Annotated in this window: 54 protein-coding genes (2 of these 54 only partly in view); 29 read left to right on the top strand and 25 right to left on the bottom strand. The window is 67.9% G+C overall.

The window, feature by feature from the left end; genetic code table 11:
- Positions 1–486, top strand: partial view of a family 16 glycoside hydrolase gene (locus OG474_RS46060; protein WP_405060048.1) — the final stretch only. 2,505 nt of this gene lie to the left of the window's left edge; 486 of the gene's 2,991 nt are visible here — the last part of the coding sequence; the start codon falls outside the window, past its left edge; its stop codon occupies positions 484–486.
- Here the strand turns inward: OG474_RS46060 and OG474_RS46055 are convergent, their stop codons facing one another.
- The 5 genes from OG474_RS46055 to OG474_RS46035 all read right to left on the bottom strand — a co-directional run bounded on the left by OG474_RS46055 (position 487) and on the right by OG474_RS46035 (position 6,135).
- Entirely contained in the window at positions 487–1,446 is a 960-nt protein-coding gene (locus OG474_RS46055) for a hypothetical protein (protein ID WP_405060047.1), read from the bottom strand.
- 71 nt (positions 1,447–1,517) lie between these two features.
- Positions 1,518–2,501, bottom strand: coding sequence for a phosphotransferase enzyme family protein (locus OG474_RS46050; protein WP_405060046.1), 984 nt, complete (start codon positions 2,499–2,501; stop codon positions 1,518–1,520).
- 105 nt (positions 2,502–2,606) lie between these two features.
- A complete protein-coding gene (locus tag OG474_RS46045; protein ID WP_405060045.1) occupies positions 2,607–3,800 on the bottom strand; it encodes an ornithine decarboxylase in 1,194 nt (397 codons plus the stop codon).
- Entirely contained in the window at positions 3,797–5,101 is a 1,305-nt protein-coding gene (locus tag OG474_RS46040; protein ID WP_405060044.1) for a DUF6271 family protein, read from the bottom strand. Before OG474_RS46040 ends, OG474_RS46045 begins: the two co-directional genes overlap by 4 nt.
- Positions 5,098–6,135: a phytanoyl-CoA dioxygenase family protein gene (locus OG474_RS46035; RefSeq protein WP_405060043.1), complete on the bottom strand. Its 1,038-nt coding sequence runs from the start codon at positions 6,133–6,135 to the stop codon at positions 5,098–5,100. The genes OG474_RS46040 and OG474_RS46035 overlap by 4 nt, the downstream gene beginning before the upstream one ends.
- 255 nt (positions 6,136–6,390) lie before the next feature.
- On the opposite strand from OG474_RS46035, the gene OG474_RS46030 reads away from it, so the two are divergent.
- Positions 6,391–8,118 carry a cation:proton antiporter gene (locus OG474_RS46030; protein ID WP_405060042.1) on the top strand — a complete coding sequence of 576 codons (1,728 nt, stop codon included), beginning with the start codon at positions 6,391–6,393 and terminating at the stop codon, positions 8,116–8,118.
- 36 nt (positions 8,119–8,154) lie between these two features.
- On the opposite strand, the gene OG474_RS46025 is transcribed toward OG474_RS46030, so the two are convergent.
- A complete protein-coding gene (locus OG474_RS46025) occupies positions 8,155–8,538 on the bottom strand; it encodes a cysteine/serine endopeptidase inhibitor (protein ID WP_405060041.1) in 384 nt (127 codons plus the stop codon).
- A gap of 189 nt (positions 8,539–8,727) precedes the next feature.
- On the opposite strand from OG474_RS46025, the gene OG474_RS46020 reads away from it, so the two are divergent.
- Genes OG474_RS46020 through OG474_RS46005 form a run of 4 tightly spaced genes read left to right on the top strand, consistent with a single transcriptional unit; the run spans position 8,728 to position 12,397 of the window.
- Complete coding sequence (locus OG474_RS46020) at positions 8,728–9,939, top strand: MFS transporter (RefSeq protein ID WP_405060040.1); 1,212 nt, start codon at positions 8,728–8,730, stop codon at positions 9,937–9,939.
- Between the two features lie 42 nt (positions 9,940–9,981).
- Positions 9,982–10,611 carry a nitroreductase family protein gene (locus OG474_RS46015; protein WP_405060039.1) on the top strand — a complete coding sequence of 210 codons (630 nt, stop codon included), beginning with the start codon at positions 9,982–9,984 and terminating at the stop codon, positions 10,609–10,611.
- A 59-nt stretch (positions 10,612–10,670) separates the two neighbouring features.
- Positions 10,671–11,726 carry an LLM class flavin-dependent oxidoreductase gene (locus OG474_RS46010; protein WP_405060038.1) on the top strand — a complete coding sequence of 352 codons (1,056 nt, stop codon included), beginning with the start codon at positions 10,671–10,673 and terminating at the stop codon, positions 11,724–11,726.
- Positions 11,723–12,397 carry an NADPH-dependent F420 reductase gene (locus tag OG474_RS46005; RefSeq protein WP_405060037.1) on the top strand — a complete coding sequence of 225 codons (675 nt, stop codon included), beginning with the start codon at positions 11,723–11,725 and terminating at the stop codon, positions 12,395–12,397. The genes OG474_RS46010 and OG474_RS46005 overlap by 4 nt, the downstream gene beginning before the upstream one ends.
- Here OG474_RS46005 and OG474_RS46000 read toward each other — a convergent pair.
- A complete protein-coding gene (locus tag OG474_RS46000; protein WP_405060036.1) occupies positions 12,394–13,368 on the bottom strand; it encodes an ABC transporter substrate-binding protein in 975 nt (324 codons plus the stop codon). The genes OG474_RS46005 and OG474_RS46000 overlap by 4 nt on opposite strands.
- A 79-nt stretch (positions 13,369–13,447) precedes the next feature.
- Here OG474_RS46000 and OG474_RS45995 point away from each other — a divergent pair, with 79 nt between their 5' ends.
- A complete protein-coding gene (locus OG474_RS45995) occupies positions 13,448–14,227 on the top strand; it encodes a siderophore-interacting protein (protein WP_405060035.1) in 780 nt (259 codons plus the stop codon).
- Between the two features lie 11 nt (positions 14,228–14,238).
- Here OG474_RS45995 and OG474_RS45990 read toward each other — a convergent pair whose 3' ends face one another.
- Complete coding sequence (locus tag OG474_RS45990) at positions 14,239–14,382, bottom strand: hypothetical protein (RefSeq protein ID WP_405060034.1); 144 nt, start codon at positions 14,380–14,382, stop codon at positions 14,239–14,241.
- Between the two features lie 104 nt (positions 14,383–14,486).
- Here OG474_RS45990 and OG474_RS45985 point away from each other — a divergent pair, with 104 nt between their 5' ends.
- The 5 genes from OG474_RS45985 to OG474_RS45965 all read left to right on the top strand — a co-directional run bounded on the left by OG474_RS45985 (position 14,487) and on the right by OG474_RS45965 (position 19,002).
- Positions 14,487–14,921, top strand: coding sequence for an SRPBCC family protein (locus tag OG474_RS45985; protein WP_405060033.1), 435 nt, complete (start codon positions 14,487–14,489; stop codon positions 14,919–14,921).
- 92 nt (positions 14,922–15,013) lie between these two features.
- The gene (locus tag OG474_RS45980) at positions 15,014–16,282 is read left to right on the top strand and encodes an NAD(P)/FAD-dependent oxidoreductase (protein ID WP_405060032.1); all 1,269 of its coding nucleotides are present in this window, start codon (positions 15,014–15,016) and stop codon (positions 16,280–16,282) included.
- The gene (locus OG474_RS45975) at positions 16,279–17,004 is read left to right on the top strand and encodes a DUF1365 domain-containing protein (protein WP_405060031.1); all 726 of its coding nucleotides are present in this window, start codon (positions 16,279–16,281) and stop codon (positions 17,002–17,004) included. Before OG474_RS45980 ends, OG474_RS45975 begins: the two co-directional genes overlap by 4 nt.
- Positions 17,004–18,257, top strand: a complete 1,254-nt coding sequence (locus tag OG474_RS45970; RefSeq protein ID WP_405060030.1) for a class I SAM-dependent methyltransferase — start codon at positions 17,004–17,006, stop codon at positions 18,255–18,257. The genes OG474_RS45975 and OG474_RS45970 overlap by 1 nt, the downstream gene beginning before the upstream one ends.
- A gap of 4 nt (positions 18,258–18,261) precedes the next feature.
- The gene (locus tag OG474_RS45965; RefSeq protein ID WP_405060029.1) at positions 18,262–19,002 is read left to right on the top strand and encodes an SDR family NAD(P)-dependent oxidoreductase; all 741 of its coding nucleotides are present in this window, start codon (positions 18,262–18,264) and stop codon (positions 19,000–19,002) included.
- 58 nt (positions 19,003–19,060) lie between these two features.
- Here OG474_RS45965 and OG474_RS45960 read toward each other — a convergent pair whose 3' ends face one another.
- Positions 19,061–20,008, bottom strand: a complete 948-nt coding sequence (locus OG474_RS45960) for a DUF1996 domain-containing protein (protein ID WP_405060028.1) — start codon at positions 20,006–20,008, stop codon at positions 19,061–19,063.
- 271 nt (positions 20,009–20,279) lie between these two features.
- Here OG474_RS45960 and OG474_RS45955 point away from each other — a divergent pair, with 271 nt between their 5' ends.
- From OG474_RS45955 to OG474_RS45940, 4 genes are all read left to right on the top strand, one after another.
- Positions 20,280–22,448 (top strand): discoidin domain-containing protein, encoded by a 2,169-nt coding sequence (locus OG474_RS45955; RefSeq protein WP_405060027.1) that lies wholly within the window; start codon positions 20,280–20,282, stop codon positions 22,446–22,448.
- Positions 22,449–22,550: 102 nt separating this feature from the next.
- Positions 22,551–23,579 (top strand): LacI family DNA-binding transcriptional regulator, encoded by a 1,029-nt coding sequence (locus OG474_RS45950; RefSeq protein ID WP_405060026.1) that lies wholly within the window; start codon positions 22,551–22,553, stop codon positions 23,577–23,579.
- 134 nt (positions 23,580–23,713) lie between these two features.
- The gene (locus OG474_RS45945) at positions 23,714–25,945 is read left to right on the top strand and encodes a discoidin domain-containing protein (RefSeq protein ID WP_405060025.1); all 2,232 of its coding nucleotides are present in this window, start codon (positions 23,714–23,716) and stop codon (positions 25,943–25,945) included.
- Positions 25,946–25,999: 54 nt separating this feature from the next.
- Positions 26,000–26,590 carry a hypothetical protein gene (locus OG474_RS45940; RefSeq protein WP_405060024.1) on the top strand — a complete coding sequence of 197 codons (591 nt, stop codon included), beginning with the start codon at positions 26,000–26,002 and terminating at the stop codon, positions 26,588–26,590.
- 3 nt (positions 26,591–26,593) lie between these two features.
- On the opposite strand, the gene OG474_RS45935 is transcribed toward OG474_RS45940, so the two are convergent.
- The 4 genes from OG474_RS45935 to OG474_RS45920 are packed head-to-tail and all read right to left on the bottom strand — an operon-like array spanning position 26,594 to position 30,291.
- Positions 26,594–27,016 carry a VOC family protein gene (locus tag OG474_RS45935; RefSeq protein ID WP_405060023.1) on the bottom strand — a complete coding sequence of 141 codons (423 nt, stop codon included), beginning with the start codon at positions 27,014–27,016 and terminating at the stop codon, positions 26,594–26,596.
- Positions 27,016–28,695, bottom strand: coding sequence for an MOSC domain-containing protein (locus tag OG474_RS45930; protein WP_405060022.1), 1,680 nt, complete (start codon positions 28,693–28,695; stop codon positions 27,016–27,018). Before OG474_RS45930 ends, OG474_RS45935 begins: the two co-directional genes overlap by 1 nt.
- On the bottom strand, positions 28,692–29,549 hold the full coding sequence (locus OG474_RS45925; protein ID WP_405060021.1) for a DUF427 domain-containing protein: 858 nt from the start codon (positions 29,547–29,549) through the stop codon (positions 28,692–28,694). Before OG474_RS45925 ends, OG474_RS45930 begins: the two co-directional genes overlap by 4 nt.
- Positions 29,550–29,577: 28 nt before the next feature.
- Complete coding sequence (locus tag OG474_RS45920) at positions 29,578–30,291, bottom strand: SDR family oxidoreductase (protein ID WP_405060020.1); 714 nt, start codon at positions 30,289–30,291, stop codon at positions 29,578–29,580.
- A gap of 157 nt (positions 30,292–30,448) precedes the next feature.
- Here OG474_RS45920 and OG474_RS45915 point away from each other — a divergent pair, with 157 nt between their 5' ends.
- Positions 30,449–33,157 (top strand): ATP-binding protein, encoded by a 2,709-nt coding sequence (locus tag OG474_RS45915; protein ID WP_405060019.1) that lies wholly within the window; start codon positions 30,449–30,451, stop codon positions 33,155–33,157.
- Between the two features lie 44 nt (positions 33,158–33,201).
- Here OG474_RS45915 and OG474_RS45910 read toward each other — a convergent pair whose 3' ends face one another.
- Positions 33,202–34,038, bottom strand: a complete 837-nt coding sequence (locus OG474_RS45910; protein WP_405064686.1) for a helix-turn-helix transcriptional regulator — start codon at positions 34,036–34,038, stop codon at positions 33,202–33,204.
- 150 nt (positions 34,039–34,188) lie between these two features.
- Between OG474_RS45910 and OG474_RS45905 the strand changes: the two genes are divergently transcribed.
- Both OG474_RS45905 and OG474_RS45900 read left to right on the top strand, forming a co-directional pair.
- Positions 34,189–34,938, top strand: a complete 750-nt coding sequence (locus OG474_RS45905; RefSeq protein WP_405060018.1) for a beta-phosphoglucomutase family hydrolase — start codon at positions 34,189–34,191, stop codon at positions 34,936–34,938.
- Positions 34,935–37,301 (top strand): glycoside hydrolase family 65 protein, encoded by a 2,367-nt coding sequence (locus OG474_RS45900; protein ID WP_405060017.1) that lies wholly within the window; start codon positions 34,935–34,937, stop codon positions 37,299–37,301. Before OG474_RS45905 ends, OG474_RS45900 begins: the two co-directional genes overlap by 4 nt.
- A gap of 5 nt (positions 37,302–37,306) precedes the next feature.
- On the opposite strand, the gene OG474_RS45895 is transcribed toward OG474_RS45900, so the two are convergent.
- Entirely contained in the window at positions 37,307–37,555 is a 249-nt protein-coding gene (locus OG474_RS45895; RefSeq protein WP_405060016.1) for a GlsB/YeaQ/YmgE family stress response membrane protein, read from the bottom strand.
- A gap of 104 nt (positions 37,556–37,659) precedes the next feature.
- Positions 37,660–38,499, bottom strand: a complete 840-nt coding sequence (locus tag OG474_RS45890) for a hypothetical protein (RefSeq protein WP_405060015.1) — start codon at positions 38,497–38,499, stop codon at positions 37,660–37,662.
- 190 nt (positions 38,500–38,689) lie between these two features.
- On the opposite strand from OG474_RS45890, the gene OG474_RS45885 reads away from it, so the two are divergent.
- From OG474_RS45885 to OG474_RS45875, 3 genes are all read left to right on the top strand, one after another.
- The gene (locus OG474_RS45885) at positions 38,690–39,103 is read left to right on the top strand and encodes a hypothetical protein (protein ID WP_405060014.1); all 414 of its coding nucleotides are present in this window, start codon (positions 38,690–38,692) and stop codon (positions 39,101–39,103) included.
- Between the two features lie 71 nt (positions 39,104–39,174).
- Positions 39,175–39,615 carry a hypothetical protein gene (locus OG474_RS45880; RefSeq protein WP_405060013.1) on the top strand — a complete coding sequence of 147 codons (441 nt, stop codon included), beginning with the start codon at positions 39,175–39,177 and terminating at the stop codon, positions 39,613–39,615.
- The gene (locus tag OG474_RS45875) at positions 39,616–40,932 is read left to right on the top strand and encodes a hypothetical protein (RefSeq protein WP_405060012.1); all 1,317 of its coding nucleotides are present in this window, start codon (positions 39,616–39,618) and stop codon (positions 40,930–40,932) included. It begins immediately after the preceding gene.
- Here OG474_RS45875 and OG474_RS45870 read toward each other — a convergent pair.
- The gene (locus OG474_RS45870; RefSeq protein WP_405060011.1) at positions 40,883–41,773 is read right to left on the bottom strand and encodes a DMT family transporter; all 891 of its coding nucleotides are present in this window, start codon (positions 41,771–41,773) and stop codon (positions 40,883–40,885) included. The genes OG474_RS45875 and OG474_RS45870 overlap by 50 nt on opposite strands.
- Positions 41,774–41,812: 39 nt before the next feature.
- On the opposite strand from OG474_RS45870, the gene OG474_RS45865 reads away from it, so the two are divergent.
- The 3 genes from OG474_RS45865 (at position 41,813) to OG474_RS45855 (ending at position 44,751) form a co-directional block, all read left to right on the top strand.
- Entirely contained in the window at positions 41,813–42,316 is a 504-nt protein-coding gene (locus OG474_RS45865) for a MarR family winged helix-turn-helix transcriptional regulator (protein ID WP_405060010.1), read from the top strand.
- 163 nt (positions 42,317–42,479) lie between these two features.
- The gene (locus OG474_RS45860) at positions 42,480–43,721 is read left to right on the top strand and encodes a hypothetical protein (RefSeq protein ID WP_405060009.1); all 1,242 of its coding nucleotides are present in this window, start codon (positions 42,480–42,482) and stop codon (positions 43,719–43,721) included.
- A 16-nt stretch (positions 43,722–43,737) separates the two neighbouring features.
- Positions 43,738–44,751, top strand: a complete 1,014-nt coding sequence (locus tag OG474_RS45855) for a glycosyltransferase (protein WP_405060008.1) — start codon at positions 43,738–43,740, stop codon at positions 44,749–44,751.
- Here OG474_RS45855 and OG474_RS45850 read toward each other — a convergent pair.
- The 3 genes from OG474_RS45850 to OG474_RS45840 are packed head-to-tail and all read right to left on the bottom strand — an operon-like array spanning position 44,734 to position 48,527.
- A complete protein-coding gene (locus OG474_RS45850) occupies positions 44,734–45,348 on the bottom strand; it encodes a hypothetical protein (RefSeq protein ID WP_405060007.1) in 615 nt (204 codons plus the stop codon). The two genes, OG474_RS45855 and OG474_RS45850, sit on opposite strands and share 18 nt — an antisense overlap.
- Positions 45,349–45,993: a class I SAM-dependent methyltransferase gene (locus tag OG474_RS45845; RefSeq protein WP_405060006.1), complete on the bottom strand. Its 645-nt coding sequence runs from the start codon at positions 45,991–45,993 to the stop codon at positions 45,349–45,351.
- Positions 45,994–45,998: 5 nt separating this feature from the next.
- Positions 45,999–48,527 (bottom strand): BTAD domain-containing putative transcriptional regulator, encoded by a 2,529-nt coding sequence (locus OG474_RS45840; protein WP_405060005.1) that lies wholly within the window; start codon positions 48,525–48,527, stop codon positions 45,999–46,001.
- Between the two features lie 94 nt (positions 48,528–48,621).
- Here OG474_RS45840 and OG474_RS45835 point away from each other — a divergent pair, with 94 nt between their 5' ends.
- The 3 genes from OG474_RS45835 (at position 48,622) to OG474_RS45825 (ending at position 51,215) form a co-directional block, all read left to right on the top strand.
- Entirely contained in the window at positions 48,622–48,924 is a 303-nt protein-coding gene (locus OG474_RS45835; RefSeq protein ID WP_405060004.1) for a winged helix-turn-helix domain-containing protein, read from the top strand.
- Positions 48,918–49,646 (top strand): alpha/beta fold hydrolase, encoded by a 729-nt coding sequence (locus OG474_RS45830; RefSeq protein ID WP_405060003.1) that lies wholly within the window; start codon positions 48,918–48,920, stop codon positions 49,644–49,646. Before OG474_RS45835 ends, OG474_RS45830 begins: the two co-directional genes overlap by 7 nt.
- A gap of 111 nt (positions 49,647–49,757) precedes the next feature.
- A complete protein-coding gene (locus OG474_RS45825; protein WP_405064685.1) occupies positions 49,758–51,215 on the top strand; it encodes a glycosyltransferase family 87 protein in 1,458 nt (485 codons plus the stop codon).
- Here the strand turns inward: OG474_RS45825 and OG474_RS45820 are convergent.
- The 4 genes from OG474_RS45820 to OG474_RS45805 form a co-directional block, all read right to left on the bottom strand.
- Entirely contained in the window at positions 51,197–53,317 is a 2,121-nt protein-coding gene (locus tag OG474_RS45820; RefSeq protein ID WP_405060002.1) for an MMPL family transporter, read from the bottom strand. The genes OG474_RS45825 and OG474_RS45820 overlap by 19 nt on opposite strands.
- Positions 53,318–53,419: 102 nt before the next feature.
- Entirely contained in the window at positions 53,420–54,085 is a 666-nt protein-coding gene (locus OG474_RS45815; protein ID WP_405060001.1) for a response regulator, read from the bottom strand.
- Positions 53,988–55,247 (bottom strand): sensor histidine kinase, encoded by a 1,260-nt coding sequence (locus tag OG474_RS45810; RefSeq protein ID WP_405060000.1) that lies wholly within the window; start codon positions 55,245–55,247, stop codon positions 53,988–53,990. The genes OG474_RS45815 and OG474_RS45810 overlap by 98 nt, the downstream gene beginning before the upstream one ends.
- Positions 55,248–55,309: 62 nt before the next feature.
- Positions 55,310–56,248, bottom strand: coding sequence for a threonine/serine dehydratase (locus OG474_RS45805; RefSeq protein WP_405059999.1), 939 nt, complete (start codon positions 56,246–56,248; stop codon positions 55,310–55,312).
- A 127-nt stretch (positions 56,249–56,375) separates the two neighbouring features.
- On the opposite strand from OG474_RS45805, the gene OG474_RS45800 reads away from it, so the two are divergent.
- Positions 56,376–56,636: a WhiB family transcriptional regulator gene (locus OG474_RS45800; RefSeq protein ID WP_405059998.1), complete on the top strand. Its 261-nt coding sequence runs from the start codon at positions 56,376–56,378 to the stop codon at positions 56,634–56,636.
- 18 nt (positions 56,637–56,654) lie between these two features.
- On the opposite strand, the gene OG474_RS45795 is transcribed toward OG474_RS45800, so the two are convergent.
- Positions 56,655–56,753, bottom strand: the 3' end of a protein-coding gene (locus tag OG474_RS45795; protein ID WP_405059997.1) for a RimK family alpha-L-glutamate ligase. Its footprint extends 768 nt past the window's final position; the window shows 99 of its 867 coding nt (coding positions 769–867); its start codon lies off the right edge, out of view; it ends in the stop codon at positions 56,655–56,657.

Genomic DNA, 56,753 nt, shown 5'->3' with positions numbered 1-56,753 from the left:
TCGCTGGGTGGTGATATCCGGACCAGGCAACAGTTCGGCGACTTCAAGCTGCACGTCGAGTGGTACGAGCCCTACTACCCACCGGAAGTCACCGGCCAGGCTCGCGGTAACAGTGGGGTCTATCTCCAGGAGCGCTACGAGATCCAGGTCCTGGAGTCGTTCGGTCAGCCAACGGCAGACAACATCGCCGGTGCGATCTACAGCAAGAAGGCACCGGATGTGAACGCCGGTACGGCGTCCGGCACGTGGCAGACGTACGACATCACGTTCCGGGCCGCTCGTTTCGATGCCGCGGGCAAGGTCGACAACGCCCGAGCCACCGTTGTCTGGAACGGCGTCACGGTGCAGAACGACGTACCGATCGATGGCGGAACGGGCGGCGGGAACTCAGAGAGCGCTCTCCCAGGATCTATTCGCCTGCAGGACCACGGAGACGCGGGTGCGAACCCGCGCTTCCGCAACGTCTGGATCGAACCGCTTGGTTGATTACTGGCCCCTGGCCTGCTGGCTGGCGTAGTACGCGACCTTGCGGGCGCGCATGACCTCACCCAGCGGGCGGTGCTCGACCAACGCGTTCCACGGATCGAACTTGGAGGCTTCGACCGTCGTGGCGAACTCGTCGTCCGGCTGCTGTTGCGGAACAGTCAGCCGGGCGACGGTGAGGTACGGCGTGGTCCAGATCGCGGAAGCGTCCTCGATCGGGGTCGTTGCCTCGTCCGCGAAGAACTGCACCTGCAGCTCGTAGACGAGCGGTGCCGTGGCCAGTCGGCGGTAGAGGTCGGCTCCCCAGTCCTGCGACGCCGTACCGTCGATTTGGTCGGAGGCGGCGGCGAGGCGCACCCGGACGGCATAGGGGCCGAAGGCAATGGGTGCGGCGCTGTAGAAGTCGTGGGTGGCAAAGCCGCTGAACGGTTCGCGGAGTGCGGTGGCGACCTCGCGGACCTTCGGGATCAGCGACGGCGAGCCGATCAGCCGGCGGATGGCACCACCCGGCGTACTGCCGGTGGTGAGGACGACGCTGCTGAAGTCCACGCTGGTCGCTGAGCTGAACCGTTCGTGGTTGATCAGCGCGAAGTCCTGGCTCTTGGCGTCCCCGCCGAGCGCACCCTGCCCGGTGACACCCAGGACCTTGATCGAGAAACCGCGCACATCCGGCGCCTTGTCGGCCGCCACATTGAACCCACCGTTGGAGATCCGCAGCCAGGCCTCGAACGACTTGGGCTCGGTGAACAGGCCCTGCCGCGCGTACTTCGGCAGCCCCTCGACGACCTCTACCTGTGCCCGCAACGCTGCCAGCTGGCGCCGGTGCAACGCCCGGCCCACGCCGAACTTGCCCGACTTGCGCTGCTGCATGGCGACGAACCCCTCGGCCTGAGCCTGGTGCCGCTCCGCCTCGTCCGCCCCGACAACCTCGCGCCAAGCGGTACTCGGCTCAACCTCAGTCATGCGCCTGCCTTCCGTAGTGGTGACCCCATCATGGCGGGTCTGCCCTCGGAAGCCGGTCAGCAGGCAGGGGGTTAGAGGATTTGTTCGAGGGAGCGGTGGATGTAGTCCATGGTCCGGTCGAGGTCGGCGGCGAAGGCGGGGTTGACCTGGGCCATGCCGGCGAACCAGAGGCCGAAGGCAACGTCTCGGGTGGCGATGAAGTTGTTGAGCTGGGTGAGGTCGGGGAGTGCGCGATGCTCGGCGTAGCCCTTGAGGAGGGCTTCGCGGAGGGCCGGGTAGTTGTCGCGGTAGCGGTTGTCCCAGAGGGGGACGGCGATGTCGTAGAGGTGGTAGCCGAGACCGCAGTCGTCGAAGTCGATGACGTGGACCGCGTTGGCGTCGAAGAGAGCGTTCTCCAGGTGCAGGTCGGCGTGGATGAGGCCGAAGGTGTCGGGAGCCGTGCCTAGGCCGGCCATCACGGTGCGCATGCGGCGGGCGATCTCGTCGAACTGGGTGCGGACTGGCGCGGGTAGGAGGTGCCAGCAATCGGCGGCCGAGACGCCGCCGTACTCCATGGTGTTGCCGAAGAAGGTCTCCCAGTCCCAGCGCATGCGGACAAGATCGACCGGTGGGGTCCAGGCGGCGGTGTGATTGTGCAGGCGGGCGAGGACGCCGCCGAGTCGCTGGAAGTGGATGGGGCGCGGGTCGTTGGCGTGCATGCGGCCGGCTTGCCAGCCGAGCACCGAACACACCAGGTCGTCGGCGACGGTGGTCCATTCGCCAGTGTGGGTTGGGATCGGCGTCGGCACCTGCAGGTCGGTGTCTGCCTGTAACGCGGCCAGCCAGTCGAGCTCCGATCCGACGGCGAGGCGTGAGTCGACTCCAGGCCCGTGCCGATTAGCCCGATGCACGCGCAGCAGGAAGCGCCCGTCGGGTGAGTCGACGCGGAACGTCGTGTTCTCCCCGTGCGCGATGAACGTCAGGCGCGGCTCGTTGATCGGGTACGCCGCCAGCGCGCGCACCGCCGTACGGCGAATGCGAGCCACCTGCGAACGCTTCGATTCCAGCTCAGCCATCCAAGGAGCGTAGCTCCGCGGACTCACCCACCACGATGGGATTTGCCCCTTGGGGCAGCGAGGTGCGGCCGGTCGGCGGTGCCGATCGGCCGCACGTGGACTGTCTCAGGCATGGATCTCTAGGGGCATCACGCTCACCGGCAGAACAGTCACCGGTAGGGGCTCGAAACCGTTGAAACGCTGGGTTGTGTAGCTGGTGGAGTAGGCGCCGCAGGACAGGATCCAGACCGGATCACCGGAGATGATGTCCTCCGGAACCCGGGCCGGCGCTGGTTCCTGCCCGAAGACGTCATCGCTGTCGCAGGTCGGACCCGCGACCACCGCTGGAACGCCGAGGCCGTCCGGATGCGTCGGGAACACCATCCGATACCGCACCTGGTCGACCTCGTACAGCCCGTTGAACTTCCCGCAGCTCAGGTACAACCACCGTTCCTGCTCGCCGTCCGGCTGCTCCCGCGACGACATCCGTACGGCGTGCGCCCGGATCGCCCCGTGGTCGGCGACGAGGTGCCGCCCCGGCTCCATGACGAACTGGACCGGCGCGAGCTCACGCAACCGCTGCATCCCCGCTCGGATAGTCGCGAAGATCTCGGCCAGCGCCGGGTCGACCGACGTACCGGTCCGGTCGAGGTAGCCGAGTGCGGGCAGTCCGCCGCCGAGGTTGATCCGGTTGATCTGGATGCCGACATCGGCCAGCTCGCTCATCGCGAACGCCAGCTGGTCGAACGCGGACTGCCAGGCGGCCGTCGTCATCTGCTGCGAACCGACGTGGACCGACAGCCCGGACGGGACGAGTCCCTGCGCGCGGGCGATCGACATCACGATGATCGCATCCCGCACCGAACAGCCGGCCTTGCGGTTGAGCCCCCACAGGGCTCCCTCACCGGTCGTTCCCAGCCGGCAGAACACCCGGGAGCCCGGCGCGTTCACGGCGATCGCGACCACATCGGGCACGCTGTCGGTCGCGAAGTCCCGGATCCCGAGCCGGTAGGCCTCGGCGATGTTCCGGTCCGACTTGACCGTGTTCCCGTAGTGCACCTGGTGCGCGGCGGCGCCGGTCGCCAGCGCCTGGACGATCTCCTGGGGGCTCGCGGCATCGAAGCCCGAACCACGGCCGGCGAGCGTCGCGAGGACGCCGTCGACCGGGCAGGCCTTGATCGCGAACCGGATCGCGGTCCCCGGCAGCTCTGCGAGCAGAGCCCCGTACGCGTCCTCGATCCCGCCCAGATCGAAGATGATCTGATCGTGGTCTGCGAGCTCCAAGGCGGTTCGCAGCCGATCACTCAAGACCGTGTTCATGTCAGCGGACCCACTCCTTGCGCGATGCTTGCCGCGATCAACGACTGCCAGACGTCGATCAGTACGGCGAAGTCGTCCATGTCCTGGCGTGCTTCGGTGATCAGCTGCTCGCGACGCTCCACGAGGGAGTCGGCGAAGGCAGCGTGCCGCCCGCCCAGCTGGTGGTAGGCGCGGCCGAGCCGGTCGAGCCGGTCGAGGTTCTCGTCCACCGGCAGGTCGATGCTCTGCCGGACGATGTCCGACACCGCCGAAGCCTGTACGTCGCCGTGCTCGTCGCGCAGCGCAGTACCGGCCGCTCCCATCCGCTCGTAGACGAAGTGCAGGTAGAGCATCGACAGGAAGAACTTGGTCAGCGCCAGCTGGTACGACGCGAACCCTTCGTCGGTCTTCCGCTCACCGGTGTGGACGTTCACGATGTGCCGGTTGTGCACGACGCCGGGCAGTCCGGCGTCGGTGACCAGATGCATCAGGAAGTAGTCGCTGCCGATGGTTTCGGTTGCCGGGGGCAACGGCACCTGCTCCTGGATCCGGTAGAAGGCGATGTTCGCCATGTCGACACGCATCGGGTCGACCAGGGTCAGCGCCGACTCGTCGGCCACGAACGGCGCAGTCCCCGCACCGGTGAAGGACTCCGCCACCAGTGCGCGCTTCCCGGCCTCGGTCGTCGTACTGGAAGCCCACAGGCTGACCACGTCGTAGTAGATCTCGGGATCGCGCTGCCGGATGTCGTCGATGTCCACGGACATGTCGCCGATGAACGACGCACCTGCCATCACCACCGGCAGGTCGTCGCTGCCCGGGGGCAGGTCGACGGTGGAAACCCGGTCCCGGGCCGCCGCGGCCGTCGTACCGATGGAGAGCTCGTGGTGGATCGGGAAGATCTTCGCCCCGTCCAGCTCCTGGTAGGTGCAGTCCGAATCGCGCCGGTGCACGGACTCGCAGCCGAGTGCGGCCGCGATCACGAAGGCGCGATTGGTGCAGGCGCCGTACGAGCGCAGGCCGGGCAGCATCAACTGCAGGACCCGCTCGGGTTCGGCGAGGCCGGCGTCCTTGATCGACTGCTGGAGGAACACGCGCTGCGCGTCCTCGTCGACGTGCACGACCTCGACGCCCGGCGCCAGCGGCAGCTCGGCGAGGACCCGGACGTGCTCGGCGAAGTCGGCCGGTGAGCTCGAGTCCAGGATCAGCATCCGCACCTCGACCTCGAAGTGCGAGACCGCGTACGCCGCTTCCGCGGCCAGCTCGGGCAGGATCGGGGCGCAGGCCCGGTCGGTGGGCAGGGCCAGGCAGATCCGCCTCACCGCGTCTCCCCTTCGGCCGAGCTCGAGCTGTGCCAGGAATCGGCGCCCAGCAGCTTGCGACCCAGATCGGTCAGCTCGGCGGTCGGGTAGCGCAGCGACTCGTGCTTGAACGGGTCACCGAGCAGGGTCGCGTTCCACTCCGGCGTGCTGACGTCGCGCCACGACTTCACGCGCGAGTCGACGAGCTCCTGGTGGGACTCCAGCGCGGGCATCATCGACAGGTACTGCACCGAGCGGACCTTGTCCTTGGAGCGGTTCGGCGCGACGCCGTGGGCGAGCATGCCGTTCCAGATCAGCAGGTCACCGGCCTCGAGCCGCGGCCGCACCACCGGGAACTCGTTCCGATCGATGGCGGGTCGGATCGGATCGCGGTCCAGCGGCTGCTCGGCGCGCCAGCTCTCGAACTGGCGGAACAGCTCGGGGCAGCACTGGAAACCACCGGTGTCGGCGGTCGTGTCGGTCAGGGCGATGATGCCCTGGACGCGCTGCGGCAGGACCTCGAGGGTGCTGTCGACATCCCAGTGCAGGTCGATGTCGAAGCCGGTCTCGGTGGCCGGGATCAGCGCCCGGTCGCGGTTGCCGAAGTTCGGCGGGTTCAGGTTGAGCCGGTCGAGCGTGACCCAGAGCTCTTGCGCGTCCCAGACGTCGACGAAGGCGTCGTACACGCGTTGTGCCTGCCGGCTGTCCCAGATCAGTTGGTGCTGATAGGCCTCGACGAATCCGTAGATGTACAGGTCGCGTTCCAGGTCGGAACGGAATTCACGCTCCGGATACCACGTGTTCGGCTGGTCTGGTTCCAGACCCTGGAATTCCCAGGCGAATTCCAGCAGCTCTTTCGCGTGCGGAATCGCCTGCTTCACGATGGTGTAGCCGTAGGTCTGCCAGTGCTCGTAGTCGGCTCCGGAGAGGACCCGCAGCGGCAGGGATTTCTGGACGTCGCGCAGCGGTGTGGCGGCGAGATAGGTGTCCGCGTCGGCACTCGAGTAGAGCACCTTGGACGCGGCACGGTAAAGGTCGGTCTCAGCATTCGGCATGGGTATTCGTCCCCAGTACGGTCGGGCCGGCCGAACCGGTTCAGTTCGGCCGGGCTATGCCTTCACGGGAATTTCGCAGGAACCTTACCTAAGTATTCGAAGGAACCATACCAAATGAATGCCAGGACATGACCTGGCATGCGCTTGCCGGTTTGTAAGTTGCCCGCTAAGACTGCCTTCGGTGTCCTGGCGGGGCAGTGATCAGGGCAGCGGCTTCCCAGGAGCCGGGGCGGCTGAGCATTAGAGTCCGGTGACGTGGACCATCAGTTCTTGCTCATTGCCGGAGCCGGGCTCGCGATCATGATCGCCGCCTCGGTGTTCGCGCGGCGGACCGGAGTCGCGGCGCCGTTGCTGTTGGTTGCGCTGGGCATCGGTGCCAGTTACCTGCCCAGTACGCCGGCCATCCACCTGGATCCGGAGATCGTGCTGGCCGGGGTGTTGCCGCTGCTGCTGTACTCGTCCGCGGTGCAGTTGCCGGTGCTCGACATCCGGCGGAACCTGTCGCTGATCGCCTGGCTGTCGGTCGTGATGGTGATCGCCTCGTCGCTGGCGATCGGCGCTGTTGTGCACGCCCTCTTCCCGAGTATCTCCTTCGGTCTGGCCGTCGCGCTGGGCGCGGTGGTGAGCCCGACCGATGCGGTCGCGGCGACGGCGATCGGGCACCGGGTCGGCCTGCCGCCGCGGGTGATGACGATCCTGGAGGGCGAGAGCCTGGTCAACGACGCCTCCGCACTGGTGGTGCTGCGGACGGCGATCGCCGCGATCGGGGTGGTCGGTGGTGGATTCCACCTCGTCCCCACGATTCTCGACTTCGGTTGGGCGGTGATCGGCGGCGGTCTGATCGGCGGTGTGGTCGGTCTGCTGACCGTGCTGCTGCGGCAGCGCCTCGATGATCCAGTGCTCAACACCACAATCTCGTTCGCGGTGCCTTTCCTGGCGTACTTCCCGGCCGAGGAGTCGCACGCCTCCGGCGTACTCGCGGTGGTCGTCGCCGGGCTGTTGACCGGTGTGCTGGGCAGCAAGCGGTTCAGCGCGCGCGACCGGCAGACCCAGGCGACGACCTGGACGACGATCAGCTTCCTCCTCGAGAGCGCCGTGTTCCTTGCCATGGGCTACCAATTGCCCGAGTTGGTGGACGCTGCGCGGGCGGAGACCACGGCCAAGGAGATGACCGGGCTGGTGCTGATCGTGGTCGCGCTGCTGGTGGTGCTGCGCTTCATCGGGCTGGCCTGGCCCGCGCTCGGAATTCGGTTCGGTCGCGAGGATCGCGCCGAGCAGACCAAGGCGAAGCTGAGCCAGTTCGAGGAACACCTGGACTCGATGACCCCGGAGAGCGAGCGGGAGGAATCCCGTGTCGCCTGGGCAAGACACCGGCTCGCGCGGGGCCGTGCGGATGTGGACTTCGAGGTGCGGGAGCCGTTGACGCTGCGCGGAATGCTCGTGCTGGGCTGGGCCGGCATGCGCGGCGTCGTGACAGTGGCCGCCGTACAGACGATTCCGGCGGATACGCCGCACGCCGCGACCGTCGTACTGGCGGCGTTTCTGGTGGCCCTGTTCACCCTGGTCGTGTTCGGCCTGACGTTGCCGTGGTTGATCTCGCGGATGAAGTTCGCGTCCGAAAGTGCTGAGGACAAACGGGATGCGACGCAGTCACTGCTGCGGCGGATCGGTGAGTCGGCGATCGACGCGATGGGCCCGCTCGAGGAGCAGACCGTCGGGGGCGAGCCGCTCGACCCGGCGATGGTCACCACGATGAAGGAGCGGATCATTCCGCGGCTGGTCTCGGCCAGCCGGCAGGTCCCGATGGCCGCGGCGGCGAAGCCGGACAGCTTCGAGCAGATGGCCGTCGTACAGCGCCGTTATCTTGATGCCATGCGCGACGCGCTCGGTGCCGAGCGCAGCATCGGCGCCTACAGCTCGGACACCTTCCGCCAGGTCGAGGCGTTGATCGACTCACTCGAGCACCGCTTCAAGCCGGCCTGATCGGCGGGGAGGACACCTCCCCGCCGGCCTGGCGAGTTAGACGATCTCCCAGCTGATGTTGATGATGCCGACGTCGGTGTTGGCCAGGCTGGCGAACGCCGGGCGGCTCAGGTCGATCTTGTTACTCGGGCAGGACGGGCACTTGTCGCGGATCGGGACCGTGATGACGTTGCCGTTGTAGTTGACCCGGATCGACTTCTGGCAGAGCGGGTCGTTGTTCGGGTTGGCGGTGGTCCACAGGGCCGCCGGCGCGGCGACGAGCCAGTCGGAGTTGGCGTTGATCTGGGTGCCACACGCGCCGTATCCGGCATCGTTGTACCAGCTCGCCTGGCCGTTGACGGCGAAGGCGGTGGAGGTGCCCAGGGTGAGGGCGCCGACCGCAACCGCGGCACCGAGGACCTTCGCGATCTTGTTCTTCATGATGTGTACCTCTCGGGGCGTAGAGGGAACGTTTCCGGCACCAGTTCACCCACCGTCACGTCAGCACGGCAAGAGTCGTGGCCGAACCCTGTGGTCGCTCCCGCAGGTCTTTGTCCGGTGTTCAGCCGCTGGGCTGACGAGATTCGTCAATCGGCCGGGCCCCGTCCACGGATGCTGTTGGGTAAGGGGGTGACCGCCACCTTCTCGCCGGCCGTGCGCCGGCTGATCTTCGCAACGCTCGTCAACACGCTGGGAAACGGCGTGTACGCCGCGGTCGGCGCGATGTACCTGACGCGGGTCGCCGGGTTGTCGGTCGCGCACGTCGGGGTCGGGCTCACGATCGCGGGGGTGATCGGGCTGGTCGCCAGTACGCCGCTGGGTGTGGCCGCCGATCGGCTCGGGCCGAACCGCGCGTACGTCGGATTCCTGTTGCTGCAGGCGATCACGATGAGCGCGTTGACGCAGGTGCACTCGTTCGGCGCGTACGTCGCGGTGGCCGGGGTGACGGCGATCGCGGATTCTGGGCAGCGGGGCGCGAAGGGTGCGTTGATCGCCGGGCTGTCCGAGGCCGATCAGCGGGTGCGGACCCGGGCTGTGCTTCGGGTGACGACGAACATCGGGATGGGCATCGGGCTGGCGCTCGCCGGGATCGTGCTCGCCCTCGACAAACCCGGTCTGTACGTCGCTGCGCTGCTGGCTAATGCCGTGACCTATTGCCTGACGGCCGCGGTGATCCAGTTCGGCCTGCCGATCGTCGCGGCGGTGGGGGCAGCGAGTGGGCCGTCCGGGTTGACGGCGTTGCGGGATCGGCCGTTCCTGGCGTTCGTCGTACTGGATGGGGTGCTGAACATGCACCACGCGATGGCCCAGCTCGCGATTCCACTGTGGATCGTGACGGCGACGGATGCGCCGCGGTGGTTGATCTCGGTGCTGCTCGTGATCAATGCGGTAGCGGTGGTGTTGCTGCAGATTCGCACCGCGCGGGGGACGGAGCAGCTGGCCGGTGCGGCGCGGGCTGGTCGCCGGGCGGGGCTGTTGCTGGCGGTGGCATGTGGGGTGCTGGCGATCACTGATGTGACGTCGGGGACGGTGACGATCGCGCTGCTGATCGTTGCGGCGATCGTGCATGTGCTGGGGGAGATGCTGCAGTCGGCCGGTGGTTGGGGGATCAGTTTCGAGCTGGCGCCGCCTGGTGCGCAGGGGCAGTACCAGGGCGCGTACGCGATGGGGCATCAGCTCGGTGATCTGGTCGCACCGCTCATCCTGACCACGATCGCGGTCAGCTGGGGGTGGCCGGGCTGGCTGCTCACCGCCGGGATCTTCGCTGTCGCGGGCGCGTTCATCCCGTTCGTCGTACGCCGGCATCCGGCGGCCGTGGCTGTCGAGGTGGCCGCGACATGAGATGAGTCGCGGGTGGTCCTCGCGGGTGAAACACTGACATGCGTGTACACCCTTGACCTGAACCCGGACGAGTTGCTCACCACTACCCGCGCGGTCCGCAAGCGCCTGGACCTGGAGCGGCCCGTCGATCCCGCTCTGATCCGCGAGTGCCTCGAGATCGCGACCCAGGCCCCCTCTGGCAGCAACGGCCAGGGCTGGCACTGGCTGGTCGTGACCGACGAGGAGAAGCGCGCGAAGATCGCGGAGTACTACCGCACCTCGTTGCACGCCTATTTCGCGGCGAACGAGGCGGCCCGCGGGCCCGAGACCGATCCGGTGCGCAAGCGCGTGATAGCCAGTTCGGCGTACCTGGGCGACAACCTCGGCAAGGTGCCGGTCTTCGTGATCGCCTGCATCACCGCGCCGTCGCTGCCCGAGGGGAACCAGGCAGGCCTGTGGGGCTCGATCCTGCCGGCCGCCTGGAACTTCATGCTCGCCGCGCGCGCTCGCGGACTCGGTACGACGTGGACCACGCTGCATCTGAAGTACGAGCAGGAGGTGGCGGAGCTGCTCGGCGTACCGAGTGATGTCCGGCAGGGTGTGCTGATCCCGGTCGCGCACACCATCGGCACCGACTTCAAGCCTGGTTCCCGCAAGGACCTGGAGCCGATCGTCCACTACGACAAGTGGTGACACCTCGGGAATGAACCCCACTCGTTTGCGCGTTGACATGTCAACCTAGACTTGGTGACGTGGAACAGGAGCAGAAGATGAGTGGGCTGGAGTTCGGTCTCGACACCTTCGGGGACGTGCCGGAGGGTCCGAACGGCGAGTTGGTGTCGGACGCGGCGGCGATCCGGCAGGTGGTGCAGGAGGCCGTGCTGGCCGACGAGCTGGGCGTGGACGCGATCGCGCTCGGCGAGCACCACCGGCCGGAGTACTCGATCTCCTCACCGGAGACGGTGCTGGCCGGGATCGCCGGGCAGACGTCGCGGATCAAGCTGGGCTCGGGCGTGACCGTGCTCAGCTCCGACGATCCGGTGCGGGTGTTCCAGCGGTTCTCGACCGTCGACGCGTTGTCGAACGGCCGCGCGGAGGTCGTCCTCGGGCGCGGCTCGTTCACCGAATCCTTCCCGCTGTTCGGGTACGACCTGGCCGACTACGAGGTGCTCTTCGAGGAGAAGCTGCAGCTGTTCGCGCGGCTCCTCGAGGAGAAGCCGGTGACCTGGGAAGGTACGGTCCGGGCGTCTCTGGACAACGCGGACGTCTACCCGAAGACCGAGTCCGGTCATCTGAAGACCTGGGTCGGCGTTGGTGGATCGCCGCAGTCAGTCATCCGTACGGCGTTCTACGGGCTGCCGTTGATGCTGGCGATCATCGGCGGTTCGCCGGAGCGGTTCGCGTCGTACCTGGATCTGTACAAGCGGGCGTCCGAGCAGTTCGGGACGGTCGCCCATCCGGTCGGCATGCACTCGCCGGGGTTCGTCGCGGACACCGATGAGGCGGCGAAGGAGATCTACTACCCGCGCTACAAGGTGATGCGGGACCGGATCGGCGCGCTGCGCGGCTGGCCGCCGGTGAAGCGCTCCGAGTTCGACGCCGAGGTCGCGCACGGCTCCTTGTACGTCGGTTCGCCGGACACCGTGGCGCGCCGGATCGCCGGTGCGGTCAAGAAGCTCGGCGTCGGGCGCTTCGATCTGATCTATGCGTCCGGCTCGGTGCCCGGTGCGGACCGGCTGCGGGCGGTCGAACTGTATGGCAGCAAGGTGATTCCGATGGTCCGCGACATTCTGGCGGACGAGTCATGAGCAAGCCGGTGATCGCGATTCTGGGTGCGGGCAAGGTCGGTACGGTGCTGGCCCGGCGCGCGCTCGCGGCCGGGTACCCGGTGGTGATCGCCGGGTCCGGTGCGGTCTCGAAGATCGCGCTGATCGTGGAGATCGTCACGCCGGGCGCGGTCGCGACGACCGCGGCCGATGCGGCGGCGCGGGCCGATGTGGTGATCCTGGCGCTGCCGCTGGGCAAGTACCGGACGATCCCGGTCGAGGCGTTGCACGGCAAGCTCGTGATCGACGCGATGAACTACTGGTGGGAGGTCGACGGCATTCGCGACGACCTCACCGATCCACGGACCTCGTCGTCCGAGATCGTCCAGGAGTTCCTGCCGGAGTCGCTGGTGGTGAAAGCCTTCAACCACATGGGGTATCACGACATCGAGGACGGCGCACTGCCGGCCGGATCGCCGGAGCGGAAGGCGATCGCGGTCGCCGGGCCGCCGCTGGAGGCGGCCGAGGTGGCGGCGATCGTCGACGACCTCGGCTTCGATCCGGTGATCGCCGGTCCGCTGGCCGCCGGCGTCCAGCTCGAGCCCGGCGCCGAAGCCTTCGGTGCGAACGTCACAGCGGCCGAGCTCCAGGACATGCTCGACCGCTTCCCCGAGTCCGCGCGCGGTCTCGCCGTACAGGCCGCTCGCGCTTAGCTCTTTGTCAGCTCGGCCAGGACGGTGTCGAGGCGTTCGACGAGCTCCAGTGCGTTGCCGAGCGACGATGCACCGGAGACGACCGGGTACACGTGACCGGCGCGGACGGCGGGCAGGGTCTTCCATACCGCGCTGCCGGTCAGCGGCTGGTTGTCCGCCGCCGGGCTCGTCCCGTCGGGCGCGGCCGGGATCAGCAGGACCGAGCTGTCCTTGAGTACGTCGATGCGCTCCAGCGAGTACTCCTGGGTTGCCTTCGGCTGGGTCGCGGACGGTTTGGCGAGCTGCACGCCGCAGTCCACCAGCACCTGGGTGTCGGTCCAGGCTTTGCCGAGGGTCCAGAAGCTTGCGTCCGATGCCGCCTGGGCGAAGGTGAACGTGTGCCGGGCGAGCGTCTCGGCGTACCTGGCCTTGATCTCCGCGCAGGCTTGCCGGTACTGCGTGAGCAGCGCGTCGGCCTGTTCCTTGCGGCCGAGGACCTCGCCGCAGCGGACCGCGACCTCGGGCAGCGTGAGCTTCTGGAAGCTGATCACCACGGTCGGCGCGATCGCGCTGAGCTGCTCGTAGAGCGCTCTCCCGGTGTCGATCGTGCGCAGGATCAGATCCGGTCCGGCGGCCGCGACCTTCTCCGGGTTCGGTTCGGTGAAGTCGCCGATCAGCGTGACACCTTTGAGCTTCGGGGCGTACCGCGCGCCGGTGTCGGCGTACCCGCTGCCGGAGGCTGCGATCGGGATCATGCCGAGGTCGACGACCGCGAAGGCGCCGTAGAAGTCCGCGCAGACGACCCGCTGGGCGGCGGCCGGGACCTCCACCGGTCCCTTGTCGGTCTGGACGGTACGGCGGGCCGCCGGGGCCGGGGCATCCTCGGTGCTGCAGCCGGTCACGAGAACCGTGGTGAGCCCGGCCGCCGCGGCGAGGAACTGCCGGCGGCGGTTGGTCGGGGCGGTGAGTGGCGGAACGGTCGCGGTGGTCATCTGGGTCTCGATTCGCCTGCGAGGGATATGAACTTAGGCTAACCTAACCTCATCCCCGTTCACCGTGAGGAGTTCCGCAATGGGTGACCAGATTCCGATGCTGGCCACGGTCACAGCCGTCCGCCTGCTGACTCCGCGGATGGCGCGGATCACCGTCGTCAGTGACGAGCTGCAGCGGTTCGGGTACGACGGGCCTGACCAGCTGGTCCGGATCTTCGTGCCGAACGGCATCACCGACGAGCTCACCTTGCCGGTCACCACCGCTTGGTGGCCCGAGCTGAACGAGATGCCCGAAGCGTCGCGTCCGGTGCTCCGCAACTACACAGTGCGCCGGCTCGATCGCGCGAGCGGAGAGCTCGACATCGACTTCGTCCTGCACGGTCATGGGGCGACGGCTGGGCCCGGGTCTTCGTGGGCGGGGCAGGCGCGGCCAGGGGACAAGATCGGTTTGCTGAGTGATGGCGCGGATTACTTGCCGCCGGTCGACACCGAATGGGTGCTGCTGGTCGGCGACGAGTCGGCGCTGCCGGCGATCGCCGTGATCCTTGAGCAAAGCCCGGACGACCTGCCGGTCGTGACGCTGCTCGAGGTCGAGGACGCGTCGGACGAGCTTCCGCTGGCCGGGTCCGGATCGGTGCAGTGGTTGCACCGGGGGAGCGGGCCGAGAAACGAGATCGCGCTCTCCACGCTCCGATCGATGGACCTTCCGGGCGGAACGCCGTACGTCTGGACTGCCGGCGAGGCCGGGCTGGCCACCGGTGTCCGGCGGCATCTGGTCGGCGAGCGGGGGATCTCGAAGGACCGGATCTACTTCTGCGGCTACTGGCGTGCCGCCGCGGCGGAGCCCGACGACCAGTAGTCAGTAGCTGACTAGTAGCGGTCGATCGGGAACTCCGCCGAGGTCCGGCCGAACTGGGCGTCCAGCAGGACGTCGTCGTCCGCGACCGTGGGTCGCGTGCGGTCTGTCTCCAGCAGACGTAGCAGTGCCAACAAGCGGCGAGTCACCTCGCACATACCGGATCACCCCCTCCCAGCCTCCCTATCGGTCCGGAGGGGCAGAACGTTTCTTGCAACTTTGTTGCGGTCGGCAACCGGGCCCGCGGAGTAGGGTCCGGGGCATGGTGACGATTCGGCGAGTGATGACGATCGAGCGGCCGGCCGAGACGGTCTACGGCTATCTCGCGGACTTCGAGAACACCAACGAGTGGGACCCCGGCACGGTGCGGACGACCCGGCTGGAGGGCGGTGGGGGCGTCGGAACGACGTACCGCAACGTCTCCCGGTTCGGCGGCCGGGAGACCGAGCTGCTCTACACGGTCGACGAGCTGAGCGCGCCGGAGCGGTTGCGCTTCCGTGGGGTGAACAAGACGGTGACCGCGCGCGACACCATCACGCTGCGCTCGCTCGCGCCGGGTGAGACCGAGCTCACATACCTGGCCGAGTTCGAGTTCCACGGTGTGGCACGGCTGGCGGTCCCGTTCCTGGGGCGGCAGTTCGCGAAGCTCGGCGACGAGGCGGCCGCGCGGCTGCACGACGTACTGGGCAATCTCTGAGTACTCGAAAAACTCTTAGCTGATCGGACCCGTCCTGGTGGCGGGTGGCTCCGAAGGCCTGGGACAGGAACTGTCTGCGCCGAGGGAGTTTTGTGTCCAGAAGAGACGACCGTCCCGCTGTTGCAGTGATCGGCTCTGGGGTCGCCGGACTGACAGCGGCGTATCTGTTACGACGTGACTACCGGGTGACAGTGTTCGAGGCTGACGACCGCCCGGGTGGTCATGCGCACACCCATGACTTGACCGACAGCCTCGGGCGCGAGCACCGGGTCGACTCCGGGTTCATCGTGCACAACGAGCGGACCTATCCGCAGCTGCTCCGGCTCTTTGCCGAGCTCGGGGTCGCGACACAGCCGACCGAGATGTCGATGAGCATCCGCTGCGACGGATGCGGTCTCGAGTACGCCGGGGGCCGGGGCGCTGCGTCGGTTCTGAGCCAACCGCGGCGGGTCGTGGATCCGCGGTTTCTGCGGATGCTCGGTGAGGTACGGCGGTTCCACCGGGAAGCGCTCTCTGTGCTGCGTTCCGGTGACGCCGAGCTGACCTGGAGTGAGTTTCTCGCGTCGCGCCGGTTCTCGCCGTACTTCGTCCGGCACTTCGCGATCCCGTTGGTGTCGTGTGTCTGGTCGAGCGGGTCGGTCGATGCCGGGCGCTATCCGGCGCGGTACCTGTTCCAGTTCCTGGATCACCACGGGATGCTCGCCGTCAGCGGCTCGCCGCAGTGGCGGACGGTGACCGGCGGTTCCCGGACGTACGTCGATCGCGTCGTCGAGCAGCTCGACGACGTCCGGCTGTCGGTCCCGGTGCGCGCGGTTCGGCGGCATGACGACGGGGTCGAGGTGGTGACGCCAGATAGCGCTCTGTCGTTCGATCGGGTCGTGCTCGCGACCCACGCCGACACCGCGCACGATCTGCTCGCGGATGCGACGCCGGACGAGAAGTCCCTGCTCGATGCCTTCGACTATTCGGTGAACCCGACCTGGTTGCACACGGACGCGTCGGTGCTGCCGGACAGCGCGCGGGCACGGGCGTCGTGGAACTACCGGCTGCGCGACTGCCACGCGGACGAGCCGCAGGTGCTGGTGAGTTACTGGATGAACCGCTTGCAGGGGCTCGATGCCGCCGACCAGTATCTGGTGACGCTCAATCCGGAAGGCTGGGTCGACCCCTCGGCGGCGGTCGCCCGGATGACCTACGCCCATCCGATCTTCACGCCGGAATCGGTTGCCGCGGCCGAGCCCTTGCGGTCGGCCGGTGGACCGCGGCTGGCCTTCGCCGGTGCCCATCTCGGGTGGGGCTTTCACGAGGACGGTTGCCGGTCGGGGGTCGAGGCCGCGGCGAAGTTCGGCGTCGCCTGGTGAGCGCTCTCTCCGTTCCCGCGATCGTTCCCGGATCGGTGGCGCACACCCGGCGACTGCCACGGCGGCATCGCTTCCGGTACCGCACGTATCAGTGGCTGGTCGATATCGATGACCTGCCTGCGGTTCGCCTGCTCGCGTCGTTCCGGCCGGCTGACCATCTGAACGGGGGAGAGCGCTCTCTGCGCGAGAACCTCGCCACGTTCATCGCTGCGCAGGACGAGGTGCTCGAGTCCGGCGATCAAGTGCTGATGCTGGCGAACGCGCGGTGCTTCGGGTACGTCTTCGATCCGCTCAGCGTGTTCTGGTGTTTCGCGCCGGACGGCAGGTTGCGCTGGATCGTTCTCGAGGTCCACAACACGTACGGCGAACGGCACGCGTATCTGGCACATCCCAGTGCGGACGGCCGGTTCACGGTCGAGAAAGCGTTCTACGTCTCGCCGTTCTTCACCGTCGACGGCGAGTACGAAGTTGTCCTCGCGCTGACGCCTGAACAGGTCGCGGTCGCGATCAACCTGCACCAGCACGGCACACGCGTCTTCAGCGCCGCATTCACCGGCCGCCCGCGCCCCGCAACCCGCCGTACCGTCTTGGCCGTCGTGGCCCGGACGCCCTTCGTCACCTTTCAGGTCTCGTTCCTGATCCGGCTGCACGGCATCGCTCTCTGGCTTCGCCGGCTCCCGGTCGTCCACCGTCCGCCGCACACTCCACCGCAAGGAGCCTGATGTCCACCTCACAGGCCGACCGCACGTCTGTGGTCATCGATGCCACCCGTTGGCCGCGCATCGCGCGGACTCCGCACCATCCCGCTCGCGCGGCGCTGGCTCGCCAGGTCTTCAACCACGCGACCCGGCAGCTTCCGATCACCGTCCAGCTTCCGGGCCAACTCGCCGTTCGTGCTGGTCGGCCGGTGTTCGAGGTGGTTTCGGATCGGTTCTTCGATCGGCTGGGCAAGGATCTGAAGCTCGGCTTCGGGGAGTCGTACATGGCGGGGGAGTGGCGGGCCGGCGAGGGGACGGACCTTGCCGACTTGCTGACGGTGTTCGCCCGGCAGCTCACCGAGTTGGTGCCGAGCGGCCTGCAGCGGTTGCGGCGGCTCGTGGATCGGCCGATCGCGCGGCTCAACGATCGGGTCGGGGCGCGTTCGAACATCGCGCATCATTACGACTTGTCGAACGAGCTGTTCGCGACGTTCCTCGATCCGACCATGACGTACTCGGCCGCGCTCTTCGACTCGGCCGACGAACACCACCGCGCGCCCTCCGACGACGAGCTGCTCGCGCTGGTGCAGCGTCGCAAGATCGACAACATCCTCGACCTGGCAGGCGTCACCGCCGGAGCGCGGGTGCTGGAGATCGGGACCGGCTGGGGGCAGCTCGCGATCCAGGCCGCGCAGCGTGGTGCGGAGGTGCACTCGATCACGCTCTCCGCGGAGCAACGCGACCTCGCTCGCAAGCGGATCTCCGAAGCCGGTGTGCACGCGGAGGTGGAGCTCTGCGACTACCGCGACGTGGCCGGCCAGTACGACGCGATCGTCAGCGTCGAGATGATCGAGGCTGTGGGCGAGCAGTACTGGCCGACGTACTTCGAGACTGTGCACGACTTACTCGCACCAGGTGGGCGCTTCGGGCTGCAGTCGATCACCATGTCGCACGAGCGGTTGCTCGCGACCCGGCACAGTCAGGGCTGGATCCACGAGTACATCTTTCCGGGCGGGCTGATCCCGTCGGTCGAGTCGATCAGTACGGTCGCGGCATCGGCTGGGCTGGAGGTCGCCGGCCGGCGCGACTTCGGGCCGGACTACGCGCGCACGTTGCGACTGTGGAGAGAGCGCTTCACCGCGAACGCGGGCGTTGTCGCCGACCTCGGTTTCGACGCGGTGTTCCGGCGGATGTGGGAGTTCTACTTGGCTTATTCCGAAGCAGGGTTCCGCTCCGGGTACCTGAACGTCGCGCAGTTTGCGCTCACCAGGCGATGAGGAGATGACCGTGGATCTGACCGGACGACGGATCTGGATCGTCGGTGCCTCATCGGGGATCGGCGCCGCACTGGCCGGGGCCCTGGATGCGCGCGGCGCGCGGGTCGCCGTGTCGGCCCGCCGGGAGAGCGCTCTACGCGAGGTTGCCGGGGACAGGATGGCCGTCGTACCCGTCGACATCACCGACAAGGCCGCGGTACGGCGGGCCGCTGCGCAGGTAGTGGATGAGCTTGGCGGGCTGGACATCGTCGTACTGAGCGCGGGCTACTGGAAGCAGTTGACCGAGTTCGACGCCGAGTCGTTCCAGCGGCATCTGGACGTGAACCTGTCCGGGATGGCGAACTGTCTGGAGGCGGTGATCCCACGGCTGCAGGCTGCCGGCGCGGGGATCATCGTCGGGATCTCGTCGGTCGCAGGTCTGCGCGGGCTGCCGGGGGCCGAGGCGTACGGCGCCACGAAGGCTGCGCAGATCAACCTGCTGGAAGCGCTCCGGGTCGGGTTGGGGCCGCAGGGCATCGACGTGGTGACGGTCTGCCCGGGGTTCGTCGACACCGAGATGACGTCGACAAATCGGTTCCCGATGCCGTTCATGGTCACCGCGCCGGTCGCCGCCCGAATGATTGCCGACGGCATCGAACGTCGTACGGCGCGGATCGTCTTCCCCTGGCAGATGGCGGTGTTCGCGAAGCTGGCGCCGCTGGTTCCGGATCGCTTGTGGGCGACGATCTTTCGGTCCAGGAAGTAGTACCGTCCTGCGGTGCCGGGGTCTGCCCTGTCCCCGGCACCGCAGGCGGATCTAGAGGTCAGGGGCGTCCGGGCAACCGGTAGTTGTCGCCGAGAACCTGACCGCGGTTGGGTTTGTAGAGGTCGAAGCCGCGCGAGTTGCATTGCAGGCCACCGTTGATGCAGTGGCTCACCAGGGCTGCGAGGGTCGGGACGTCCCACGCGTTGAAGAAGTCGTAGTGCCAGGAGTAACCGCGTCCGCTCGCCAGCCGGATGGCGGACTCGTCACCGTCGGCGGGGAACGCGATCTTGAACTCCAGCATCGGCACCGGGTTGGGGTGCGAGGCCGGGCAGACGCCGTTGACCGGGTAGGCCATGTGGCTCTTGTGGTCGGCGCTGTCCAGGTCGCGGCCGTTCCAGCAGCTCGGGGCCTGGTAGCGGATGTTGAGCTGGGTGCCCGCCGGGCAGCTGGCCGGGAAGTCCCAGTTGTGCGCGGTGTCACCGCACTCCCAGCCCTCGACCGTGCCCGGGGAGTCCCGGAACGACTCGAGGGTGGCGGTCGGGCTGCCGACGACGTACCGGATGCCCGGCGGGAACGGCCGGACCTTGGTGTAGTCGAGGATGCCGGACTTGTAGTAGATGGTCTGGTGCCAGGTCTGGATGATCGGGTCGTTGCCGCGGAACATCGTCGGCCACCAGTACGCCGACAGGTCGTCGGGGTTCAGGCAGGTCGTCGCGTAGGCACCGGCGGCGTTCAGGCTGTTCAGCGTGGTGGCCGCGTTGGTGGTCTTGTTGCCCACGAAGCTGTGCTCGTGGGACGCGCCCGGCATGTTCGGGAACACGATCGGGTCGTCGGTGGCGCGGTGGTCGACGGTGCAGTTGACCTGGAACTCGTGGTGGGTGACCTCGTCGGCCGCCTGCGCGGACGAGCCGGCGAACGCGGTCAGGACGGCGGCGATGACGCCGACGGCGGTGCCACCGGCGACTGTGCGACCGGCGTACGGGACTCTTCTTCGGGATGGGAACACGGAACTCCTCCTACTGGGGGATTCCGCGGGGCGGCGATCGGGCTGGGACGGCAGGGTGATCGGGGGGCCCGCGGTCGGACGGATCGCGGGAGAGCGCTCTCTGGAACACCATGATCCTGACCCCGGACGGTGTCAACCCTGCGTGGTTCCGGAACTACTCTGAGCGTGAAACCGGTGGTCCAAGGCATTGACAAGAGCTCTTGACCCGGGCAACCATCGGTCCGCGAGAGAGCGCTCTCTCAGTCTCTCTCCCGCACAAGGAGTCCGCCCGATGAACCCTTTGCCCGCTCTCCGTGCCCGCCGCCGACGCCGTACCGGCACCGCGACCGCCGCCCTGATCGCGGTGGCGCTGGTGGCGCTCGGCAACCTGGTGTCGGCCGTCCCGGCGCAGGCCGCGACCCTGTTGTCCCAAGGCAGACCCGCGACCGCGTCCACCTCCGAAGGAGCCGGTACGGCGCCCGCCGCCGCCGTCGACGGTGACGCGAACACCCGATGGTCGAGCGTGTGGGCCGACAACCAGTGGCTGCAGGTCGATCTCGGCGCCACCGCGACGGTCGAGCAGGTCGTCCTCCAGTGGGAGGCGGCGTACGCGACCGGCTACCGCATCGAGGTGTCGGCCAACGGCCAGCAATGGAACCCGATCCACAGCACCACCACCGGCCAGGGCGGCACCGAGACGCTGAACGTGAGCGGCAGCGGCCGCTACGTGCGGATGTTCGCCACCACCCGCGCCAACGGGTACGGCGTCTCGCTGTTCGAGTTCAAAGTCTTCGGTACGCCGGGTGACAGCGGACCGCCGCAAGGAACCGGAACCGTTCGAATCGGCGGCAGCCAAGGCAACTGGCAGTTGCTGGTGAACAACACGCCTTGGACGGTGAAGGGTCTGACCTGGGGACCGCCGCCGACCGAGGCCGCGCAGCGACTGCCCGACCTGAAGGCGATCGGCGTCAACACTGTTCGCACGTGGGGCACCGACGCGAGCTCGAAGCCGCTGTTCGACGCGGCCGCCGCGAACGGTATGCGCGTGGTCGCCGGCTACTGGCTCCAACCTGGTGGTGGACCCGGTAGTGGTGGATGCGCGAACTATGTGACGGACACCAACTACAAGACCACGATGCTCGGTGAGATCCGGCGCTGGACGACCGAGTACAAGGACAACGCCGGCGTACTGATCTGGAACGTCGGCAACGAGTCCGTGCTCGGTCTGCAGAACTGCTACTCCGGCGCCGAGCTCGAGCAGCAGCGGATCGCCTACGCGACCTTCGTCAACGATGCGGCCAAGGCGATCCATGCGATCGACCCGAACCACCCGGTCACCTCGACCGACGCCTGGACGGGCGCGTGGCCGTACTACAAGCAGTACTCACCGGACCTCGATCTGATGGCAGTGAACTCCTACGGTCACGTCTGCCAGGTCAAGCAGGACTGGATCAACGGTGGCTACAACAAGCCGTACATCCTGACCGAGGGCGGGCCGGCCGGCGAGTGGGAGGTGCCGAACGACGCGAACGGCGTACCGAACCAGCCGACCGATCTGCAGAAGCGGGACGGGTACCTGGCGGCGTGGAACTGCATCACCGGGCACGCCGGTGTGGCGCTGGGGGCGACGCTGTTCCACTACGGCAGCGAGAACGACTTCGGTGCGGTCTGGTTCAACATCACGCCAGGCAACGAGAAGAGCCTCGCTTGGTACGCGATCCGGCAGGCCTTCGGCGGTCCCGCCGGCGGTAACACGCCGCCGGTGATCACGAACATGACGCTGAGCCGCACCACGGACGCCCCGGCCGGCGGCACGATCTCGGTCAACGTCGCGGTCACCGATCCCAACGGGGATGCGCTCTCTCACGAGTTCAAGGTCGGCGGCAAGTACGTCGACGGCAGCGGAGCGCTGGTCAGCACGCCGTCGAGTGGCAACGGCCCGTTCACGGTGACCGTGCCGCAGCGGCTCGGAGTCTGGAAGCTCTATGACTACGTCCGTGACGGGAAGGGGAACGTCAGCATCGAGACGCGGTCGTTCCGGGTGGTCGCCCCGCCGGTCGAGGGGACGAACATCGCCCGCGGCAAGGCGGCGACCGCCTCGTCGTACCAGCAGGTCGGCAACGGAGCGCCGTACCCGCCGTCGAATGTGACGGACGGGAACAACGCGACCCGCTGGGCCAGCGACTGGTCGGATCCGCAGTGGGTGCAGGTCGATCTGGGGTCGGTGCAGTCGTTCGACCGGATCCAGCTGATCTGGGAGGGAGCGTTCGCCCGCGAGTACCGGATCGAGGTCTCCGACGACGGGAACGCGTGGAGAGCGCTCTACAACACCGCGGCCGGCAACGGTGACGTCGACGACATCGCCAACGGCGGCAGCGGACGGTACGTCCGGCTGACCGGGACCCAGCGCGGGACCGGCTTCGGGTACTCGCTCTACGAGTTCGGGATCTTCAAGCGCTGAGCGATCCCCACCGACCGGTGCGGCGGCCTACCACCTGGGGCCGCCGCACCCCTGTGGATAAGTCTGAGGGGAAAACGCGTGACCCAGATACGATCCGGTCCCATGAAGCAGGCAGCGAAGCGGCGGACGCCGACCCTGGAGGACGTGGCCGAGGTCGCGCAGGTCTCGCGCGCCACTGTGTCCCGGGTGGTGAACGGTCTCGACACCGTCGACGACGAACTCGTCCGCCGCGTCCAGGCGGCGATCGAGACCACCGGCTATGTGCCGAACGCTGCCGCTCGCACGCTCGTCAACCGGCGGACCGGGACGATCGCCCTGGTCATGTCGGGCTCCGACGGCTCGGCTGCCCAAGCTTTCGCCGACCCGTTCTTCGGCCGGATCACTGGTGGCGTGGTGACGTATCTGCGCGAGCGGGGAATGCATCCGACGCTGCTGCTGGCCGACTCCGACCATGCCCGCAAGGACGCGCTCGCCTTCGTGCGGCGGGGAAACGCGGAAGGCGCGATCCTGGTCTCGACCCACTCGGACGACCCTTTGCCGCGGCTGTTCGTCGACGCGGGTGTGCCCGCCGTGCTCTTCGCCCGCCCGGCCGACCCGGTACCGATCAGCTTCGTGGACCTCGACCACGAGGCCGGCGCGGCCCTGGCCGCCGCGCAGCTGGCAGAACGCGGTTGCCGCAAGATCGCCACGATCGCCGGCCCGGCCGACCTGCCGGCCGCGAACAGCCGCCTCGCCGGCTTCCAGCGTGCGATGGAACGGCACGGCGTCCCGTACGTACATGTTGCCCGCGGCAACTTCACGGCCGACAGCGGTGAGCAGGCGATGATCGAGCTGCTGGCCGCGCTGCCCGACGTCGACGGTGTCTTCGCCGCCAACGACCTGATGGCCGTCGGCGCGCTCCGGGCGCTGCGAGACGGCGGTCGATCGGTCCCTGGCGACGTCGCCCTGATCGGCTTCGACGACAGCGAGCCGAGCCGGATGTCGCGCCCGCGACTGACCACGATCTCCCAGCCGGTCGAGGAGATGTCCGCGAAGATGACCGCCATCCTCCTCGAACGGATCACCAACCCGGACGCCGTGCCCACGTCGGTGGTGTTCCGGCCGGAGCTCGTCCTGCGCGAATCCGCCTGACGCGCTCGATCGGGACCCCGTAAAGTTCCGGAACCACGCTGAGGGAACGTTCCCTTGACAGCGGGCCGGAGCACGATCAAGATCCGAGAGAGCGCTCTCTCGGATCTCTCCGCCTCCTCTGATTGGTGTCGCCCATGGATGTTTCGTCGCGCCTGCGTGCGCGTTCTCTGATGGTTCTGACCACCCTGGCCGTGCTGACGGCGGGTCTCGGCGCTGGTGACGCCGTGGCCGCCTCCCGGCAGCAGGACCGGGTAGCTGCCTGCGGTACGGCGAACGCCGCGCTGAATCGGCCGGCCACCGCGTCGTCGGTCGAGAATGCCGGTACGCCGGCCTCGGCCGCGGTCGACGGTAATCCCGGGACACGCTGGGCGAGCGCTTTCTCGGATCCGCAGTGGTTGCAGATCGACCTCGGATCCACGGTCAGCGTCTGCCAGCTCGCGCTGACCTGGGAGTCGGCGTACGGGAAGGCTTTCCGGATCGAGATCTCCGGCGATGCCGCGGCCTGGACCCAGATCTACTCGACCACGACCGGGACCGGAGATGCGCAGACGCTCGACGTCACCGGCAGTGGGCGCTACCTGCGGATCACCGGCACCCAGCGCGCGACCGGCTGGGGATATTCGCTCTGGGAGGTTGCGGTGCGCACGAGCGATGGCACCGGTCCGGTGATCCCGCCGACCGATCCGCGCAATCCCGACTTCGGGCCGAACGTGTTCGTCTACGGACCGGGCAGCTCGCAGACGGACATGCAGAACAAGCTCAACCAGATCGCTGCCGAGATGCACACCAACCAGTTCGGCACTCAGCGGTACGCCGTGCTGTGGAAGCCCGGCACCTACACGGCCGATGTGAACCTCGGTTTCTACACCCAGGTGGCCGGCCTCGGGCTGTCACCCGACGATGTCAACCTCAATGGCCATGTCCGGGTCGAGGCCGACTGGCTGCAGCAGGGCGACAACCCGAACAACAAGGGCAACGCCACGCAGAACTTCTGGCGGTCCGCCGAGAACCTCGCGGTCACGACTCCGGCCGGTCAGATCGAGCGCTGGGCGGTCTCGCAAGCGGCGCCGTACCGGCGGATGCATCTGAAGGGCGCGCCGGAGGTCCAGTTGTGGAACGGCGGCGACGGTTGGGCGAGCGGCGGTCTGTTCGCGGACAGCAAGATCGACGGCCGGGTGGTGTCGGGTTCGCAGCAGCAGTGGTTCTCGCGGAACTCGGAGTTCGGTAGCTGGGCCGGTTCGGTCTGGAACATGGTGTTCGTCGGTACCAACGGCGCACCGCCGCAGCACTTCCCGGACCCCGCGCACACGACGGTCGGCCAGACCCCGAAGGTCCGGGAGAAGCCGTTCCTGTACTTCGATGCTGCGGGCAACTACAACGTCTTCGTCCCGGCGCTGCGGACCAACTCGGCCGGGACCAGCTGGTCGCAGGGGCAGGCGGCCGGATCGTCGATCAGCCTGGCCGGCTTCTTCGTGGTCAAGCCGGGGACGACCGTCGACACGATCAACGCGGCCCTTGCCCAGGGCAGGCACCTGCTGATCACGCCGGGCGCCTACCACCTCAACGACACGATCCGCGTCACCCGGCCGAACACCGTCGTACTGGGGCTCGGCCTGGCCACGCTGATCCCCGACAACGGCAAGGCGGCGATCAGCGTCGCCGACGTGGACGGCGTCAAGCTCGCCGGCGTGCTCGTCGACGCCGGGCCGGTCAACTCGCCGTCGCTGATCGAGATCGGTACCGCCGGCTCGACCGTCAGCCACGCGGCGAACCCGACCTCGCTGCACGACGTGTTCGTCCGGGTCGGTGGTGCGCACATCGGCAAGGCCAGCGTCAGCCTGCGGGTGAACAGCAACGACGTGATCGGCGACCACCTGTGGTTGTGGCGTGGTGACCACGGCGACGGCGTCGGCTGGAACGTCAACACCGCCGCGAACGGGCTTGTTGTGAACGGCAACAACGTGACGATGTACGGCCTGTTCGTCGAGCACTACCAGGAGTACGAGACGTTGTGGAACGGCAACGGCGGTCGCACGTACTTCTACCAGAACGAGATGCCGTACGACGTGCCCGACCAGGCCTCGTGGTCGAGCGGCGGCGGTACGCAGGGCTGGGCGGCGTACAAGGTCGCGAACAGCGTGACCTCGCACGAAGCCTGGGGCGTCGGCAGCTACTGCTTCTTCAGCCCGAACACCTCGATCGTGGCCACGCGCTCGTTCGAGGTGCCGGACACGCAGGCAGTGCGCTTCCACGACCTGGTCTCGGTCTCGCTCGGTGGCGTCGGCACCATCTCCAACGTCATCAACAACACCGGCGGCACCGCCAACGCCGCCAACCAGCAGCGCTACCTGCCCAGCTACCCCTGACCTGATGCTGACAAGTACGGCGTCGCCCGGCGCCGTACTTGCTAGCTTGGCCCAATGGGATTCCATCTGGTTGTCGGCCCGCTGGACGGCATCGACGATCCAGGGGCCGACCAGGACAGCGATTGGCACGAGTACGCCGTTGAGATGTTCGAGGTGGTCAACGAGTACCTGGTTTCGCAAGGGCTGCCACCGCACACCGAACCGCGAAGTAGCGGCGGACCGCTCTACCTCGGTTACGGGCAGCCGCTGGCCGAGTTGCTCGAGCTCGACGTGATCCTCCCGGAAGATCTCCTGGTCACGTTCGACCAGGTGCTGGCCGCCTCCCTGGACTCGCTGTTCATTCCGGTCGATCTGCCGAAGCCGGTGTTTCTGGAAGCCGACGGTGCGGGCTTCACGCTCGGCTCTGTTCCGCGGTTGCTCTTCCAGTCGGCCTGGCTGCAGCGGTTGGTCGGTGCACCCAACATTTACAACCTGAAGGTCGCTGCTGACCTGTACGGCGCGCTGCTCGACGAGCCGCTCGCAGGGTTTCCGCAGGAGCTGCCGCTGATGGAGGGTGGTGGGACTGCCGGCGCTGTGCTGTCCGACACGCTGTGCTGCGCGGCGATCGTCGCCTATCAGTCAGACTCGTCGATTCGCATCGGCTGATCGTCAGGACGGGCGGATCTCCTGGAGGATCCAGGTGTTGCCGTCGGGGTCGGCCAGTGTGGCGAGGCTGGCGTAGTTGCGGCGGCCTGGATCCAGTCCGGTCGTGAGCTCGCCGGACCAGTTGTCTGACGGCGTCTTGTGCTGGATCGGTCCTACTGGCACGCCGCGAGTCTGTAGGTCTTCGTGTGCGGCTTGCAGGTCCGGGACAACCAGGTAGTTGGCGCGGGACGAGCCAGGACTTGCGTCCGTGAGGCCTTCGCCGAACTGGATGGAGCAGGGCGATCCCGGAGGTGTCAGTTGTACGACGCGGTAGCCGTCGCGGGGGTGGTAGTCGACTTCGAGGGCGAAGCCGAGTGTTGTGTAGAAGGCGAGTGCCGTGTCGACATCGGTGACCGGCAGCGTGAGTACTTCGAGTCTGTAGTCCATTACATGTCCAGTACTAGGTCAGAGGTGGGCTGGGCGCAGCAGATGAGGGTTTGGCCCTCGGGTGCGGGTTCCAACGGGTCAGGGGAGTAGGTGATCGAGCCGGCGAGCAGTGGCGTCACACAGGTCTGGCAGACGCCGCTGCGGCAGCTCCAGCGCGTCGGTACGTCGCAGGCCTCGGCCAGCTCGAGAACGCTCTTCCCAGCGAAGGGTGTCGAGATGCCGCTCCGGGCGAACGTGATGAGTGGTCCGGTGCCTGGCTCGCCCTCCGGCTGATGCGGTGCGCGGGTGGTCGGGTCAGTGATGCCTGGGTTGGTGGAGGGCAGCGCTCCGAAGAGCTCGGTCCGCACGTGGCTCGGAGCAAGGCCTAGTGCTGTCAGATGCGCAGTCATCTCGGCCATGAACGCGGCCGGACCACAGATGTACGCCGTTGCCTCGGTCGGCAGTCCTAACGCCTCCAGCTTGTCCTTGGTGATGCGGCCGTCGGTCGTACTGAAGTAGACTTGCTCAACCGCGTTCTGGAGTGAGCCGATGAGCGCATGCGCCTCGGCCGCCAGCGGGTGCTCGTCCGAGGTACGTGCGCCGTGGATCCACCAGATCTGGCGAGTGCTGCGGGTAGCCGCCAGCTGGTGCAGCATCGCGAGCACCGGCGTCACACCGATCCCGGCCGAGAGCAGTACCACCGGACTGCTGTCGTCACTCAGGGCAAAGTCACCACGCGGTGCAGCAGCCTCCAGTACGGCGCCCGGCCGCAACTGCGTGGTCAGATAGCTGCTCGCCAACCCATGGGGTTCGTGTTTGACGCTGATCCGGTAGCTGCTGGTCCCAGGCGCGCTCGACAGTGAGTAGCTCCGAACCGGCACCGGTGAACCAGCTCCCGCCACCTTGAGCGTCAGGTACTGCCCAGGTGCGGCGCTGGGCAGCGTCGTACCGTCAGCTGCAGTCAGTACGACGGATGACACTGTGGCGCTCTCGGCAATCACCTCCGTGACGCGCAATGGCCGGAACCCGTCCCAGGCCGGCTTCACGACGTCGGAGCCGTGCAGCAACTCCCGGAAGGACCCCTGCCAGCCAGGACTCAGCGCTGGGATGTCGACCGCGATCCGCAACTTCGCCAGGTCCCGATTGGGCAGGTAGAGCAGCGCATCGGTGTCAGCGACGCTCAACCCGCCCGGTCCAGCTTTCGTCTTCACGATCGAGTCACCGGCCTGGATCTGGCCTTCGGTGATCACGCGGCAGTAGAAGCCGGGGCGGTGATGGCTGACGAGCAGTGCGGGCAGTTCTGGTTCACCCATGCGCATTCCGACCCGGTAGCAAGTCACCCGCGGCTGGGTCACTTCGAACTCGGCCGCACCGATCCGGTACCGGTCTCCGATGCAGACCTCTTCGTCGGGCATGCCGTCGACCGTCAGGTTCTCCCCGAACTGGCCGTAGTCGAAGTCGTCGCGTCCGAAGTGCTTTTCCCAGTACCGGTAGGACTGGATCTGGTAGATGAGCACGGCGCGCATCTCGCCACCGTGCCCTCCGGTGTCGCCCTGACCGTCCCCGTCGATGTTCAGCCGCCGGACCATCGCCGGTCCGTCGACAGGCCGCTTCCAGACCCCGGTGTAGACCGTGTGACCGTTCCACTCCACGTTCTGAGGCATCCCGACGTTCACAGACAGCAGAGTCGACTTGGTCATCCAGAAAGTTCCTCTACGGTGAGGTCTCGGTCTACGCCGTGCGAGATGACGGCTTGGCCTGGCTCCAACCCTAGCTGCGTGCCGTCGAGTTCCACGTGCACCTTGTCCGGCTCGAACGACACCAGCCCGGAGATCCGGCGTACGTCGGTCCACGCGTCTTCGTAGCCCCAGGCCGCCTGGTGCGCCGTACCGATGTCGTAGTAGCTGCACAGGCCCTTGTAGGGGCAGAAGGTCTGACCGTCGACGGGGGTGAGGGTGCTTTCGTCGATGTCGTCGCGGGGGACGTACCAGCGTGGTGCGAAACCCGACTCGTACAGCACCAGCGGGCGTTTGCTGTCGGCAACCACTCGGTCACCGTCACAGACCACCAGGTGCCGGCTGGTCTGCCGGATGTCGATCCGGTGGTACGCGTCGGCCGCGTGACCGACGATCCGCTCGTCCTCCTCGTAGAACGCGTCCATGGCTCGCCAGGCGAACGCCACTCGGCCGCTCAGCTCATTCGCGTAGTCCGGCAGCTCGGTGTGCTGCCAGGCCGCGCGGGGCTTGCTGTTGTGGTCCACAGTCACCGTGTACCAGGTCGTCGTACCCAGGTCGCGGTGCTGCGTGGTGCGGTCGGCGGCAGTCAGTACGCCGGGCTCGATGGAGTCCAGCGGGAAGTAGGCGACCGGGTACCGCGCCGGCTCGTGGAGCAGGACGACGTCTTCACTGTCGGCGATCCAGCGGCCGCCGAACTGGACTCGCATCCGCCGCCGCAGGGGTTCTGCGAACAGCAGTCGGTCGGGCAGGACCTCCGGTACCAGGAACCGGCCGACCGCACCGGTTCCGAGCGGGCCCTGCTGCCAGGACAGACCCATGGCGACTCTCCTTCAGATAGGGGTCGAATTAGATAAGAGGTTCGCCGCCGTCGATGCGCAGTGTCTGGCCGGTCAGGAACGTGTTGGTCATCGCGAACAGCACGGCCTCGGCGATGTCCGCCTCAGTACCGATCCGGCGGGCCGGATTGCGCTCCGTCAGGTCCTTGAAGTAGTCCGCCTTCGCCTGCTCGCCCAGACCGTCCCAAGCGCCGGTGTCGATCACACCGGGGGAGACCGCGTTCACCCGGATCGGTGCGAGCTCCAGCGCGAGTGAACGAGCCAGTACGTCGACCGACCCGTTCGTGATCGCCACCGCTAGCGTCCCCACCGCGATCTTGGCCGCGGCGACCCCGGAGAACAGGGTGATCGAACCGCCCGCGTTGATCCGCCCGGCCAGGTGCTTGGCCAGCATCAGCGGACCGATCACCTTGGTGTCGAAGGACAGCCGGACCGCATCCCGGTCCAGGTCGGCGATCCGGCCGCGAGCACGCGCTGAGGCGGTCGTCACCACGTGGTCGACCGAGCCGATGCGCTCACCCAGCGTTGCGATGGACGCTTCGTCGGTGAGGTCGACGTACTCGGTTCTGATGTCCGGAGTGCTCGCGTACGCCTCGGCGAGCTTCTCCTGGCTGCGCCCTGCCGTGATGATCTGCGCACCGGCTTCTTGCGCGGCCAGCACGACCGCCCGGGCCAGTCCGCCGCCCCGGCCGACCACTAGAACAGTCTTGTCCTTGAGCGTCATCGAAATCTTCTCCTGTGGCTTACGAAACGCGAACGGCATTTCAGGCGACCGGTAGCACCGGATGTGCATGGATGAGCGTGCGGGAGAGGGATGCGGGCGTGCATCCGCCAGTGGCTGGCCACATCCGCCAGGCGTAGGTACGAGCTAGCGTGAGAGCGTGCGGGAACTGATCGGCCGCCAGGCTGAATGCGATGCCCTCGACCAGGTCGTGACCGCGATCCGGTCCGGTCAGAGCCGGGCGCTGGTGGTGCACGGTGACGCAGGTGTCGGCAAGACGGCCCTGCTGGGCTACCTGTCCCACCACGCCACCGACTGTCGTGTGACCCGGGTGTCCGGGGTCGAGTCCGAGATGGTCCTGTCGTTCTCCGGCCTGCACCAGCTGTGCGTACCGGCTTTGCACCTGCTGGACCGGCTTCCGCCGCCTCAGAGCGAGGCTCTGCGGACGGTGTTCGGCCTGAGCTCTGGGCCGCAGCCTCCCAGCTTCCTGATCGGCCTTGCCGTCCTGGGGTTGCTGGCCGAAGCGGCCGAGACGCAGCCGCTGCTGTGCATCGTCGATGACCAGCAGTGGCTGGACGGGTGCTCTGCGCAGATCCTGGCGTTTGTTGCGCGCCGGTTGGACGCCGAGTCGGTCGGACTGGTTTTTGCGGCCCCAGCCGTCGACGCGCTGCTGGCTGGTGTCACCGAGTTCCCGGTCAGGGGGCTGACCGATCAGGACTCCCGCCGGCTCGTGGATGACGTCCTGTCTGGCCCGATCGACGCCAAGGTGCGGGACCAGTTGATTGCTGAGGCCCACGGCAACCCGCTCGCCTTGCTGGAGCTGCCGCGCTGTCTCACACCGGCCCAGCTGGCGGGTGGCTTCGGTGTGCCCGGTGCCGGCACGGTCGAGGAGAGCTTCCGGCGTCGCGTCGAAGCGATGCCGGCCGAAACCCGCCGGCTGCTCCTGGTCGCCGCCGCCGAGCCCTCAGGCAACGACGCGCTGGTACGCCGAGCCGCGGGGCGACTGGGGATCGGACCAGAAGCAGAGGCGGCCGCAGCGGATGCGGGGCTGGCGGAGTTCGCGCCCCGGATCAGGTTCCGGCACCCGTTGGTCCGGGCGGCGGTCTATCGCTCCGCACCGGCGGCGGAGCGTCGCGAGATCCATCGAGTACTCGCAGAGTCGACCGATGCTGCGACCGACCCCGATCGGCTGGCCTGGCATCGGGCCGAGGCAGCTGCTGGGCCGGACGCGCTGGTGGCGGCGGAACTTGAGCACTCGGCCGGCAGAGCGCGGGCCCGGGGTGGCTTCTCCGCGGAGGCGGCCTTCCTGCGCCGCTCGGCCACCCTCACCATCGACCCGGCGTCGCGAGCTACGCGCGCTCTCGCAGCCGCGCAGGCGCAGCTTCGGACCGGGGCGTACGACACGGCGGCCGACCTGCTCGCCGTGGCCGAGGGCGAGCAGTTGACGGAGCTGCAGCGAGCTCAGGCGGACCTGGTGCGGGCACAGTTGGCCTTCGTGACGAACCGGGGTAACGACGCACCGCCGCTGATGCTGGCCGCGGCACAGCGGCTCGAACCGATCGACCTCGGGCTGGCGCGGGCGACGTACCTGGATGCGTTGTCGGCGGCGATCTTCGCCGGGCGCCTTGCCACGCCAGGTGGTGACGTGATCGACGTGGCGCGCGCAGCCGCGGCGGCTCCACAGCCTCTGGCCAGGCGTGCTGCCGATCTGGTGCTCGATGGCAGTGCGTTGTACTACCGCGATGGGTACGCAGCGGGTGCCGAGCAGTTGCACCAGGCGCTTGCCGGCTTCGGCTCGGACATGTCGGTCGACGAAGAGCTCCAGCTGCTGTGGATGGCCACGACGACATCGATGCGGCTCTGGGATGCGGATCGTTGGGAGCAGTTGTCCGAGCGACACCTGCAGCTGGCGCGGCAGACCGGCGTACTGAGTGATCTCGCGCTCGCACTCACTTCACATGCCTACTGGACGGTGTTCGCGGGCGACCTGTCCGAGGCAGCTGCGCTGACTGCGGAGGTGGAGACGGCCAACGAGGTCACCGGCGGCAAGCTCGCGCCGTACGGGCAGCTCGCTCTGGCTGCCTTTCGGGGCGATCGGGCCAGGACGGTCGCACTGGTCGAATCCACCAAGCGGGACGCGACTCTGCGCGGTGAGGGGATCGGAATCGCGTTTGCCGAGTGGGCGACCGCTGTCCTCGGCAACGGGCTCGGGCGGTACCAGGATGCTGCTGAGGCGGCGGAGCGTGCGTGTGAGGACCCGCGTGATGCGTTGTCGATGACTCTGGCGCCAGCGGAGCTGGTCGAGGCAGCTGTGCGGATCGGCGCGACCGACCTTGCCCAACGGGCCGGCACGGCGCTGGGCGAGATGGCTGGTGCGACCGGCACGCCATGGGCGCTGGGCGCGCATGCCCGTGCGCAGGCGTTGCTCAGCCACGGTGAGCAGGCCGAGCGGTTCTATCGCGAGGCACTCGCGCATCTGGGTAAGACGAAGCTCCGGGTCGAGGTGGCGCGCACCCAGTTGCTGTACGGCGAGTGGCTGCGGCGCGAGCGTCGTCGTACCGATGCCAGGGAGGCACTGCGGACAGCGCACGGCATGTTCGAGTCGATGGGGATGACCGGCTTCGCTGAGCGGGCGCGGCGTGAGCTGCAGGCGGCTGGTGGGGCCGCACGCAAGCGGGTGGTGCCTGCTCAGGCTGAGCTGACCGCGCAGGAGACGCAGATCGCCCGGATGGCTCGGGACGGTCTGTCCAACCCGGAGATCGCGACCCGCCTGTTCATCAGTGCGCGGACGGTGCAGTACCACCTGCGCAAGGTGTTCACGAAGCTCGGGATCACGTCCCGCAGCCAGCTGGACCGTGTGTTGACGTGAGTGCCGGGGAGCCGTCGCCGCTGATGCTTCTGGTTCGCATGGCGTCAGCGTGCGTGCGTGCCGTCACACCGGTCGATTAGGTTGCAGGTTCCTGCAATGTGATGGCGTTCGAGGGTGTCGGCTTCGGCGTACCGGACGCCGGCGGCGAAGCGCGTCTTGACCTCCAGGGCGTCCATCAGCTTCGCCACTTCGTACCGCACGGTGCGGACGCTGAGGGTCAGCCGGTCGGAGATGTCCTCGTCGGTGCAGCCGTCGCCGAGCAGTGCCGCGATGACGTGCTGGCGCGGGGTCAGACCGGCCGTGTAGTGCTCCCGAAGCTCCACCGCGCGCACTGCGCCGCAGCGGACCGCTCGCAGGTACTGCTTGGCGGCGTTGACGCACTCCGTGCCGTGGATCATCATCAGGCTCCGCTTGCCGTTCAGCACCGGACCCTCGACGATCACTCGCTCGCCGTCCAGCAGCTTGAGCTGGATCGGCCCGAAGGACACGTGGTACGGCATGTCGTCGGCGGCGACGATGAAGTCGGTGACGGTCGGCGAGCCCTCGCTGATGTCGAAGAAGCTCGTCATCCGCAGACCCGCCTCGACCAGCTCGCGGTTGTAGCGGTGGCTGGGCGCGAACGTCTCTACGCTCTGGTGCCGGGTCCACGTGACGGCCGTCAGCTCCTCCGCCTTGCCGCAGTGCCCCTCGAGCCAGTCGCGCAGGGCGAAGCGGTCCGAGACGACGAACACCTCAGCCTCACACGGGCGTCTGGCCAGCAGGTCGTCGCAGTACCTGGCACGGACCACCTGGAGCCGCAGGGACGCGTCCAGGACCTCTTGGCGGCCCACATTCGTGGTGCCCCGGCTGTGCAACGTGCTGTGCATGCTGATCTGGCGCATCTTCTCCACCGCCCCGTGACTCCCCAGTCGCCCGACATGTTCTCACGTAATCGGCCTGTCATGGCTGGAGTGGCGTGTCCGTAGCAGTCGGCTGGCTACTGTGGCAGTTGTCTGGTGTGCAGGGAACGTCGACGACGCGAGAGGGTGCAGATGCTGGGACTGCCGACGGGGATCCGGGTCTGTCTGTTCGATCTGGACGGAGTGCTCACCGATACCGCGGCGGTGCACGCCGCAGCCTGGAAAGAGATGTTCGACCAGTTTCTCCAGGACTATGCGAAGCGGCAGGGCAGCAAGTTCCAGCCCTTCGACGCACGCGCCGAGTACGACGACTATGTCGACGGCAAACCGCGGATGGACGGTGTCCGCGACTTCCTGACGTCTCGTGGCATCACACTGCCGGAGGGGACGCCGGACGACCCACCGGACGCCGAGACGGTGAACGGGCTCGGCAACCGCAAGAACGAGGCGGTCCAGCAGCGCATCCGCACTGAGGGCGTGCATGTGTTCGAGGGCTCGCGGCGCTACCTGCAAGCCGCCACGGAGGCCGGACTACGCCGGGCCGTGGTCTCGTCGAGTGCGAACACCCGCGAGGTGCTCGACGTCACCGGCCTCGCCCAGTACGTCGAGGAGATCGTGGACGGCGTGACGATCCGGACCGACGGGCTGAAGGGCAAGCCGGCACCGGACACGTTCCTGGCCGCGGCCAAACGGTTCGGGGTCGATCCGTCCGAGGCAGCTGTGTTCGAGGACGCGCTGGCCGGTGTCGCCGCCGGGCACGCCGGTGGGTTCGGCCGGGTGGTCGGCGTGGACCGGGTCGGACAGGCCGAAGAGCTCAAGGCGCACGGCGCGGACGTCGTCGTACAGGATCTGGCCGAGCTGTTGGACGGGGGAGAGCAGTGATCGATCGTGGGCATCACCCTGTCGAGCCATGGCGGTTGCGCGAGACCCGGCTGGCGCTGGACGACCTGGCGCAGTCGGAGTCGCTGTTCGCTCTGTCCAACGGGCACATCGGACTGCGGGGCAACCTCGACGAGGGAGAGCCGTATGCGATCCCGGGCACCTATCTGAACTCGTTCTACGAGGCACGTCCGCTCCCGTACGCCGAAGCCGGCTACGGCTATCCGGAGTCCGGGCAGACGCTGGTCGACGTGACCAACGGGAAGCTGATCCGGCTCCTGGTCGACGACTCACCGTTCGACGTTCGCTACGGCTTCCTGACCAAGCATGAGCGGTCTCTGGACTTCCGCACCGGCTTGCTGCAACGCGACGTGGACTGGACCTCACCGGCCGGCAAGCGCATCAAGGTGACCAGCCGGCGGCTGGTGTCGCTGACCCAGCGTGCGGTCGCAGCGATCGAGTACACAGTCGAGGCGGTCGATCAGCCGGCCCGGTTCGTGATTCAGTCCGAGCTGGTGGCCAATGAGGCGCAGCCGACGCTGTCTGACGACCCACGGGTTGCAGCGGTGCTCGACAACCCGCTCAAGCCGGTCAGTCACGACGGCGGCGACCATGGCACAGTCCTGATCCACCGGACCACACACAGCCGCCAGTTGATGGCCGCAGCGATGACCCACGAGGTGGAGGCGCCGACCCGGTTCGAGATTGACCAGGACATCCGTGAGGACTGGGCGCGAACCACGGTGATCTGTCAGCTCCAGCCTGGCGAGAAGCTGCGCGTTGTGAAGTACCTGTCCTACGGCTGGTCGAGTCTGCGGTCGGAGACCGCGATCCGGGACCAGGTAGCGGCCGGACTGGCCAGTGCGCGCTTCTCGGGCTGGGACGGGTTGGTAAAGCAGCAGGCCGAGTTCCTGAACGACTTCTGGGACGGTGCCGATGTCGAGGTAGGCGGGCACCCCGAGCTGCAGCAGGCTGTCCGGTTCGCGCTCTTCCATGTCCTGCAGGCAGGTGCGCGGGCAGAGCGCCGGGCGATCCCCTCCAAGGGACTGACCGGTGCCGGATATGACGGTCACACCTTCTGGGACACCGAAGGCTTCGTCCTGCCGGTGCTGACCTACACCATGCCGGATGCGGCGGCAGATGCGCTGCGCTGGCGGCACACGACACTGAGCATGGCCAAGGAACGGGCCGACGTACTGGGGTTGCGTGGCGCAGCGTTCCCGTGGCGGACCATCCGTGGCCAGGAGTGCTCCAGCTACTGGCCTGCCGGTACGGCGGCCTTCCACATCAACGCGGACATCGCCGAAGCGGTGATGCGGTATCACCGGGCCACCGGCGACGACCAGTTCATCGAAGAGGTCGGGCTGGAGCTCCTGGTCGAGACTGCTCGGCTGTGGTCCTCGCTTGGGCACCATGACACCCATGGGCAATGGCATCTGCCCGGTGTGACCGGACCGGACGAGTACAGCGCGGTTGCCGACGACAACGTCTTCACCAACCTGATGGCCGCGCGGAACCTGCAGGCGGCGGCCGAGATGGCCATGCAGTTCCCAGGACTCGCTCGGACGCTCGGTGTCGACAGTGAGGAAGAGGCGGAGTGGCGTGATGCCGCTGCGGCTGTCTACATCCCGTACGACGAAGAGCTCGGCGTCCATCCGCAGTCCGAGGGCTTCACCGGGTATGCGGAGTGGGACTTCAAGGGCTACAAGGACAAATACCCGCTGCTGCTGCACGCGCCGTACTTCCAGCTCTACCGGATGCAGGTGGTCAAGCAGGCGGACCTGATCCTGGCGACGTACTGGTGTGGTGACGCGTTCACGCCTGAGCAGAAGGCCCGCGACTTCGAGTACTACGAACGGATCACCGTGCGGGACTCGTCGCTGTCGGCGTGTGTCCAGGCAGTGATGGCGGCTGAGGTCGGTCATCTGGATCTGGCCTACGACTACGCCTACGAGGCCGCGCTGATCGACCTGCGGAACCTGCACAACAACACCGGCGACGGACTGCACATGGCGTCGCTGGCCGGAGCCTGGACGGCGCTGGTTGCCGGGTTCGGCGGGCTGCGGGACCGGGACGGCATCCTCGCGTTCGATCCGGCGTTGCCACAGGGATTGACGAAGCTGTGCTTCTCGGTCCGGTGGCGTGGGGTCCGGTTGACGGTGGACGTGAGCCCGACGTCGGTCACCTACACGGTGCGCGACGGCGAGGACGCCAGCATCACCCTCCGGCACGTGGGGGAGGAGCTGACGGTCACCGCCGGTACGCCGGCCACCCGGCCGCTGGCCAAGCGGGTGCCGCTCCTCGACCGGCCGACCCAGCCGGTCGGCCGCGAACCTCGCCCGGCCTTCGCGGGCGAGGACCGCTGAGCCGGCTAGTTCTTGGCGGCGAGCTTCTCGGCGGTTCCGACGAGCAGCACCGAGGCGATCACGGCGGTGACGAAGCCGAGGATGTTGAGTTCGAAGATGCCACCGGTGCCGAGGATGTTCGCGATCGTGCCGCCGATGACGGAACCCGCGAGGCCGAGCAGCAGGGTGGCGAACAGGCCGAGACGCTGCTTGCCGGGCGTGAAGAGCCGCGCCAGTGCCCCGATGATGAGTCCCGCGACGATGAAGCCGATCATGTGCTGATTCCTCCGAGTTGTCCTGGTCTCACACCAGTGTGGCGGCCCAGCGGCCGCCGCACAGTTGGAGATCACCCTGATCGCCCCCGGAGAGCACCCTGGGATCAGGTCGTGACCTGAGCGTCGAAGAGTGGGGTGTTCTCCTGCAGGTGCGGCACCCGCTCGAGCCGGCTCAGCGCCTGGGCCATCGCGCGCTGGGAACCCGCCTCGGTCGGCACCAGCGTCCGGAAGGCCAGCTGGCACGGACTGCCCGTCCTGAGCAGCTCGGCGTAGAACTCGATGTCCTGCAGGTCCACTCGCTCCTTGAGAAGCTGGCGGGTGGCCTTCCCGCAGCGCAGCAGACCGGCGTAGAACGTCTGAGACGCAGGTGTCTTCACAGCGATGGCCTGGTCGGCCAGGGCCTTCAGAACGAAGTACTCCGCGCTGGCAGTCTTGTCCCGCAGGTAGCGCAGGCCGGCGACCTCGCCGGGGGAGTCGGACAGGCCGCACACTGCCCACCCCGGCGGCACGATGAGTGCCTGTGAGGCCGGAACGTTGCCCGGCAGCTGAGTCTGCGGTGACAGGATGCCGCTGTTCGCCACTGCCTTCAGTGCGGTCTTGGACGCGGCGTCGGGCGGGCTGGCGAACGGCGCTGCCACCACCCGCGTGCTCCACTTCGCATCCGGTACGACGATCACCGCGAGGTTGCCGGTGTTCTTGAGCAGCAGGCTCGTTCGCGAAGAGTCCGTCGCGGCTTCCAACCGGATACCGTCCACCGCGGTGACCGCCGGGAGCCGACGGGTCGACTTCGAACAGTCCGCGGCTGCCTTCGGCGTCGCCGCCGGCTTCTTGGTGCCGTTCGACGGTTTCGACGACGACTTCGACGGCGGTGCGGTCGGTGCGTCGTCACCGACGTACTCCGAACCGACTGCGCTCGAGCATCCGGCAGCGCCGAGTGCCGTCACGACTACTGCTATCACTGTGGGCACGACTGCCCGACTGCGTCCCGCCTTCATGGTGTCCCCCTGAATGGTGCAACCGAGCTCACTAGGTCCCCACCTGCCCGGTTCACAACATGTGTAGCCGCCAGTGTCGCACCGCGCTGCGGCCGACGACAACGTCTGCTCCGGCGTGCCCACCCGGTACCCTGCCCGTGTGGTGGACGTAACGCGATCGCAGCTGCTGCGCTCCCTGGTGATCCTGGGTGCGCTGGTCGGCCTGTTCGCACTCCACGGCAACGTCGGGCATTCGGGCCGGCCGGAGCAGGTCACTGTCGGTTCGGTCGCGATTACGCTGCCGCTCGACGCGCATGGTGCGGTAGAGCGGCTCGAGCAGGTCGCCATGGTCGCGCCGATGACGCTGCCCGTCGATGCCTCCGACCATCAGCATCTGCTGGTGCCCTGCGCCCTGCTGATCGGCTCGGTGCTGCTGCTCGGCCTTGGGCTGTTGCTGACCCGCCAGCGGTTCGCTGACGCGCCGCTGCGGGCGCCTGCCCGGCGCATGCCCTGGCTGCGGACTGTGGTTCCAGCAGCTCCGGATCTGACGAGACTCTGCATCCTCCGGACGTGACGGTCAGCCGCTCCGCCAGCTGACCTCACTCGTTCACGCATTTCTGCGTGCTTTTCCGGAAGGAAGCCGTCATGCGGCTGTCACTTCGCGGCGTAGTCGCCGCTGCACTCTTCGCCCTCGTCCTGAGCGGCTGCGGTACCGAGACACCCACAAGCTCGAACACTCCGGTGCCTTCCCAGCCCACGATGACCCCGAGCAAGACACCAAGCGAGACACCGAGCAGTACGCCGACACCCGTCGTACCGGCTGCTGATGTGACCGTCGACGTGAAGATCGCCGGCGGCAAGAGCACGCCGAGCGGGCAGACCGTGAAGGCGAAGACCGGTCAGAAGGTCCGGATCACGGCGGTCAGTGACGTGGCTGATTCGCTGCACGTCCACGGCTATGACAAGACGCTGGACCTCAAGCCGGGCAAATCGGTCTCGGTGGAGTTCACCGCCGACACCAAGGGCAGCTTCGAGGTCGAGACGCACGAGAGCGGGAAGCTCGTCTTCAAGCTGCAGGTGAGCTGAGTGATTCCACTGCATGGGATCGGCGGGCGTCAGGACCTGCCGATCCCGTTCGGCCTGGCTGTGACCGGTGCCGGGATCGCGATCGCACTGTCGTTCGTCATCCTGGCCGTCGCCTGGCGGTCACCGAAGTACCGCGGAGCCACCAGCGGTACGCCGCTCCCGGCTGCACTGCGCACTGCGCTCGACTCGTCCTGGTTGCGCTGGGTGGTCCGGCTGTTCGGCCTTGCCCTCTTCGGGTACGCCGCACTGGCCTTGCTGGCCGGAGTGGACCGGCTGACGAACCCGATCTTCGGATTCGTCTACATCCTGGTCTGGGTCGGACTGGTACCGCTGTCGCTACTGCTCGGGCCGGTCTGGCGCACCCTCAACCCACTCCGGACCCTGCACCTGCTGGCTTGCCGGGTGCTCCGCCATGACCCGCGGCGCGGTCTGTTCGAACTCTCACCACGGGTGGGGCTCTGGCCGGCCGCATTCGGGATCTTCGCGTTCGCCTGGCTCGAACTGGTCGCACCTGACCGGGCAACGCTGCTGGTGGTGCAGGGCTGGCTTGCCCTCTACGTCGTTTACGTCATGTTCGGCGCGGTGCTGTTCGGCGACCGGTGGTTCGCCGCCGCGGACCCGTTCGAGGCCTACGCGACCCTGATGGCCAAGCTGTCGCCTTGGGGACGCCGCAGTGACGGCGCGATCGTCGTACGGCGTCCGCTGGAGAACCTGGACAGCCTGACAGTCAGACCGGGCTTGGTCGGACTGGTGGCCGCGCTACTCGGATCTACCGCGTACGACGGGTTCTCCCGATCGAGCAGGTGGATCGGATGGGCGCAGAACTCCGGCTACTCGCAGACTCTGCTCGGGACTCTGGCGCTGCTCGGCTTCGTGCTGTTCGTGCTGATCACCTACTCAGCGGCGACTGTGCTCGCAGGACGGATCTCGGACAGCTCTCGGACCAGACTGCCGGGACTGTTCGCGCACTCCGTGGTGCCGATCGTGCTCGGCTACGTGGTCGCGCACTACTTCACTCTGCTCGTGCTGGAAGGCCAGCGCACCGTCATCCTGCTCAGCGATCCACTCAGCCGAGGCTGGAACGTGTTCGGCACCGGACTGAACGGAGTGAACGCAGGAATCACCAACCACACCACAGCGGTCGCCACCGTCCAGGTGAGCGCGGTGGTGATCGGTCACCTCCTGGGTGTGATCTCAGCCCACGACCGCGCGGTCGCCCTCTTCCCCCGTGGGCGCGCATTGGCCGGCCAGATCCCGCTCCTGGTCGTCATGGTTGCGTACACGATGGGAGGGCTTCTACTGCTCTTCTCCGCTTGATCCGCACCTGGCCGAACGTGATGCCGGTGAAGACGAGAGCGAGGCCGAGGACCTGACGGGTGGTCAGGGACTCGGCCGAGAAGAGCAGACCGAGCAGTACGCCGGTCACCGGGTTGAGGAGTCCGATCAGGCCGACCGTGGCTGCGTTGAGGTGGCGGAGGCCGGTGAACCAGGCGGTGAAGGCCAGTGCGGTCGCCACCAGGCCGACGTACGCGAAACCGGCGACGGCAGGGAGGTCAAGGGTGGGTGGTCGGCCTTCGAAGACCAGCGCGAACGGGACGAGGACCAGTCCGCCGGCGATCAGCTGCCAGGAGGTGGTGGCTAGTGGGCCATCGGCGCGGCCCCACTTCTTGGCCAGGACGTAGCCGCAGGACGACATGGTCAGTGCGGCGACCGAAGCGAGCACTCCGCGCAGGTCGACCGCCGACGTACCGCCGCCGAGTAATAGACAGACGCCGGCGAATCCGGCCGCGGCGCCGGTCAGAACTGCTGCTGTGGGGCGCTCGGACAGGAGGACCCAGGCGAACAGCGCCATGGTCATCGGTGCGGCGGACATGATCGTGGCTGCCAAGCTGACCGGTAGTAGCTGGGCCGCCAGGTAGATGAGGGCGAAGAACGCGCCCATGTTGCACACACCCAGCAGTAGCGAGCGCCACCACCACACACCGTGGGGGAGTCGCCGCGCCAGGGCGAGCAGGAGCAGTCCGGCGGGCAGTGCGCGGAACACCGCGCCGTACAAGGGGTATCCGGCCGGTAGGTACTCGTGGGTGACGAAGTAGTTCGTTCCCCACGCCACCGGAGCGATCGCGGTCACGAGAGCCCAGCGGTAGGTATTTTCCATGGAAGACAATATATCTTCCCGGGAAGATATACTCGACCGGTGACTGAGAAGGACCATGTGGCCCGGATCCAGGCCGAGTGGCGGATCGAGCGGCCGGACATCGACACCAGCCCACAGGGCGTAATCGGCCGGATGCACCGGATCGGCGCGCACCTGACCGGAGAGCTGACCCTGCTGTACTCGCGGTTCGGCCTCACCGAGGGCGAGTTCGACGTACTGGCCGCGCTGCGCCGCGCCGGAGCGCCGTACGAGCGGGCGCCGGGGGAGATCGCCGTCCACACGATGGTGACGACCGGTGCGGTCACCAAACGCGTCGATCGGCTCGAATCGGCCGGACTGGTCCTGCGGCAGCGCAGCGCGGCCGACGGGCGCGGGCGGGTGATCCGGCTCACCCCTGCCGGCCGCCGGGTGATCGACCGCGCCTTCGCCGCGCATATGGACAACGAAAAGCGGCTTCTCGGCGTCTTACGGCCTGATGAGACGGCTCAGTTGGAGGAGATCCTGGCCGCGTGGCTGGCCCGGATCGAGGACACGGCACAATAGGCCTGCCCGCGAGATCGCGAATTCTTGACCGCGGCATGACATCGCGTCAGGGCATTCCGGTCCACCATGGCATCCGGGACCCGGTAGCCTCCTCCTGGGTGGCCGTTCACGTGATTGTCCGGTTCGGTCCAGCGCAGCACACCAGGAAGGTCAGCTCCACACCATGGGTTCCACTGTTACTCCCGGGCGCGGGTCGATGCGCGCCCGTGTGCTCGCGATGCTGCCGGGCCCGGCGCGCAAGTTCCTGGGGCGGGGGAAGCGGGCCGTGGCCGAAGGTGGCAAGACGATGGCTGCGAATGTCGACCGCAAGCGCCGGGAGGCGGCCCTGCCGCCGAACCCGGAGGTTCCGGAGTCCGAGATCCGGTTGTTCGTGGGTCCGGCCAACTTCGCCGGTCAGGGCACCACCTGGTCCCGGGCGGCCGAGCGGCACCTCGCGGGCGTGCAGGCCAAGAACATGCAGTACGCCGGCGGCGCGTACCGGTTCCCGGCCGACCTCGAGGTGGAGCGCGAGCTGCTCGACGACCGGGTCTGGCAGGACCGCCAGGTCGACTATCTGACCAACGGCAACTACACCCACGTGCTGATCGAGGCCGGTCGCCCGGTCTTCGGCACCCGCTTCGCGCGGAACGCCGCCGGCGACGTGAAGACGCTCAAGGCGGCCGGCGTCAACGTCGGCCTGGTCGCGCACGGTTCCGACGTCCGCCTGCCGAGCCGGCACGCCGAGACGCACGAGTGGTCGCCGTTCCACGAGCGGGACGACTTTTTCACCCGGCTGGAGGCGCAGGCCAAGCGTGAAGGCCTGCTGTTCAACACCTTCGAGGGTCCGACCTTCGTGTCCACCCCGGACCTGCTGGTCGACGTACCGGGTGCCAAGTGGCTGCCGGTCGTGATCGACCCGGACCGCTGGGCCAACGACGAGCCGGTGCTCGAGCGGGAGCGTCCGATCGTCCTGCACGCACCGACCAACCCGCGGTTCAAGGGCACCGAGTACGTCGAGGCGGCCATGCAGCCGCTGCACGACAAGGGCCTGATCGAGTACCGCCGGCTCACCGGCATCCCGAGCGAGGAGATGCCGGCCGCGATGGCGGGGGCCGACATCGTGCTCGAGCAGTTCGTGCTCGGCCCGTACAGCGTGACCGCGTGCGAGGCGATGGCCGCCGGCCGGGTGGTCGTCGTGAACGTCGACGAGGACGTCCGCAAGCACGTCAGCTCGGTGACCGGACGCGACCTGCCGATCGTGCACGCCGACCCGACCACCATCGGCGAGGTCGTCGAACAGATCGTGGCCGACCGGGAGGCCGCCCGCGCGGTCGCCGCCCGCGGCCCGGAATACGTCCGTGCGGTGCACGACGGAACCATGTCCAGCGAAGTTCTCGGGACCTGGCTCACGCCGGGCGCGAGCTGAACCAGAGAAAGCCATCATGACTGACCTGCAGGAGTTCGCCGGCGTGGACATCGCTGTGATCGTGCCGTGCTACAACGAGGCTGTCGCTGTGACCAAGGTGGTGACCGAGCTGCGCGCCGCGCTGCCGACGGCCAGCATCTACGTGTACGACAACAACTCCACCGACGACACCGCGGCACTCGCCCGGGCCGCCGGTGCGATCGTGCGGCACGAGTCCCGCAAGGGCAAGGGCAACGTGGTGCGCCGGGCGTTCTCCGACGTCGACGCCGATGTCTACGTGCTGATCGACGGCGACGACACGTACGACGCCGCCCGCGCGGGCGATCTGGTCCGCGTGCTGCTGCAGGGGCCGTACGACCACGTCGTCGGTGTCCGCAAGCACACCAACGAAGAGGCGTACCGGCCCGGCCACACCCTGGGCAACCGGGTCCTCACCGGCACGGTCGGCACGCTGTTCGGCCGGCAGATCACCGACATGCTCAGCGGCTACCGGGTCTTCTCCCGGCGCTACGTGAAGTCGTTCCCGGCGCTCGCGCAGGAGTTCGAGATCGAGACCGAGCTGACCATCCACTCGCTGCACCTGCGGGTCCCGGTGGCCGAGCTCGCGATCGGCTACAAGGAGCGCCCGACCGGTGGTGAGAGCAAGCTGCGCACCTACCGCGACGGGATGCGGATCCTGCGCTGGATCGTCACCGTCACCCGGATCGAGCGGCCGACGCTGTTCCACGGCCTGCTGGCCTCGGTCTTCGGCGTCGTCTCGCTGATCCTCGGCATCCCGCTGATCGCCGAGTACGTCGACACCGGCCTGGTCCCGCGGTTCCCGACCGCGATCCTGGCGTCGGCGATGGGCATCGTCGGGATCCTGGTGCTGGCGGTCGGATATGTCCTGGACGCGATCACCCGTGGCCGGCAGGAGGCGGCCCGGCTGGCCTACCTCCGGCTGCCGGCTCCGCAGACCATCGACGCGGCGCCCGGTGAGCTTCCGGTCCCCGTCGTACCGGCCGAGGAAGAGTCACCCCAGGTCGTCTGACCGCAACGCCTTCAGCTCGTCCCGTAGGGCGTCTCGCTCGGTAGTCATCGCTTCCAGCTCTGCCACTGTGGAATCCAGCGTCTGCTGGATCTCCTGGTGGCGGAGCTCTTGCGTTCTGCGGACCAGTCCCTCGACGACGTGCTCGTCGACCAGCCGCAGCAGCGTGCGGCCCTCCAGCGGGCCGGGTGACCGGGAGCGGTCGAGGTAGGAGTGCAGCTCGCCGACCTCGTCGTCGACGCGTCGGCAGACGACAGCCGCGCCCCAATCGGTGTCTGCGAGCGGATGCGCCTCAGCGGCTTGCAGTCCGGCTGCCACCAGCGCCTGAATCACCGAACCGAGCGGCAGCTCAGCCGGCGGCCACGGCAGCAGCAACAGGACAACCGCACCCGGTACGGCGTCCGCCAGCACTGCAGGCAGATCGCCGGCGGCGGCGGGAGACTCGGCCACTGTCACTACGGTCACGACGTCATCCGCTTCCGGTGACGGGACTGTGTCGGTCACCTTCATCAGAGGCGGCCAGGTGTGCTCGGAGCCGGTGCGATCGACGACTGTCCCGTCTTCGGGCAGCCAGGTGCGGACTAGTTCGTTGAGCTGCATTCAGAACACCCTTTGCAGGACGAGGAAACCGGTCGGCGCGCCCCGGAAGCCATAGGGGACGAAGCGGTCCACCTGCATCCCCACCGGCTCCAGCAGGCTCTGGTAGCGGTGCAGGGCGCGGGTCCGCTGGTAATACGACCAGGTGCGGTCCGCATCGGACTCGTGGTCTACAAGGAGGAGCAGACCGCCCAGCCGGACCAGTGCGGCCAGATTGAGCACCGAGGTCTCCCACAGCGCGTCGTCCATGATGTGGAACAGCACATCGATGCTGTAGACGACGTCGTACAGGTGGGGTGGCTTCCAGTCGGCCAGTGGGGACAGGTGGAAGCTGCTGTGGCCGGTCGCGTTCGCGCGGCACAGGTCGATCGCGTGCTCACTGACGTCGATGCCGTCGATCGCATGCCCGAACCGCGCCATCGAGTGCGCGAACCAGCCCTTGCCGCAGCCGGCGTCGAGGATGCGCAGCGGAGCCGCGGCCTCGGTGCGGTCGCCGATGATGTTGAGCAGCCGGCCGAGCCGCACCGCGTAGAAGATCTCGTTGCTGAACTCGTCGTACCCGGCGTCGCCGCCCGAGCGCAGCGCACCGAGCCGTCGGTGCCGACGGTCCCAGTGCTCGATGGTCTCGTCCGTCCCGAGTTGGTCCACGAATTTCACCCTACCCTTGAACGCACAGCCTCGGCCTGTGGATGGTGGAGGCCGGTGAACAGCGCGAGTGCGATCGCGTACTCCGGTTGTGGATCCTGCTCGGCTGCGGCGAGGCTGTCCCCGAGCCGGGTCCGGGCGACGGCTTCGTTGTATCGGTCGGCGAGTGCCTGGTAGATGTCGGCCGCAGCGCGGTAGTTGCTGATCGCCTCGTCGTAGCGACCGCGCAGTACGGCGAGGTGCGCGACGCTGTCGTACGTCGCAGCCAGGCTCGGAGGGTCGTCGAGGGCCCGCAATCGGTGGAGTGACTCGACACAGGCGGTTTCTGCGTCGGCCAGCTCACCGAGCTGCGCGAGCTCCCAGCCGACGGAGTTCAGCGTGACGGCGCTCTGGAGCTCGTCGCCGAGTGCCGCGTAGAGGGCCAGCGATTCCTGCACGAGTGCCAGCGCCTCGTCGTACCGGCCGAGGCTGCTGACCGCATAGCCGAGCACTCGGAGTGCTCTGGCCTCGGCTGCCGCGTCACCGGTCTGACGGGCAGCTGTGAGCGACCGGCTGGCATGCTCTGCGGCCGTGCTGAACCTCTCCAGCCGGATGTCGGCCAGTGCGAGGTCGAGGTGCGGTTTGACCTCGGCGGCCGGGCTATCGGCCGCACGCAGCGCCAGCTCGGCGACTGAGATCCAGTCGTGCCAGTGTCCGCTGCGATCGAGGTAGTCGGACAGGACAGGGAGGAACGCGGCCGGTTCAGTGGCCGCGAACGCCAGCAGAGCAAGGCGTTCGGCGTCGAACCACGCGAGGTCTGCTGTCGGTGCAGTCCGCAGGTAGTACTCCCGGATGCGGTGCTCGGCAGCCTGGTCGCTCGGTAGGTCTTGGGCATAGCTGCGCAGGAGGTCATGCAGAGTGAAGACTCCGGGCTGCGGCTCGTCGATGAGGTGTGCACGGCGCAGCTCCCGCAGTACGGCGGTTGGCGCGCTGCCGAGGGCCGCCCGGGCCGCAGCGGTGGTGAAGGTCGGACCGGGATGCCGACCGATCAGCCGAAACATCTGTGCAGCCGGGCTGCTCAGGTCGGCGTACGACCAGGAGAACACCGCACGCAGGTCGGTGTAGGAGTCGTCGCCGGACAGGGAGTCCAGACGGCTGGTGCGCAGCTCGCCGGCGATCGCAGTGAGATCGAAGTCGCGCTGCAAGGCGACTCTGGTGGCAACCAGGGCCAGGGCGAGTGGCAGCCCGGCGCACAGTCGGACCAGCTCGGCTGCGGCAGTCGAGTCGGCGCTGACCTTCTCGGCGCCGAGCCGGCTGCTCAACAGTCGCAGCGCGGCATCGGTCGGCAGTAGATCCAGGATGATCGGCTCGGCACCGGCCGCGATCACGCCGTCCAGCTGGATCCGGGTAGTGATCACCACGAGACAGCTCGCCGTACCGGGCAGCAGCGGCCGGACCTGCTCGGCGTCGTGGGCGTTGTCGAGCAGCACCAGCAGTCGGCGGCCAGCCACGAAGCTACGGAACAGTGCGGCCTTCCCATCGAGGTCTGACGGGATGGTGTTGGCAGGGACGTTCAGTGCGGTGAGGAAGCTGTGCAGTGCGTCCTCGGCGGAGACCGGTGCGGCCACTGGCTCGAAGCCACGCAGGTTGACGTAGAGCTGGCCGTCGGGGAACCGCTCGGCGTTCTGATGGGCCCAGTGGATAGCGAGCGTCGTCTTGCCGACCCCCGCCGTACCCATGACGACAGCGATTCGCCGGTCGTCTCGACCGGCCAGTTCGTCCAGCGCCTTGAGCTCTAGCTCACGGCCTACCGGCCGAACTCCCGGACTGGGCAGCTGCCGCGGCACCGGCTGCGTGCTGCCGCTGGTCCGCGCCAACAGACGCTGGTAGACAGCCTGAAGCTCCGGACTGGTGTCCACGCCGAGCTCGTCAGCGATCCGGCGGCGGATCTCGTCGTACCGGTCGAGAGCCTCCGCAGGGCGACCACAGGCATCCAGTACGACGATGAGTCGTTGCCAGAGTGATTCGCGCAGCGGATGCGCGGTGGCGAGCTCCAGCAGCCGGGGGAGCTGCGCAGCATCGGGGGAGCGGTCAGTGAGGCGCTCGACCGTGTCCAGATAGCGCTCTACGAGCCGAGGCGTCTCGAATCGCTCCAGCCAGGTGCCGGTGAGTCCAGCGAACGGCGTGCCTCGCCAGAGCGCGAGTGCTTCCTCGAGCCGACCCTCTTGAGCTAGCCGGTCGAACTGGATCACATCCGCGTCTGCGACAGCCAGTTGGTAGCCATCCGGTCGAGTCCGCAGCAGCTCAGGCCCGAGTCGGCCGCGGAGGCGCGACACGAGGGTGTAGATGCTCGCGCGTGGATCAGCCGGCTGTTCGTCGTCGCCCCACAGCATGGTGGCCAGCCGGTCCGGAGCGACGGTCTCGCCGGCGTGCAGGGCGAGTGCCGCCAGTAGGGTGCGTGGACGCGCACCGGGCAGCTCGAGCGGGACACCGTCGAGGATAAGCTCGAACGGACCGAGACAACGAAGCTGCAGCCGGCCAGCCGAAGCGTTGTCCACCGAATGACCTTAGCCTCCGCCAAGGACAGTTGGCGTCAGGTTTGCAGGTGGATTGCAAGGTCCGAGTCCGGCAGTTCGCCGCTATGGTGGGCCGGTGCTGGAGTGCCGGGTTCTGGGGCCCGTCCGAGTGCTGGTCGACGGGGCCGTGGTCGAGGTCGGGGGAGCGCTGCCCCGACGCCTGATCGCTGCGCTCGCACTGGCGGACGGCAAGCCGGTGTCGGACGACCGGTTGGCCCAGGCGATGTGGGACGACGGATCACCGGCCAAAGCAGCCGCTGCGATGCAGGCGTACGTGTCCAGACTGCGGTCCGCGCTCGGGACGGCGTACCGCGACCGGCTGGGGCGTACACCGGCCGGATGCTTCCTCCATGCCGACGAGGTGCGCCGCTGTTGCTGATCCACGGCATGGCGGCGCACCACGACTTGTGGGGGGACGAACTGCTCTCCGCGTTGGAGGCCAGGTTCGACATCGTCGCGTACGACCATCGGGGGATCGGACGTGGTGACCGGGCGGACGAACCGTTCACGGTGGCGGACCTGGCCGACGACGCGGCCGCGGTGATCGAGTCGGTGGGGTGGACCGACGCGCATGTCGCCGGCATGTCGCTCGGCGGGATGGTGACGCAGGAGCTGGCAATCCGGCATCCGGACGTCGTGCGGTCGATCGCGCTCGGGTGCACCTGGGCCGGTGGACCCGAGGGCGTGATCTCGGAGACGTCGCGCCGGATGGTCGAGGCGATCGCCACCCGGGACGTCGAGCACGGGCTGCGCACCAGCTTCGAGGCGAACTTCTCCCGCCGGTACGCCACCGAGGTCCCCGGCGCCCGCGAGATCTACCGGCGGAGAGCGCTCTCGGTGAAGGTTCCGGTACCGGTTGTGCTCATGCAGTGGGCAGCGGCCCAGGCACACGACACTACGGCCAGCCTCGGAGCGGTCGACGTACCGGCGTTGATCATGCACGGCACCGCGGACGCCGGGATCCCGGTAGAGAACGCTCTCCGGCTCTCCGAACTGTTGCCCGCGGCCCAGTTGGAGCTCTTCGAGGGAGTCGGTCACCTGCTCTGGTGGGAGGACCCGGAGCGGACAGCGGCGTTGCTGATCGCCCAATCCGGAGGCTGATCGGCAACGAACCATTCCGGCCCACCTCGCGTCCTTCGGCGTGGGGGTGGTGTCGTGCCGAACGATGGGTGGGTAACCTGCCCTGGTCGTTGGCCGATCGGATAGGAGATGATGCCGACCGTGACCGAACCAGGAAGCCAGCCCAAGCACGACCGGCTGTCGCCGTCGGAGGCCGATCCGGCCGTCGCTGGGTTGACCGTCGGGCTCGGGGGTCGGTCCGGCCGGTTCGCCCGGCTCAGCTCGTCGTGGTGGACGCCGCTGCGGATCGCGCTCGCGGTCTGCACGATCACGTTCGGTCTCGGCGTGCTCCAGAAGGCACCCTGCATGGACGCCGGCTGGGACCGGCAGAGCTGGCGGCCGTTCAAGGCGCTGTGCTACTCCGATGTCGGTTTCCTCTACCAGGAGCGCGGGTTCGCCGAGGGCAACCGGCCGTTCCTGGACACCGGCAACTACCCGGTGCTCGAGTACCCGGTGCTCACCGGCGGCTTCATGGAGGTCGCGGCGCAGCTCACCTGGCTGATCACCGGCGACCCGAAGAAGGACCTCACCGACGAGCAGCGACGCGACACGGCCGGCGTGTTCTTCGTCGTCAACATCCTGCTGCTGTTCCTCTGCGCGCTGCTGATCGTCGGGCTCACCGTGGCGACCGCGCGCGGAGTCGCCACCAGACCCGGGGCGGCGCGCGGCCAGCCGCTCGACGCCCTGTACGTCGCTGCCGCACCAGTCCTGGCCGTCACCTCGACGATCAACTGGGACCTGTTCGCGGTCGCGCTCACCGCGGGGGCGATGTTCGCCTGGTCGCGCGGTAAACCGATCTGGTTCGGCATCCTGATCGGGCTGGGGACGGCGGCGAAGTTCTACCCGTTCCTGCTGCTCGGACCGCTGCTGATCGTGTGTCTGCGCGGCCGCAAGATGTGGCCGTTCGTCCAGGCGACGGTGGCCGCGGCGGTCTCCTGGGCGCTGGTGAACGCGCCGATCTACCTGCTCGCGAAGAACGAGTGGCTGTCGTTCTGGACCTTCAACGACGCGCGGGAGAGCGATTACGGCTCGATCTGGTACGTGCTGAAGCTGGCCAAGCACGAGGTCGCCGACGTCAACCAGCTGAACATCGTGATCTTCGCGGGCCTGTGCCTGTCGATCGCGATCCTCGGGCTGATGGCGCCCCGGCCGCCACGGTTCGCCCAACTCGCGTTCCTGGTGGTCGCGGCGTTCCTGCTGATCAACAAGGTCTACTCGCCGCAGTACGTGCTCTGGCTGCTGCCGCTGGTCGCCCTGGCCCGGCCACGGCTGCGCGACTGGCTGATCTGGCAGGCCTGCGAGATGTTCTACTGGATGCTCGTCTGGATGCATCTGGCCCAGTTCCTCCAACCAGGCAATCCGGATGTCCCCGACCGCATCTACTGGCTCTCGGTCATCCTGCGGATGGCAGGCACGCTCTGGCTGATGCTGGTCGTTGCCCGCGACATCCTGTTGCCCGAGAAGGATCCGGTCCGGCAAGGCGACATCATCGACGATCCGAGCGACGGCGTGGCTTCCAAGGCCCGGCCCGCTCAACTGGCCCCGGCCTGACCGTTGAGCTTCGCTCCCTCGACGTCGACGGCCGGCAGCAGCCGGTCGAGGCGGCGGGGGAGCCACCACGCCGCGCGGCCGAGTAGCGCCATCACGGCGGGGACGATGCTCAACCGGACCACGAAGGCGTCGAGCGCGACCGCGACGGCGAGGCCGAAGCCGAGTTCGCGGAACATCATCTCGCCGGAGAGCAGGAACCCGGCGAAGACCGCGATCATGATGACGGCCGCGGCGGTGACGACTCGGGCGGACTGGCTGAAGCCCTCCACCACCGAGTCGAGTGGCGTAGCGCCGTCCGCACGGGCCTCGCGCATCCGAGTGACCAGGAAGATCTGGTAGTCCATCGCCAGGCCGAAGACGACGCCGATCAGGAAGATCGGCAGCATGCTGAGGATCGGCCCGGTCTGACCCTCGATGCCGAACAGCCCGGCCAGCCAACCCCACTGGAAGATCGCGACCAGCGCGCCGAACGTGGCAGCGATGGTGAGCAGGAACCCGAGGGTGGCCTTCAACGGGATCACCACCGACCGGAAGACCAGCATCAGCAAGAGGAACGCGAGACCGACGACCAGCAGCAGGTACGGCGCCAGCGCGGAACCCAGCTTGCCCGAGACGTCGATGGTCACTGCCGTCGCCCCGGTCACCGAGACCTCGGTCCCAGGCAGATCGCGGATCGCGTGAACCAGTTCCGCGGTCTGCGGATCGCTAGGTCCAGCAGCCGGAATCACAGTCAGTACGGCGGTATCGCCCGCCGGATTGAGGATCGGCGTACCGACTGCTGTCACGTGTGGCAAGGCTCGAACGGTTGCTGCTGTGTTGTCGGCGGCAACCTTCGCGTCCGCCGCGTCGACGACCACCAGGAGCGGACCGTTGAAGCCTGGCCCGAACCCGGTGCTCAGCAGGTCGTACGCCGCGCGCTGGCTGGTGCCGGGCTTGGCCGTGCTGTCGTTCGTGAGACCCAGTTGAAGATCCAGGGCCGGAATCGCCAAGGCTCCGAGGCCGAGGCAGGCCGTCACCAATACTGCGACCGGCCGTCGGGTGACGAAGTCCACCCAGCGGCGCCCCACCGTCCTGGTGGCCTCGACGGAGGTCCGGCCACCGAGAATCCGTGGGCCCACGATTGCGAGCATCGCGGGGAGGAAGGTCAGGGCGACCGCCACCGCCACCACCACGGTGAAGGCGGCCGCGAGTCCCATCTGGGTGAGGAACGGGATGCCGACCATGGACAGTCCGGAGAGCGCGATCACGACGGTCAGGCCGGCGAAGACCACTGCAGAGCCTGCGGTCCCGACTGCACGCCCGGCGGCCTCCTCCGGCTCCAGACCCTGAAGCAGCTCTTGGCGATACCGGGAGACGATGAACAAGGCGTAGTCGATCGAGACCGCCAGGCCGAGCATCAGCGCCAGTACCGAAGTTGTCGAGGCCACGTCGAAGAAGCCGGACGCGGTGCCGATCGCGGTCACACCGATCCCGACCCCGATGATTGCCGAGAGCAACGGTAGGACCGCGGCGACCGCCGAGCCGAAGGTGATCAGCAGGACGACCGCGGCGACGCCGAATCCGATGATCTCGGTCAGGTGCGGTGCCTCGGTCTCCGTCATCGCGTCCCCGCCGTACTCGACCGTCAGTCCGCCGGTCTTGGCTGGTTCGATCGCGGCCCGGATCGCGTCCCGAGCCTGTGGGGTGACCTCCTTGGCGGGAACCCGGTAGCTGACCTGGCTGTACCCGATGGTGCCGTCGGCGGAGATTCCCCTTGAGCCAAACGGATCGCTCGCCGTTCGGACCTCGGGTGCAGCCGCGAGACGCTGAATGGTGGCTGATAGCAAGGATCGGCTGGCCGGGTCGCTGAGCTTCCCGCCGTTCGGTGCGCGGAAGACGATCCGGGCGGTCGCGCTGTTCGCGCCGGCCTGCGGAAACCGCTCTTGCAGCAGGTTTCCGGCCCGCTGCGATTCGGTGCCGGGGATCGAGAAGGCGGCCGGAGTCAGCGAAGCCATCGTGACCGTGCCGACGACTCCGGCGGCGAGAAGCCCGAGCCAGACCAGGACGACCAGACGGCGGCGCCGGAACGCGAACCGGCCGAGCCGGTAGAGGTAGGTTGCCATGCGGTCGATGGTTCAGCGACGGGCAGGCGGTCCGCGTCGTCCAGGTGCAGGCTGTTCGAGCTGCCGCGGCCACGGTACGTCGTACCGCGTCCGCAGTACTGGCTATCGGACGCGCACCAGACCCGTCTGGTAGGCGATCACCACGAGCTGGGCCCGGTCGCGGGCCTCCAGCTTCGTCATCGCCCGGTTCACGTGGGTCTTGGCGGTCAAGGGCGACAACACCAGCTGGTCGGCGATCTCCTCGTTGGACAGCCCGAGCGCGACCAGCCCGACGATCTCGCGCTCTCTCGTCGTGAGGACGTCCAGCCGGGAGCCGGCGGCCGCCGTACCGACCTCCGGCTGGGTCAGGAATCGGTTCATCAGTCCACGGACCGCCTTCGGTGACAGCAAGGCGTCGCCCTGGGCAACCAATCGGATGCCGTTGATCAGTTCCGCCGGTTCGGCGCTCTTGCCGAGGAATCCGCTCGCTCCGGCCCGAATCGCCTCGAAGACGTACTCGTCGACCTCGAAGGTGGTCAGGATCAGCACCTTCACGCCCGACAGCGACTCGTCCGCGGCGATCTGCCGGGTCGCGGCCAGCCCGTCGACCTCCGGCATCCGGATGTCCATCAGCACCACGTCGGCGCGTTCGCTGCGGGCCAGCTCGACCGCCTCCCGGCCGTTCGCGGCCTCAGCCACCACCTCGAGTCCGGGCGCCGCGTTCACCAGCACGCGGAACCCGCTGCGGATCAACGTCTGGTCGTCGGCCAGCAGCACCCGAATCGTCACTCACAGCTCCGTTCTCCAGGGGGATGACCGCGTGAACCCGGAAGCCGCCGTCCGGGAGCGGGCCCGCCGACAACTCGCCACCCACCGCCGAAACCCGCTCCCGCATGCCGAGCAGGCCGTGGCCGGTGGTGTTGTTGCTGCTTTGGTACGGCGGGCCGTCGTTGACGACCTCGATGAGCAACGACCCGGGCCGCTGCTCACACCGGACCTGCACCACGGTGCCGGGCGCGTGCTTCACGACGTTGGTCAGGGACTCTTGAAGGATCCGGTACGCCGTCAGCCCGATCACCTCGGGTACGACGAGGGGCGGCGTCGGTGTGGAACGCCGGACGATCTGCAGTCCCGCGGCCGTGAAGGACCCGATCAACGACTCCAGGTCGTTCAGGCCGGGCGCCGGCGCGGTCGGCATCGACGTACCGGGTTGTCGTAGTACGCCCAGCAGCACGGTGAGCTCCTGCAAGACCGTCCGGCCGTTCTGCCGGACCAGGACGAGCGCTTCGTCGGCTTCGTCCGGCTGCTCACGCAGGAGTTGCGACGCCACACCGGCCTGGACATTCATCAGGGCGATGTGGTGCGCGATCACGTCGTGCAGCTCATGGGCGATCCGCAGGCGCTCCTCCATCAATCGCCGCTCGCCTTCCTCCTGGCGGAACTGTTCGGCGCGCAGCAGCCGCTGTTCCGCCTCGGCCAGGTACGCCTCGCGATAGCGGACCGCTTCACCGAGTACGGCGGCGAACAGCACCAGGATCGCGCTGAACACGTTGGTGAACAGGTCGCCTGAGGTGAAGACGCTCGAGACGACGACGGTGCCGATCGCGGCGATGCCGATGACGATCGTGCGGGTTCGCGCGTCCTTGCGCGTCACCACGGTGTAGACGGCGGCGGCCATAGAGAGCGCGATCGGACTCTTGATCTGTTCGGTGACCGTGAACGCGACCACTGCGAGAGTGGTCAGCGTCAGCACGGTGAAGGGCGCGGCTCTGCGGAAGACGAGCGCGCCGCAGGCGAACACGCACGCGCCGATGCCGGCCGTCAGGTCGAGCTGGTTGGTCTCACTCGCCTTGCCGATGAGGTGCAGGACGCTGATCGCCAGAATGGTGAGCGCGAGCAGGCAGTCGGCAACGAGAGAGCGCGACCTGATGCGACCTGCGGGTCCGCCCATAGGTCGACAGTACGTCGTCGCTCGGCCACGGCGCATCGTCTGCCCGTGGTACCGAGCGCCTGCTACGAACGCAGTAGGTCCAGCTTGGCAACGTCCAGATTGCCGCCGCTGACCACGGCGGCGGTCACGCCGTCGAGCTTGATGCTGCCTTCCAGCAGGGCGGCGAACGGTGCGGCGGCCGCTGGCTCGAGGGCGAGCTTGGTACGCGACATCACGAGCCGCGTCGCTGCGAGCAGCGCGTCTTCACTGACCCGTACGACGTCATCGACGTACCGCTGGATGATCGGGAAGTTGCGCGTACCGCAGATCGGCGCGGCCAGGCCGTCCGCGATAGAGCGCGCTCCCGGGAGCCGCTGCGGCTCACCCGCCGCGAGACTGCGGCTGACCACGTCGGCCTGCTCCGGCTCGATCCCGATCACGCGGATCCCGGGCTTGACCAGCTTGACCGCCAATGCGACGCCGGAGATCAGTCCACCGCCGCCGATCGGCACCAGCACGGTGTCGAGGTCGGGGCGATCCTCCAGCAGTTCCAACCCCAGGCTGCCGTGTCCCGTGATCACGTGGTCGTCGTCGAACGGGTGAACGCCGGTGAGATCGCGCTCTCTCCGGATCCGCTCGTACTCCGCCAGCAGATCGCCTTCCACCAGTTCGACCGTGGCGCCGTACCCGCGGGCCGCCTCGATCTTCGCCGGTACGGCGCTCTTCGCCATCACCACGGTGGCCGGGATTCCCGCGTCCCGGGCGGCCCACGCGAGTGCGCCGGCCGCGTTCCCGGCCGAGACGGTCACGACACCGCGTTCGCGCTCCGCGGGCGTGAGCTGCAGCAGCTTGGTGAGCAGTCCACGGACCTTGAAACTGCCGGTCTTCTGGAACAGCTCGGCCTTGAGCACGAGCTCGCCGCCGAACTGCGCGTCCAGCGCGGACGAACTGACCAGCGGTGTCCGGTGGATGCGGCCGCGCAACTGCTCGGCCGCCGCGCGGATCTCCTCGAGTGTGGGCATGGCTCGAACCCTATGCCGCGCTTCGATGCGTTGGCTCGATGGGAGTTAAGTGCAGTAAGTCGATGGACAAACGACCGTATTCTGAGACGCGCCCCGGAGAGCGCTCCCGGGGATCTACCGTCGTGTCATGAGGCCGATGCTGACCGTGATCGTCGATCCCAGTGACCGTTGGATGGACCGTGCCGCCTGTCGCGGGCAGGCCGGGGCCTACGACGAGACGGCGACCCGTTTCGAGCAGCGCAAGGCGCGCGAGCAGTGTCTGACCTCATGCCCGGTGCTGAACGAGTGCTACGACTGGGCGCGGCGGACCAAGTACACGGGAACGGCCGCCGGGATCACGTTCCTGGACGGCCGCCGACGGGGTCACCCCGAGTCGGCGGCCAGCTGAGCCTGTTCCTGGTTCTGCTTACAGGCGGGCGGCGATGGCGCCGACGAGGTGGTCCGCGGCCGGCGGGTGCTCGGGGAAGAACAGGTAGGGCTCGATCAGCTCGAGCTCCATCAGCAG

Source organism: Kribbella sp. NBC_01505 (assembly GCF_045040285.1).
Lineage (GTDB): Bacteria > Actinomycetota > Actinomycetes > Propionibacteriales > Kribbellaceae > Kribbella.
Note: the sequence above shows the minus strand (reverse complement) of the source record. Positions and strands in the feature narration are given on the sequence as shown.

What these genes read in the sequence shown, in the direction of transcription:
- OG474_RS45860 (WP_405060009.1), top strand. Translation starts at nt 42,480, where the DNA reads ATGGGTTCCACTGTTACTCCCGGGCGCGGGTCGATGCGCGCCCGTGTG.
- OG474_RS45810 (WP_405060000.1), bottom strand. Translation starts at nt 55,247, where the DNA reads ATGGGCGGACCCGCAGGTCGCATCAGGTCGCGCTCTCTCGTTGCCGAC.
- OG474_RS45920 (WP_405060020.1), bottom strand. Translation starts at nt 30,291, where the DNA reads ATGACGCTCAAGGACAAGACTGTTCTAGTGGTCGGCCGGGGCGGCGGA.
- OG474_RS45870 (WP_405060011.1), bottom strand. Translation starts at nt 41,773, where the DNA reads ATGGAAAATACCTACCGCTGGGCTCTCGTGACCGCGATCGCTCCGGTG.
- OG474_RS45940 (WP_405060024.1), top strand. Translation starts at nt 26,000, where the DNA reads ATGGGATTCCATCTGGTTGTCGGCCCGCTGGACGGCATCGACGATCCA.
- OG474_RS46045 (WP_405060045.1), bottom strand. Translation starts at nt 3,800, where the DNA reads ATGAACACGGTCTTGAGTGATCGGCTGCGAACCGCCTTGGAGCTCGCA.
- OG474_RS45895 (WP_405060016.1), bottom strand. Translation starts at nt 37,555, where the DNA reads ATGATCGGCTTCATCGTCGCGGGACTCATCATCGGGGCACTGGCGCGG.
- OG474_RS45985 (WP_405060033.1), top strand. Translation starts at nt 14,487, where the DNA reads ATGGTGACGATTCGGCGAGTGATGACGATCGAGCGGCCGGCCGAGACG.
- OG474_RS46035 (WP_405060043.1), bottom strand. Translation starts at nt 6,135, where the DNA reads ATGCCGAATGCTGAGACCGACCTTTACCGTGCCGCGTCCAAGGTGCTC.
- OG474_RS46050 (WP_405060046.1), bottom strand. Translation starts at nt 2,501, where the DNA reads ATGGCTGAGCTGGAATCGAAGCGTTCGCAGGTGGCTCGCATTCGCCGT.
- OG474_RS45850 (WP_405060007.1), bottom strand. Translation starts at nt 45,348, where the DNA reads ATGCAGCTCAACGAACTAGTCCGCACCTGGCTGCCCGAAGACGGGACA.
- OG474_RS46000 (WP_405060036.1), bottom strand. Translation starts at nt 13,368, where the DNA reads ATGACCACCGCGACCGTTCCGCCACTCACCGCCCCGACCAACCGCCGC.
- OG474_RS45990 (WP_405060034.1), bottom strand. Translation starts at nt 14,382, where the DNA reads ATGTGCGAGGTGACTCGCCGCTTGTTGGCACTGCTACGTCTGCTGGAG.
- OG474_RS45800 (WP_405059998.1), top strand. Translation starts at nt 56,376, where the DNA reads ATGAGGCCGATGCTGACCGTGATCGTCGATCCCAGTGACCGTTGGATG.
- OG474_RS46055 (WP_405060047.1), bottom strand. Translation starts at nt 1,446, where the DNA reads ATGACTGAGGTTGAGCCGAGTACCGCTTGGCGCGAGGTTGTCGGGGCG.
- OG474_RS45905 (WP_405060018.1), top strand. Translation starts at nt 34,189, where the DNA reads ATGCTGGGACTGCCGACGGGGATCCGGGTCTGTCTGTTCGATCTGGAC.
- OG474_RS45965 (WP_405060029.1), top strand. Translation starts at nt 18,262, where the DNA reads ATGACCGTGGATCTGACCGGACGACGGATCTGGATCGTCGGTGCCTCA.
- OG474_RS45970 (WP_405060030.1), top strand. Translation starts at nt 17,004, where the DNA reads ATGTCCACCTCACAGGCCGACCGCACGTCTGTGGTCATCGATGCCACC.
- OG474_RS45880 (WP_405060013.1), top strand. Translation starts at nt 39,175, where the DNA reads ATGCGGCTGTCACTTCGCGGCGTAGTCGCCGCTGCACTCTTCGCCCTC.
- OG474_RS45945 (WP_405060025.1), top strand. Translation starts at nt 23,714, where the DNA reads ATGGATGTTTCGTCGCGCCTGCGTGCGCGTTCTCTGATGGTTCTGACC.
- OG474_RS45955 (WP_405060027.1), top strand. Translation starts at nt 20,280, where the DNA reads ATGAACCCTTTGCCCGCTCTCCGTGCCCGCCGCCGACGCCGTACCGGC.
- OG474_RS45950 (WP_405060026.1), top strand. Translation starts at nt 22,551, where the DNA reads ATGAAGCAGGCAGCGAAGCGGCGGACGCCGACCCTGGAGGACGTGGCC.
- OG474_RS46025 (WP_405060041.1), bottom strand. Translation starts at nt 8,538, where the DNA reads ATGAAGAACAAGATCGCGAAGGTCCTCGGTGCCGCGGTTGCGGTCGGC.
- OG474_RS45805 (WP_405059999.1), bottom strand. Translation starts at nt 56,248, where the DNA reads ATGCCCACACTCGAGGAGATCCGCGCGGCGGCCGAGCAGTTGCGCGGC.
- OG474_RS45820 (WP_405060002.1), bottom strand. Translation starts at nt 53,317, where the DNA reads ATGGCAACCTACCTCTACCGGCTCGGCCGGTTCGCGTTCCGGCGCCGC.
- OG474_RS45855 (WP_405060008.1), top strand. Translation starts at nt 43,738, where the DNA reads ATGACTGACCTGCAGGAGTTCGCCGGCGTGGACATCGCTGTGATCGTG.
- OG474_RS45925 (WP_405060021.1), bottom strand. Translation starts at nt 29,549, where the DNA reads ATGGGTCTGTCCTGGCAGCAGGGCCCGCTCGGAACCGGTGCGGTCGGC.
- OG474_RS45825 (WP_405064685.1), top strand. Translation starts at nt 49,758, where the DNA reads ATGCCGACCGTGACCGAACCAGGAAGCCAGCCCAAGCACGACCGGCTG.
- OG474_RS45930 (WP_405060022.1), bottom strand. Translation starts at nt 28,695, where the DNA reads ATGACCAAGTCGACTCTGCTGTCTGTGAACGTCGGGATGCCTCAGAAC.
- OG474_RS46005 (WP_405060037.1), top strand. Translation starts at nt 11,723, where the DNA reads ATGAGCAAGCCGGTGATCGCGATTCTGGGTGCGGGCAAGGTCGGTACG.
- OG474_RS45995 (WP_405060035.1), top strand. Translation starts at nt 13,448, where the DNA reads ATGGGTGACCAGATTCCGATGCTGGCCACGGTCACAGCCGTCCGCCTG.
- OG474_RS45935 (WP_405060023.1), bottom strand. Translation starts at nt 27,016, where the DNA reads ATGGACTACAGACTCGAAGTACTCACGCTGCCGGTCACCGATGTCGAC.
- OG474_RS45910 (WP_405064686.1), bottom strand. Translation starts at nt 34,038, where the DNA reads ATGCGCCAGATCAGCATGCACAGCACGTTGCACAGCCGGGGCACCACG.